Origin of the sequence: Roseovarius sp. (assembly GCF_040219995.1) — a bacterium.
GTDB lineage: Bacteria > Pseudomonadota > Alphaproteobacteria > Rhodobacterales > Rhodobacteraceae > Roseovarius.
In genome coordinates this window covers 1-56,973 of record NZ_JAVJUC010000040.1, presented here as the reverse complement: position 1 = coordinate 56,973, position 56,973 = coordinate 1, and the positions used below count along the sequence as shown (strand labels likewise).

Sequence of the window (56,973 nt, the reverse complement as noted above, 5' to 3'; positions counted from 1 at the left end):
ACCCGAAAGGACATTCGCTCGGATTTCGAGGAGAACTTCTTAGGCATGACCACGGAGTTGGTCGAACTGGAAGAGCTGGTCGCAACCCGTGAAGAGATGATTGAAGCAATAGTTGCGCAGATGCCGGACGAGCACCGCGCCTTTCTCGTTGGTGTGGAAAGAGGCGAAATTGACTGGAATCTTTCTGGCCTCACGGACGCGGCCAACCTGCCCGCCGTTCGCTGGAAGCTCGCCAATCTCGACCGACTTGAAGCCGAAAGACGGCACAGACAGGCAGAGAAACTTGAGGGCATCTGGCGATGACCGACACCGTGTTTTGGTCATGGCAGAATGACCTGCCCGCAAGACTGAATCGGGATTTCATACGAGATGCTCTAGCCATCGCTGTCGACCGAGTCAGTGAAACTCTCGATGTCGAAGATGTCGAGCGGGTGGCCCTGGATCACGACACGAAAGCAACCGCCGGAATGGCAGACATCAGCCAGACGATCTTGGAAAAGATATCCAGAAGCGCCGTTATGGTCGCAGACGTCACGCCTATCGCTAAGTCTGCTGGCGGAAAAGCGCTACCGAATCCGAACGTCATGGTCGAGCTCGGCTACGCAATGAGCGCCATAGGGTTTGAAAGGATAATTGCCGTCTTGAATACGGCGAACGGTGACACCGTAGAGAACTTACCCTTCGATATCCGGCACCGCCGAATACTGACCTACACTTTAGCTGCGGAGGCGACAAAGGCGGAACGGAAAACGGTTCGGGAAGCCCTCATCAAGCAACTGGCCGAAGCCGTCCGGGTTAATATTGATCTGGTCCGCGACGCTAGGTCCGCCGCCGAGCCTATCCTGGGCGTCGAGAGCGACCCTCATTCGCCAGGCCTATGGAAAGCAGAATGGCCCGCGACGCACACCGACGGCTTCGGTGAAGTTGCTCGTGTAAGGCCTTTGGACTTATCGCGAGCTTGGCTCAGGATCATCCCTGCAGGTTTTCCCAACGGCCGTCCATCGATCACGGCGCTGGAGCAATTGCCAGACAGCGCGCGTCTCCGGGCTCCCACAGGGGCAGGAAGCGGCGGAAATTTCGGATCGTGCCCGTTCGGGTTCGTGACGTACTGGGTCGCGGGTCGGGAAGAGGATGGAACCTGTCGTTCACGAAACCTTGCGGCATACCTCGAAGAAAGCGGCGAAGTGTGGATGTCAGACGGTGTGGCGTTCACCGAGCACAAGGGCCAGAAACACATCTCTTATGGACATCTGTTCTCCAATTGGATCAGAGGATTGGCAAACGGGATGGCCTGCCTTGACGCATTGGGCGCGTCGAAGCGAAGACGGATCGTCATGGGGATCGATGGCATGTCGGACGCGGTCTGGCCGATGCAATCCGGCTACCTGCCCGCGAGATCCCGTAAGAGCGGTCTCTTGGTCGACGAAACGGAGCGCGACTGGCCAGATGAGCGGCGCATGCAACTTCTTCACAGGACGTGGAACTCACTGCGCGACGCATTCAGCATCGAGCCGATGACAAAGGACGAGTTTGCCCACTATTTCAAGGTGCGAAGGTGAAACTGAGGCTTGGAGAATTACCAACTCGACCGGAGCGTCATCACTGATAACTGTTGGCCTCATCACGCCTCCACAACCAAGCCCGCATCGTCTAGCTGCTCCCGATCGGGAAGATCGCGCAGGCTCTCCAACCCGAACGCGACCAGGAACTTTTCGGTGGTGACGAAGGTATAGGGCGCCCCACGCCGGGGCGACCTTGGCCCGGTCCCGATGAGGTCGCGCGCATGCAGCCGTCCGATCAGGTCGCGGCCGATCTCCTTGCCGAAGATGTCCTTTAGCCCGTCGCGGGTGATTGGCTGGTGATAGGCGATGGTGGCCAGGACCGCGATGTCGAACGCGCTCAGGTCCAGCAATTGATCCCCGACATCCGCCGCGGCGCGGATCGCGGGCGCATAAGCGAGGCGCGTCCGGAACATCCAGCCGCCGGCCACCTTCGCAATCTCGAAGGCCCGCCCCTCCAGATCAGCCGCCAGATCCTCGACCAGCAGGTCGACCGACGCCCCCTGCCCCACCACGCGCGCCAGATCCTCGCGCGGCACCGGCGTGGCCGAGGCAAACAGCACCGCCTCGATCCGGCGCATCCATTCGCGCCAGCGCAGCTCCGGCGGCAGGTCGGGCAACTCGCGGTCAAGCTCGGGTTCCGGGCGATCCTTTGCCATCGCTACACCCCGTAAAGCCGAAAGGTGTCACGCCCGGTCAGCTCGCACACTGCGCCGAGGTCAACCAGCCGGTCGCAGAGCCGCCGCGCGGCGCGATCCGGCAGCGGCAGAGCCGAGGGAGCAACAGCATCGCGTTTCAGGAACATCTCAACTGCATCCCCCGCCCCCTTGGACCGCAGCTTGGGTGCGACCGCCTTCAGATGCGCAGCCCGACGCGCGAGATCGGCGGAGAGACGCACGGCCTCGACCGCAGATGAGACGAGCGCCCGATGGCAGGCGAGCCTCAAGTCGTCCCCACGCTTGCGCAGATCAGCGCGTTTCAGGCCTGGGGCCAGCAGCGGCACGAGATGATCCCAGCCGGGTGCCTGCGCGAGCGCCGCATCCGCGACGATCAACGCCGGCACTTCGGCACGCGGTGTCTCCGTCAACACCGCCTCCAACACCATCGCGGCCCTGGTTACTGGCGACCCTTTCCCCGCATCCAACCACGCGGCAATCTGGCTCGGCTCGAGGGTCGGCAAGGCTCGGCCTAGAGCCTTGATCGACAGCGGCCGTTCCACAGCGCGCCGCCAGGCCAGGCAGATTTCGCCCGCCGGCCCGGGAAGATCGCCGGGCCGCAACAGGTGCACCGCATCGCGCAACTCCGCTTCCCGCTCCGACCGTCCAGTGAACGCGACGCAAGCCCCCGCAGCGCGTAACGCGAGCCGGTCCCGCAACAAGGCTTGGGGCACCTCCTCGCGTTCCAACACAAGATGCAGGTGGTTCAGCGCGGCCCCCGACAAAAACGCAACATCTTCAAGGGTTTCAGCGCGTGCAGAGGTGACCCAGGCGGGCATCCGGGGTAACGTGTCGAGGTCGCTGATGGGGTCCGGTCGGGCGAATGTCATGCCCAAAGCCTACATCAGCGCGGCGCTTTCTGCCAGAAAATTGCGTCATAACCGCCCCGCCTTGGTGCTTTGCACTATGTCCAATAAGTTTGCATTATCGGACATAAAAAGATATGCTCAGCGACATGTCGATGTCGCTTTTGTTTCATGGCCGGACTCGCCCAAAATCAGCCCTCTCGTCCTCGAAATTTCCATTCCATCGGTGGACTGGGCTCTTGCTCAATCTCTGGACTCGTCTTGTGACGATGTCGATCGGGTCCTCTCCCTTGCTGATTGCTGCCCTGCGCCCGTAAGGTGCCCGCGGGATCGGCGCGGCACGTCTGAACAACCGCGCGGCCGCCTCAGGCATTGTCGCCATTGGAACCATCCGTTCTCCAAAGAGATCGCCAAGGATAACCAGCGTCAAGACACGCCATCGTACGGAAAGATGCTGGAGCGGGGCCGGCGCGCCTACGGCGGCTCGGGCCTCGAAAGGACAGTTCCATCCCTCTTGATCGAACCAAAGCGCCAAGACAGGACGCGCAGCACCCGCCCAATCAAGCGGTGCCCATAGCGCGCGTATTGTCCGCTCCAAGAGAGCCAGATGACCCTTATCACCATTGATGATCCGCTCGACCTGCCGCTGAAACGTTAGAGTGCCCTCTGTAAATGCCGTGTCTGCACGATCCGCCCGCGCCCCTCCCCTGCCTGTGAGAAGACAATCGCATTTGGCGCAGAACACCCGAAGCAGACCCGTGCGCAACCTGAACGAAGTCCGCAGGTGGGCACCACATTCAAGGCAGCGGTCCCGCAGCATCTCTTTGTGAACCGGGCAAACAACCCGTTCAACCAACCTCCAATCAGCCCGAATATAGGCGTCTCGCCCCACCGCGACATCCGCATCAAAGCAGGCAAAACATACGGATACACCTCCCCCTCTCGCACTCGAAATCCAATCGCGCGGCCGGTTGTGGTGCCTAAATTTCAATGAAAGGCGTTCGAGGCGCGCAGGATCGATCCTGCAGCCCCGCGCCCAAATCTTTAGTAGTTCCGGGTCAGGCGCTGTGTCATCAATCTGGCGTAGCAACGGTAGGTTATCCCTCTGCCCTGCCATATACGCCGTCATGTCACGCACCTCCAAACCAAAGCGTGTCGCAACCCGCGCCATCCAAGACGAGAGTAATTCGTCACGGAATGGACGAGGTGCGACGGGAGGCCGGATCACCGCCGTCATGCTGTTACCCGCGACTGCATGTTTTTTCGCGACTGGCGGCGACCAGCCTGTGTCATTGACACCAGAGGCAACACCAGATCGTCCCCGAAACTTTCGGCATCAAGCCTTTCCCGGCCTGAGAGGACCGCCGCCTCCGCCGCTGTCTCAATCAAACGAAATATGCGAGCCGTCACACCTGAGGTCAGCGTATGGATCCGCGCCCTTGTGTCGGCGCTGGTCAGATCGGATGGTTCGCGCAGCGGTAGGATATGTCCGAGACTCTTCAAAAGACCAGCAAAGACCGCATCGTTCTTCCAAGGCTTGAGGTGAAACGCCTCGAACCGCTCCGCCAGTTGCGCATCCGTCAACAGCGCTTGACGAGCAAGGTCCGTCCCGGCGCAAACCAATGGAACCCGCAGATCATTGGCCAGAAACCTTATGGCGTTGAGAAAAATCCGCTGTTGGCGGAACGTACCGGCCAGCATGCCGTTCACCTCGTCCAAAATGATCATCTTCGCTCCAACGGTGCGCAACAAAGAGCGGCAAACATCTTTCTCACGGGCCAATGTCCCTCCGGCCATTGCTGGCGCGCCCATACTGGCGAGCAATTCGCGGTAAAGATCCCGCTCAATCGGCTCGGATGGTACTTGTGCAACCACCACAGGGCGATGATCGACGCCGGTTACCTGACAGAACTTTGGCGGGTGATCGCGTTCAAACTTGCGCACGATCTTGGTCTTACCCATGCCTGTGTCGCCATAGATCAGCAGACAGGGCATCCGGTCGCGCGGCGGATAGGTAAGCAAGTTTTCAAGGCGTCCAAGCGCCAATCCCGCCTGATCGAAACCGATCCAGCGGTCAGCCCTGATCCAGGCAATACGCTCTTCGTCCGAAAGGGCAGCGAACCGTCGATAGTTCGGATCGAGATGTGCGAACTCCCCTGCCCCGCTCACGACCATTCCTCCACTTCGAACGTGGGCACATTGAGGATATCACCAGATTCTGCATGTTCAGGGTCGTTTTCTTCGATCGCGGCAGGTTCGACGCTAGCCAGTGCCCGATCTCGCCGTTCCGCAAATCGTCTGGCTTCCCGCGTTTTGCCTGATGCGGCATCAACCAAGGCCCGCTGCTCTTCGATCACTGCGAAAATGAGGTTTTCATCCTCAAGCGATCGACCCCGCTCGCGCAGAACTGTCTGCGCGCGGCGATGCTCCGCCAAAGTGATCGGAGGGTGCCGCAGATCGGCAAACCGCACAGGGTATCGCTGACCATCCGGGCCCCGCACGAACACGGTGGACAGGTCCCGTGGATCGTAGGACACACGCAACTGTCGCCCCCGCCTGCCAGCCCAAATACTCAGAACATCGTCCCAGTATCTTAGGCCGAACAGGTGGATACCATCGCGGCGCACCATACGTTCGACAGCAGGCAGAAAGTCGATCCGAAACCCTTCTGGATCATAGGGGTGTCGCAAGGCCGCATCGCGTCTCTGAACGGCCTCCTGCCAAGCCGCAATCGGTGGAATACCCAAGGATCGGTGCCGTTCAGCATGATAACGGGTGATTTCAAGAGCAAGCCAATGCTCCAGCTCTTCCAGCGTCATCGACGAATTTGCTACAGAGTCATAGTCACCACGGTCTTTGATGTTGCTAAAGGTCGACCCGGGCAGCAAATGTGCCGCCCCCATCATCGTTCCGATCATCCGCTCGATATGGCCACCGTAATGTGGTGATCCGATCGGTCGGTACTGCAGCGAAATCCCATGCTCCTCAGCGCCGCGCCGCATGGCCTTTGAGCGGAACTCCTTGGCGTTATCGACATGGATGGTCTCAGGTAGCCCTGCCGTCGGCCAGTTTGCATCAATGCCCAAACCGTCCAGCCAATCCAGTTTGGGCTGCACAAGATGTTGGACCGCCAAAGAAACCGACAAGGCGGATGGCGGTTCCAGCGTCAGATAAAACCCAGCAACCATACGGCTGGCAACGTCGATGGCCAGCGTCACCCAAGGCCTTTGCAGAGGCTTGCGGTGGGCACGGTCTACAACGATGACATCCACCAAAGTGTGATCGATCTGGACAACCTCAAAAGCCCGCTCAATCCGATAGGTTCCGGGGACAGGATGATAGCGGCTACGGGCAACCTTGGCCCCCTCGCGGGCAGACACTAACTCGGCAGGGTCTATCGCCGTCACACGGTCGCGTACCGCGGTCCAGCATGGAGCGCGCAAGCCTTGTTGAGCGCAACGCCTGCGCACCTCTTTATGCAATGCATTGATGCTCGGCTTCTGACGGGACTTGAAGAAGTCCTCAATTGCCTCTGAAATCACAACTTCGATCACTTCCGGCAGTCGCCGGCTGCCCGTTTGGGTCCCTGCCGTGCCTGTCAGGAGGGAACTTGTGATCGGGCGCGCCTTGTATGCTTTAATCAGATCGTAAAGACGGGATCGTTTGAGACCAAGTTCCCGGCAGGCCGAGAGGAATTCGCGGCGATCAGGTTTGGCCGTGCTCGCCAGCCTTCGTATCACTCCTTCACGCGCAACCGCCTGTTCCCATGCCGCATCATCTACGGCGTTGATGTCTGAGCGATCCACCATGGCCAAAACCCACAAAAAGGTATCTTATGTCCGATAATGAAACTATAATCCGGAAATGAAACAGAAACATGAATATAATAATATCAATGGGTTAGATTCCAGTGATGGAACAAGAACGACAGTTTAATTTCATCGCTGGATTCACTGGAAAATGGCCGCAGAGGACGAGAAATCGACATCATCAAACTCTGATGCAAGTCATAATGCTCAGGGCGACGCGAGAAATCAAGAAAAAAGCGATGGGATCGCCCTGCCCTCCCATGTCGCGGGCTCCGGCAGCCTTGATCGCCTGGTCGACACCGCCCGCGACTATGCCCGCGCTGCAGCGTCCGACAACACGCTGAAGGCCTATGCCAAGGATTGGGCGCATTTTGCGCGCTGGTGCCGGATGAAGGGAGTGGAGCCCCTGCCCCCCTCATCCGAGATGATCGGCCTTTACCTCGCCGATCTCGCCTCCGGGTCAGGCCCCTCCCCTTCGCAGTGGGCGTCCCGCCCCCTGTCGGTCAGCACGATCGATCGCCGCCTCTCCGGCCTCGCCTGGAACTATGCGCAACGCGGATTCACCCTCGATCGTAAGAACCGCCACATCGCGACGGTGTTGGCTGGGATCAAACGCAAGCACGCGCGCCCGCCGGTGCAGAAGGAAGCGATTCTGGCCGAGGATATTCTGGCGATGATCGCCGCCCTGCCCTACGACCTGCGCGGCTTGCGGGATCGGGCGATCCTGCTGATTGGCTACGCGGGCGGTCTGCGTCGGTCGGAAATTGTCAGCCTCGACGTTCACAAGGACGACACGCCGGACTCGGGCGGCTGGATCGAGATCTTCGACAAGGGCGTCGTACTGACCCTGAACGCAAAGACCGGCTGGCGCGAGGTTGAGATCAGCCGCGGCTCCAAGGACCAGACCTGCCCTGTCCATGCACTCGAGCAATGGCTGCACTTCGCCAGGATCGACTTCGGCCCTGTCTTTGTCGGCACCTCGCGGGATGGCAAACGCGCCTCTGACAAGCGGCTCAACGACAAACACGTTGCGCGGCTGATCAAGCGCACGGTCCTGGACGCGGGCATCCGGTCGGACCTGCCTGAGAAAGACCGCCTCGCTATGTTCTCTGGCCACAGCCTACGCGCCGGTCTCGCCAGCTCCGCCGAAGTCGACGAGCGCTATGTCCAGAAGCAGCTGGGGCACGCTTCGGCCGAGATGACTCGCCGCTATCAGCGTCGCCGAGACAGGTTCCGGGTGAACCTGACGAAGGCAGCCGGGTTGTGATGTGGATCAGGAGTCTTCGGACTTCAAAGCCGAAAGTGAGGCAACATGGCGAGGGAGATCGCTGCGGGAATGGAGGATATCCACGATGATGACCTCGTCCGATCGATCCAGAAACACAAGGAAATGTTCCCCTGCCCTTATGAACCGCAGGTCTTCGACATCATCAACGAGAACTGCGCAACTCCGGCTATGGGCCTGGCCGTTCAGAATTCTTTCACAGCAGTTGAGCAATTCGGCCTCGTAAAGCTCCGCTTGGCGCAGCCCGAAATTCTCGATCGTCCATCTGCCGATTTCAGTGAGGCTAGCTTCCGCACGACGAGTCAGCCGGAAGGATCGGCTCATGAACGCGCGCGCGCAGTCGCAAAGGCCCTACGGATCGCATCTTTGCCGCTTCCCTCCGCAAGATCGCCCGCCTTGGCCTGCGCCAGACCTTCAATTAGACCTTTCCGGATCCCGGCTAGTTGTGCTTCTTCCTGCTCCAGCAATCTCAGGCCAGCGCGCATTGCTTCACTCACGTTCTGGTAGCGCCCGGATGCCACCAAGGCTTGAACCAGTTGATCCTGAGGTTCGGTCAGGACAACGTTGCGTGTCACCATGTGTCAGATCTCCTTTGTTGGCAATATATGCCAATGCCACTTATTTATCAATACGTCACGCCGCCTGCCCGCTGAGCCTGCCATAGAAACTACGCTCCAAATGCAGCTCTCCTGCCCCAGCCTTCTCGACCATGCCCCGAAGATATCCGCCCGGCGAGGCAACCTCACCGACACTGTGCTTCTCGAAGACGAGCGCAAATGCGGCCGTGGCCACTTGGGTCCCCATTCGATCCTGCGCTACGTTCCAGGCATGCTCTGAGATACCGATCATCGGCCTGAGTTGCCCGGCAACGCGGTGCAGGTCGCCCCAATCCTTCAGGAATCCACCCATATTGCGCGCCCAGGACGCGAATTCCGGACAGGCCTGCATGATTGTCGGCAGATCGAGCGCCGTCCGCTTCTTGCGCACCTCGGCAACCCAGTCTTCCAGCTCCCTATCAACCCACTCTTCGGGTGGAGCATTGGGTACCACGCCCGCCGCTTCCTCTTTTTCAGAGGAATTACTAGTTACAGGATTAAGTTGATTTGTAATTAGTATATGAGGTTCAGAAATGACCTCCCTGGGGTCCATTTCTTGAGTCTTTTTTGTGATTTGGGTGTCTTTGTTACCGATGTTTTCCACAGGTTTTGTCGCACCAGTCGCCTTGAGATAGGCCGCTTCGACCCGTTCCTGAAGTTCCTTGAACCACAACAGTAGCCGTTCCAACTGCTCAGAGGCTTCATGACGACGCGGAAGCCGGTCCAGAAGTTCCTCAAAGAGTCCAGTGAATTGGCTCCAGGGCCCGCGCAGCGCGCTGCTGATAGCCGCCTCAATCCGAGCGCGGATCATCCGGCGTGCCACCGTAATCTGACGCTTCAGGCGCTGGCAGAGCTCGCGCTCGGCCTGCAGCTCGGCATGAAGCTCCTCGAACTCCTCGACACGGGCTGAAAGCGGCGACAGATCGAAGCCATACGCCTCAACGATGCGCCCATCGGCGTCCCTACGGCCCCACCGCTTGCCATTCGGGCTGTCCTGAAAGGAAATCACGCCGATCTCGGCCAGGCGCCGCGCATGGCGCTTGAGCGCGGAGAGCGAAAAGCCCGTCCGCTCCATCAGATAGGCGTTCGACGCCCAGACGATCGGGCGCTGCCCCTCCTCCCAGTCCTGGGCCTGGGTGAAGGCCCCGAGCGTGTCGAGGAGCATCATGTCGCCAGCCTTCAGGCCGATATGTGCACCAACGCGCTTGAGCGCGACAAATGCTCGTGTTTTGGGTACTGCTACCCGTTCACCGGCTTGGGCAAGTTGCTCAGCAACCCCAAGACCCGGTGTCGGCTTGCGCCAACCTGTATGTTTCATGCCTGTATCTCACCTCCGGTTATGTGGAGGCAAAAGAAAGCCGTTCGCTCAAAAGCGTTCATCGTTGACAGTGATTCGTGGGAGAGGTATCTTCTAAGCGACCAAACTTTTCAGATTAGCTCTCAGGCCACGCTGCTTGGGGGCTTTTCTTTTGCCTAGATCATTGTTCCGACTGCTCCTCTTTTGTTGCGAGGAATTCGCTGTAGAGCTGATCCAGTCGACCGGAGAGAAAGTCTCCGAACTCGGTTGAATCCTGTGCTGTCAGCGAAATACTGAATGCCCTTCCGGACCGGCCGATTACCCCTTTGATGCGGCCTTTGCCGGCGGTCCAGGTGCGCTTCTTGGGTGCCATGCGCGTCTTTCTGCGCTTGGGTGTCCTGCCCGCCTCTGCCAGTCTGCTGTGCAGGAGCTCGAACCTTGCATCGCTATCCAGCTCGTGAAACCCTTCGAGTTCCAAGGCACCTTCAAGGACCTTTTGGTTCGCAGACTCCGAAGCCAGCTTCTTGAAATCCTCCCAGCGGTCACGGCCAATCTGCTTAGCGGGACCGATCCGCTCAATCACATGCCTCGGGATGTTCTGCGCGACAGACAACATGCGCGACAACAGCGTTCCATCAATGGTCAGCGCCGACTGGATCACATCCTTCGCCTGCCCCATATCAAGGAGGCTTTTTGCGAAAAGCGCCTTCTCGATGAATGAAAGATCCGCGCGCGCCGTGTTCTCTTGCCCTTGGGCGAGAATGTGCGCCACATCGTCCATTGGTTTGACTACAGCGCGAACCTTCCGGCCAAGGGCTGACGCCACGCGCACACGCCGATGGCCGAAGACGATCATATAGCGACCGTCCAGATCCGGGTGCGGGCGAAGCAGTACTGGAGTGTCCTGGCGACCAGTTGCAATCGACTCCTTCAGCTCGTTGAAGGCCTCGTCGTCGTCGCTGAGACGATCCGAAATGAAGGACACATCGATCAATTGGGGATCGATTTCGACGATGGTTTCCCCTTCGAGCAAGCGCTTCGAATTTTCGGCAAGATTGTCAATCGAGACCTTCATGGACTTTGATGCGCCACGCATCGCATAGCCTGATCGGCCAGAGTCCTTCGGCTGCTCGGAAGAACTGGCCATCACATTTTTCAGGAGGTCTTTACGAGCCATCAAACTGTCTCCTTCTGGGCGATCATAGACGTGAACACTCTGGACAAATGGCTGTCTGCACGGCTGTCAAAACTATCAATCTGCACGGCTGTCAAAGACGTCGTCATTCGCGCCCCCATGCTTTGTGGATCAGCTCCGAAACCTCATCGTTCACGTCGTTCAGTGAAGTGATTGCCCGGTCATAAGTTGTGCGAACAAACTGGGAGCGCTCGACCTCGTAGAGTGTCTGTTTAGTAATCCCAGCGTCGGAGATCGCCGTGGATTTCAAAACAGGCGCGGTAAGCATCTGGTTCGGGAACATCGCCTGCAGAAACCCGACCATCTGCTTCTGAGGGCCATCAGTGGGTTCAAACCTGGTAACCAGATAGCGAAACCATTTCAGTCGCATGTTCGCGCCAGCGTCTCGTATTGTCTTCATGATTCCGCCAAGCATGAGCAGAAATTGACTCATCGACATAACGTCCAGCATCTGTGGGTGGACGGTGACGATGACTGACGACGAGGCTGTCAGTGCGGTCAGCGTGAGATAGCCAAGCTGCGGTGGGCAATCGATCACCACGACATCATAGCGATCATCGACTTCGTCGAGCGCCTTAGAGATCCGAGTGAAGAAAAGGCGCCCCTCGTGGGGGTCGCTGCTCGTCAAGGCAACGGGGGTATCGTACTCATACTCTTGAAGTTCCAAACTTGCAGGCACGATATCAAGGTTAGGAAAGTTCGTTGGTCGGATTACTTCGATAATTGGCTTGCGTTGATCATCGTAGCGGAGCGTCTCGTAGAGCGATGGAACATTATCGAGCTCCGGCTGAATACCATGCAGAGCTGTCAGTGATGCCTGCGGGTCAAGATCGATCGCCAGTACACGATGCCCTTTCAGCGCCAAGTGCTGAGCCAGATGAGCCGCAGTCGTCGTCTTTCCGGACCCGCCTTTGAAGTTGACGACAGAAACTACATGCAGTTCCTCACCTTCACGCCGATGGGGCACATACCGCCGCTTTCCAGGCCGACCATGCTTGTCCAAATACGCCCGCAGTTCGAGCATTTGCTCAGCTGAATAACTACGCCTCCCCGACGACGAGGTTTCGGGATCAGGCCCCTTACCTTCTAGGTGGAGCTTCTTGATTGTCGACTGGGTCACGCCGAGATAATAAGCGACCTCCGCCAGCGAAAACTGACGTAGACCTTTCTGGGCATCTGGAGGATACTGTTCCTGCCGCAACATATTGAGACGGTCAGAAATCAGCTCTCCCTGTTGAAGGATGATCTCGTCGAAGGGTTGATCCTTCGTATCAGCCGTAAATGACCTATCTCGCATCCGCCTGCCCTCTAAATATCGCTTTTTCAGCAATTTATCCCTTTAAAGTGTCATCTACACGGAAAAATGAGTCTTAACAACGATTTTCACGCGGTGGCTTATGCACTCCCGCAGCACGATCGAGTCTAGATGCGGCGACAAGCTATAGTGAGCGGCGAAAAAGGCGGCCCAACATATGGAACCAACGGTGCGGCCTTCTGCGCAGCACTCAACTCGAACGGCGCGGTAAAAATACTTTAACCTACTGTTTTAAAATACATTTATGTAACTGCACGGCTGTCAAACGGCACATGGCTTGAAGCGTCGAAACGCCTAGCGGATCCGCAAACACGACAGCCACGCAGCGAGCTGCATCAGAAAAGTTCTACATCTGAACCGTGGTCACTTGGTTCCGTCAAACACATCGCCCATGCCACTCCAACACATAATAAATCGTGTCAGTGCCATAGGAGACAACGAGAATCGGCTGGGTTGCCCCAGCCGATTCTTTGCGTCACGCGGCGTCTTTGGGGCCCCAGGGGATGATCGCCTGCAGGGACAGATCGTCCTGGCTTGCCGCCTTGCCGAGGTTGGCGTTGAAGCCGTGGTCGCGGATGGTCAGCGTGAAGTAGTCGGCGCCGGTCTCCTTGTTCTGCTTCTTCCAGATGCCGCCGCACTCAACCAGCTTGCCACGCGGGGAGCGGCCGAGGACGCGGTGTGTGGGGGCCATCGGGTTCGTGCTCGCGACGGGTTCGACTGTGATGTCGAGGTCGAAGGTCAAGGTCGAGATGGAGCCGACGCCCTTGGCGGTTTCGATGTCGGCGCTGGTGAATTTGATGCAGTTCGTGGTCATTGCTCTTCTCCTTGTTTGCGTTGCAGCACGACGTGCGGTCATGCAGCTGGCCAAGGCCCGACCACTCCGAAGGCGAAGCGCAGCGGAGAGGGGCAGGCGCCGGTCTTTTTGCTGCGCGAGGAATGGCCCACCCCTGTTCTTTGGTGGGTCAGGGGAAAAAGATCGGCGACAACCTTTGTGGACGGGACGACAGCTGCGACCAGCGTGTCATGCAAAGCAACACATCGGGAGAAGTGCCCTGGCCACGAAGGAAACTGGGTGAACGGCCGAGGGAGATGCCACGAGTGTCTTGACTCCTTCCAAATTCACCGAAGATGAGACATAGTCCAGACGTCAAAGTCGCATCCCCAGGATCACTAACGTGCCGATAGTCTTCGCTGAAGCGCCCACGATGCGGAGGAGTGCTCGGCGCGATCAGAGCGTGGAACGAAAGACCGGGTCGCCACGAGACACAGCAACCACCCAATAGCCCTAGATGACAGCCCGGCTGGTTGGTTAGGTCAGAAAATGCGACAGGACATTTGACCAAGGGCCGCCGCTACCAACGGACGGGACATCCTCTCTAGCTCCGGCAAGCGTCGGCGACTTGTCCTTCCAGTGCTCATGCTATACGTCATTGACACATACACCGCCGAAACCTATATGGGACAAGAGATGACGCGATTGCAGACAGTGGTCGAACTGCCCGAATTCCAAAGGCGCGCCAAGGCAATCATGTCGGACCAGGAGCGTGAGGCGGCGATCAACTTCATTGCCGCCAATCCGGAAGCGGGCGTCTCTCTTGGCGGCGGATTACGCAAAGTCCGCATCCCGAGAGAGGGGAGCGGCAAGAGTGGCGGCTTCAGGACGGTGTATGTCTTTGGCGGGACCCATATGCCGATCTTTCTGATTACGGTCTTTGCCAAGAATGAGAAAGCCAACCTGTCAAAGACCGAACAAGCTGCTGCGGTAGAGATGAGCAAGGCGCTTGTCGCGAAATATGGAGACGCAACATGAGTGCATTTGAAACCGTATCCAAGGGCCTCGAAGAGGCTCTGGCCTTCGCGAATGGCGATTTGGCCGACGCCAAAGTGCATGAAGTTTCCGTGGCGGAGGTCGATGTCGCCGAAGTCCGGCAACGGACGGGCCTGTCCCAGGCCGAGTTTGCGAAGAGCATTGGCGTCGCGAAAGGTACGCTCCTGAACTGGGAACACGGGCGCCGGCACCCGACAGGCCCAGCACAGGTTCTGCTGGCATTGATCGCCAAGAAGCCTTCCGTCGTACAGGACCTCTTGCGCGGGGCGTGAACCGGGGCCTAAGCCCCGATCCTCTTGATGCGGATTCCGAGCTTGCGGGCCTTGTCGACGATGTTCTCGGTGATGCCCGAACCGGGCGTGGCAATCAGACCCTGTGGCATGGTTTCGAGCATCTTGTCGTTGCGCTTGAAGGGGGCGGCCTTGCCGTGGCTCTTCCAGTCGGGCTTGAAGACCACCTGGGTGATCCCACGGGTATCTGCCCAGCGGGCCGCGATCATCTCGGCGCCTTTGGGCGTGCCACCATGCAGCAGCACCATGTCGGGGTATTTCGCATGGGTGGCATCGAGGACGGACCAGATCAGATCGTAAGCCTGATAGTCCCCGCCTGAGAAAGCGATCCGCGTGCCTTCGGGGCAGTGCACCTCGGTCTCCTTGCGACGCTTGGCCGAGAGATAGGCCCGGCTGTCCACCACGGCGGAGGTGAGGCCGCGATGTGAGACCTTGGATCCGGTGCGGGGGAGCCAGGGCGAACCGGTGGCGGCCGAGAAGTGGTCTACGGCCAGATCGCGCATCTGCTCGAAGGCGTCGCGATGGTCCCAGAGCTTGAGCCCGATCATCTGGAGGCGCTCGAGTTCGACCGAGGCGACCTCGGAGCCGTCCTGTAGCCCCAAGCTTTCCCTGACCTCGAATTCGTTGTCGTCGAGAAGCTTCTGGATATGGGTGAGCCGACGATGGAAGATCGAGGTGAGGGACCAGAGCATCTCTTCGAGATTGTCTTCCAACTGGCTGCCAGTGAGGAGGCCGATGGTGGTGTCAAAGAGGGTCGCCATGGCGAGTTCGACTTCGTCGGGCTGGGGCAGGGGGCGGTGATCGGTCTCGCCGGGTCCCGGTGTTGCGCCGTGAAGTGCCAGGTGGTCGAGGATGCCGGAGGTCACGCCGGTCTCCTCTTGGATGTCTGTCTGATGGGGCATTGTCTGGTTCCTCTGTTTGATCTGACCCGATTTGGATGGGGCGATATCAGGACCGGCGGCGACCGGGCCGCATCCGTCAGGATCGGAGCGCAGCGGAGAATGCGCCCAAGGCCGGAAAATTGCTCCCGCGAGGAATGGCCCGAAGGGGCAGGGGAATTTTCTGGTTCGGGGGGCATTGCTGCCCGGGCGAGGGGCACTCTGCCCCGACCCGCCGGTCCATCGCTCCCCTTATCCAAACGGGATCAGATCGAACCCGCGGAACCTTTGCCCTGTCCGGCATCACCGGGGAGACTGGCGCTCATCCGTCCTCGATCTCCAGACCGTTTGCCTTCATGGCCCCTAACAGAGACCGGCGCAGCGCATCTCTGCCAAATGTCCGCAGATCATCGTTGAAATCGCCCAGTTCAGGGACGAGATAACCGCAGGAAATTCCTCGATATTCCAGTTGGTTACGCAATCTTATGGATGCATTGCGTCCGGCATCGTCATTGTCCCGCGCGATCCAGATGCGCTGAATCCCCGGCGATGGAATGAAGAGGCCGAGATGGGTGGCGGTGAGACAGGAGGCGAGGTCGAACTCCGGGAGAGCCGTTCCGATTGAGAGGGTGTTTTCGAGCCCTTCGCCGACGATGAGATCCGAGCGACCCGCGCCGGCCCAGAAGCGGATGGCATGGCCGTGCAGCTGCCCAAGGATCCGTTTGGGTCTCTCGATCGTGGCCAACCCGTCGGTAGACGGGTCGAGATAGACCCGCGCGCATCCGGTGATCTGGCCCCGTTTGTCGGTGATCTTTGCGAGCAGGGCAGGGGCCCTTCGCGGCTGATCGGGATCGTCCTCGCCCTGCCGCAGGAAGACTCGAGGGTGATAGCGCAGGGCAGGTCCAAGCCGTGTGATGCCGCGCCCCTGCAGATAGGTGGCGGCCGGGGTGCCAAGCACCGGCTTGCCAGCGGCAAAGAGCTTCCGCGCCCGCGCGATGCGTTTGGCGGAGGCTGCATCAGGGCGCTCAGCCCTTTGGGTGTCTCGAGGTGCGGCAGGGCAGGGGGCCTCGCCGAGAAAGGACCGGGCCTCCCTCAGCGTCTCCTTGAGCGTGACCGACCCAAGCCGTTCCTGCAGCAGGTCGATGAGATCGCCATATTCACCCGTCGCGAAATCTTGCCAGGATCCGGCCTTGCGCTCACCTTGAGCTTGCAGACGGATGGCGAGGCTTTGGCCCTTTGCACCGGACGTGTCGCCGACCTGCCAATAATTGCCCTGCTTACGACCCTCGGGGAAATACTGGCGGCAGAAACTCTCGGCACGGTCTGCCAGAGCGGCCGAGAGGTCTGCGATGCTGCGCCGCGCGCTCATGCGGCGACATCCGCTGCGCTGGCACCCACCGGGTGCTCAGCCAGAACCCGCGCCAGCACGTCAGTGCCATCCACTGGGATGAACACCCGAGTCTTCCACTGGATCACCTCGGCAAAACAACCCATCGCTTTCAGACGGGGCAGGGCCGCGCCCGACGCGCCGATCAGCTCAAGTCTCGGCTGTCCCATGACCAACGACCGGCGCAACTGGTAGCCGCCGAGGAGGTTCAGGGTCGTCCTGGCTTCCATCACCGCGCTGAGCACTTCCTGCGGCGACATCTCGATCTGACAATCGAGACCAAGGCGTGAATAGACATTCAGGAGCTGCTCCTGACTGACGAGACGGCCGATAGCGCGCTCCCCGTCCTCGGCCTGCAGGCGGTAAATGCGCATGTTGTCGGCAGGAAGCCGGTCCCAGATCGGCAGGAGGAGGCCGCAGATCAGCGTGATCTTCGATGTGGTGAACTGCGGCACCGCGTCGACCTCAGCCTGCCAGAGCTGTTCGAACATCGCATCGTCTATCTCTTCCCAGTGCGATTTCGAGAACTCGGTGAGGGCGAGGATCTCGGTCGCCATGGGCCGTAGCAGTTTCACCCGCAGGATCGGTACGCCATCCTCATCCATGAAGGCCGGCGCCTTCACCATCAGGGCCGCGCGTTTGGAGGTCTTGTTCCAATAGAGCGTCGCGCCTTTGTTATCAGCGCAGATGGCTTTCACGCGGGACAGGGTGAGCGGATCGTTTCGATCCGTACGCTCAACGGTCAGGGCGGTGGCCGTCGCCCCCGTCGCCTCATGTTCGAAGATCACCTTGCGGTCGACGATCTCGAATTTTTCGGCGCGCAGGGTCTCTAGCCCGACGTCCAGCGTGCCAGCCTGCCGTGCGTCCTCGATGATGGCCGAAAGTAACCCGCCGAAAGCCTCGAAGATCGCGTCCTGCATGTCGATCCGCAGTGCCAGACAGCGGTTCAGGAACTGCTGGATAGGCGGCAGATTCTCTTTCATCGTGCCATCCGCCTCATCGAGTGTCAGCCCGGTCATCTCCTGGAACCTGGCATATGAGCAGGCGTCGATCTTGCCCGCCCGCAGCTTGTAGAAGAACTGTCGCAGCGCCGCGCGTGCGTAGGGGCTCTCAAGATTGTCCTCGGCGCGGAACATGTTCTGGCCGCCGGTTTCGCGCTGCCCCTTGGTGATCGCCCCGAGCGTGTCGAGGCGGCGCGCGATGGTGGAGAGGAACCGTTTCTCACCCTTCACGTCTGTTGCGACGGGTCGAAACAGCGGCGGCAGCGCCTGATTGGTGCGGTTGGTGCGCCCGAGCCCCTGGATCGCATTGTCGGCCTTCCAGCCGGGCTCAAGGAGGTAATGCACCCGCAGGCGCTGGTTCTTGGCCCCGAGATCGGCATGATAGCTGCGCCCGGTGCCACCGGCATCGGAGAAGATCAGGATGCGCTTGGCATCATCCATGAAGGCCTGGGTTTCTCCGAGGTTGGAGGAAGCGGGACGCTTCTCGACCCTGAGCCGCCCCTCCCGCGTCTTCACGATGCGCCGTTTGCGCCCCGTGACCTCGGCCACAGCCTCCCCTCCGAAATGCCAAAGGATCTGGTCGAGGGCACCCTGTACTGGGGCGAGGGCACCGAGATGCTCGACAAGCTCGTCCCGCCGCCGCTCCGCCTCGCGGCAAATGATGTGATTGCCATCGCCATCGACGGCCGGGCGCGAGCGCAGATCCCCGCTCTCGTCGGTGTAAGGCTCGAAGAGCCGCGTCGGGAAGGAATGCATCAGGTAGTCCATGATGTTCTCGCGCGGCGTAAAATCGACCTGCAGATCATCCCACTCCGAAGGCGGGATCTCTTCGAGACGCCGTTCCATCACCGCCTCGCTGGTCGACACCACCTGGATCACCGCCGAATGACCGGCCGCCAGGTCTGCCTCGATCGAACGGATCAGAGAGGGGCATTTCATGGCGGTGATGAGGTGGTTGAAGAAGCGCTGCTTGTTGCTCTCAAACGCCGAGCGCGCGGCGGATTTCGCCTGGGGGTTCAAGGTGCCGGTATCAGACGAAATGCCAGAGGCTTGTAGGGCAGCCTCAAGGTTGGTGTGGATGATCTGGTAGGCATCAGCGTAGCTGTCGTAGATCGCGACCTGGGCGGGCGTCAGCTCATGGACCAGCATCTCGTATTCGACCCCGGCATAGGAGAGGGACCGCGCGAGATAGAGCCCAAGCGCCTTCAGGTCGCGCGAGATCATCTCCATGGCGGCGATGCCCCCGGCCTCCATCGCGGCGACAAATTCTGCCCGCGTCACGAAGGGGAAATCTCCCGTGCCCCAGAGACCGAGGCGCGAAGCATAGGCAAGATTGCCAACGACCGTCGCCCCGGTGGCCGAGACATAGAGTACGCGGGCGTCGGGCACGGCGTTTTGCAGCGCGAGGCCCGCAAGGCCTTGTTGAGAGGCCTTTTTGTCGCCGCGGTCGGACTTTTCGCCGGCGGCATTGGCCATGGCGTGGCTTTCATCAAAAGCGATGACCCCGTCGAACCCCTCGCCGAGCCAGGAGGTCACTTGCTCGAGGCGGGCAGCCTTGCCCTCACGTTCAGCCGAGCGCAGCGTGGCGTAGGTAACGAAGAGGATGCCCTCGGGCAGGCGTATGTCGCTGCCTTGGCGGAATTTTGAGAGCGGCACGATATCGCTTTCACGCCCGCCGAGCGCCATCCAGTCGCGTCGCGCATCCTCGATGAGCTTGTCGCTTTTTGAGACCCAGACCGCCCTGCGACGCCCCTGCAGCCAGTTGTCGAGAATGATACCCGCGACCTGTCGCCCTTTACCGCATCCAGTGCCATCACCGAGGAACCAGCCCTTGCGCAGGCGGAAGGCGCCTTCGTCACCCTCAGCCGCTGCAATCAGTTGGCCTTCGATCTCGCCACGCTTGAACAAGCCTTTGAGATGCGTCTCGTGTGCATTGCCCGCGTAGATCACGCTTTCGAGCTGCGGCGCAGAGAGGAGACCGTCTCGAACGAGGGTCTTCGGCAGAACGGGGCGGTAGCTCGGCACGGGCGGCGGCACCGAGGCCATGGCGGCGGATTGCACAAGTGCTGTCGGATGCTCCGCCGCGCCGTCGATCCGGATCGCCTGCAGGTCATAGACCTCGTAGACCGTGTCCTGCAACGTGCCATAGGGTTCGCTCCAGGCTTTTGGCAAGTAGTCGAGCGGGGCCGTCTCGATGTCGTCGAACGGATGCTTCGCGCGTTCCTCGGCGAGCGCACGGGTTTCTTTGCGTGCTGCGTTGCGCAGGGCGTGGAGGTTGGTGCGGGTCGGCTGAGACGGGACCGAAAGGGCCGATGTGGTGGGGCAGGGCGGGGGGCTGCGGCGTTCCGGGCAATGGGCGAGTACTACGGAGAGAAGATCACTCGTGGTCGCGCAGATCGGATGATAGGCGGCGTCAATATCAGCCGGTGCGGTCTCTTCAGCACCAGCCGCGCGCTTATCGATTACCGTCAACCGCGTGTCGATCGTGGTGCCATGCCGTGCGAAGACCTTGCCGTCGATGGGGGCCGAAAACACGACATCGGCGCTCTGGCCGATCCGCTGAAATGTCGACTGGAAGGATTTCAAAGAGGGACGGAAGCTTTCGCCGGTGATGACGACAAGCCGCCCACCAGGCGCGAGGCGTGCCAGGGCGGAAAGCACATGCTGACTGGTCGCTTGCCTAAACCGGCCCTCGACATGGTTGGCAGCGGAAAACGGCGGGTTCATCACCACGACCGAGGGCGTGATCGAGCGATCAAGACGATCGTCGATCGAGGCAGCATCGTGGTCAGATACGGCGGCATCGGGGAACAACTGCCCCAGTAGGGCGCGGCGCGTGTCGGCAAGTTCATTCAGCGCCAACCGTGCACCAGCGATCTTTGCAAAGATGGCCAGCATGCCCGTGCCCGTCGACGGCTCGAGCATCAGGTCGTCGTCCCGAAACCCGGCGGCCTGCGCGACGATGGCCGCGAGGGGCAAAGGCGTGGAAAACTGTTGCAGACGGATACTGTCTTCGGAGCGGCGCGTGTGAGACGGGGCCAGAGCCGTGAAACGTTCGATCATGGTGAGGAAGGCCTGCGGCGACAGTGCCTGACGCTGCATCAGCGCGCCGTAGCGCGAGAGTATAAGGATTTGGGCGACCTCGGCCGCCTCATAGGCGTCTTTCCAGACCCAGGCACCACTTGTGTCACTGGCACCGCAAGCATCTTCCATCGCGGCGCGAAGTGCGGCGGCGTCGATGGACCTGCCTGCCTCGAAAACGGGGACGAGGATTTTCGCAGCCTGCATCAGGTTTTGGGCGAAGCGTGGGGCATCCGGCAGGGCAGGGGCTTCGGGCTCGGTTGCAAGTTGGACGGAATGGGGGTGAGCGTTCATCGGCAATCTCCGGGGTTGAGGGTTGGCCCCGAGCCCCGCGTGCACTCTCTCACCCGGGAGGGGTCACCCCTCCCGCCCTGTCTCTCACTCTTTCATGGCCTCGAAAACTGAAGTCTTGGCAGCGAAAACTTATCCACAAAATCTGGGGATGACGCTGTGGGCGTTGTCGCGCAAACCCATGCCAGGCTGCTGGGACACGGCCGTGCCTGCATTTTGGGCACCTCCAGCGAAACGGACCCGACACACAGCAAGCTCGGGGACCGAATGGTCAACGAGGAGAAATCGCAAGAGCTCAGAATGGGGATCTGCAAATAAAAAGGCGACATCCGGGAGGAGGTGGATGCCGCCGATTATTCCGGATCGGCTCAGGGAGGAGGAGAGAACCGATCACAAGAGCGAACATAGGAGCAATGCTGCAGTCGCACAATGGGCGGGCTATGACTTTTCTGCAATGCAGCAATGCATGTCCGCGATCGGGTGCTGCCCATAGTTCCGGTGTGTGGCGGCGAGTTATTCTATGGATATGCGGTCAATGCACCGGTCGCGGGTGGCGCATGGGGATCGGACCGAGGAACGGCATTCCGCGCCTCCGGCAAACAATGCGTCTCATAGGCGCCAACAAACCCCCAGCAAGCGTCGATCTCCTCGCCACCCTGTTCGACGATGTAACCATAGACACGCCCACCAAGGTAAGAATCGTAGTCGGCGGTCTCACCACGTAAGATGTCTACAGCCTGTTCGCGCAGGGCCTTGGTCACGCGTTTTACACCGAATTCCTTTCGGACCGCTTCGAGCGTCACGTAGACGTAACCGACCTGCCCAGAATCCCACGGGCAGTGGAACCCGACGGTGTTCATCGCGAGACCGGAATGGTCATAGAGAAACACAGGCAGAATGATTGCCTTCCGCTCGGCGCGGTCCCGCAGACGATCCATCGAGAGATCGCTCTGATCCGAGACGCCCGCAAGATCGCGCAGGAACGCCTCAGGGCTGTCGTACTGATGGCTGTCACCCAGCCGATAGCGGCGGTGCCAGCAGATCAGCGTACCGAGGTTGCACCACTCTCGTGGGTCCTCAGCGTCGGGGTCGTGGTAGATCTTGATCGTGTGGCCCTGGTGGACCTCCTCGTAGACGGGATCTTGCATGTCCATGTCCTTTCTCGAAACGCAATCGACCCGCCAAGCCGGTTGTGGCGCAGGCGGGTCGATCTGGATGGGATCAGATGGTTGGTGAGTTTGCCGCCCGGCGGATCAGGCGGCGGCGCGATTCTGGCGATGCTGGACGTGCTCGACAGAGACCTTGAGAAGCCAATCCTCAAAGCCAAGAATGGTCTGGTGACCCGCAACCGCCTGGACCCAGGCCGCACGCGGATCGCTGCCGATCTGCGTCGGGTCGTTGTCGATCCGGCCATTGGCCATCCACGGTTCGGGTTGTATGCGTCCGAGCCAGTCAGCCAGTGACGGGATACGCCCCTGGCAGTCTTCGCGCACATGCTGCTCGCCGATCCAGCGGATCGGAACGACCCGGCCCGCGCTGTTGATCAGGCTGCGACCGAACACCCGCTCGGCATCATAAATCCCGACCGTATGATGTTTTTGGGCTCTGTGAACAAAGAGACCTAGGTGCTCTTTAGATGAGTCAAACCAGTCATGCACATGTTGGTAATCATCTGGAACACCGCCAAATCTACGGGCCGAGCTTTCGGCGTGGTGGAGAGGATGTGCCATGTCAGAGCCCCTCATGTTCTGTGGTGTCGGTCTCGATGAAGCGGTTCGAGTGGCTGACATCGATCTTGTCCGTCTCGAGCGCCCAGGTCAATTCGCCATAGCCGCCCTCGTTGTTTTCGAAGCCAGGGCTCAGCGCATAGGCAAAGTCCCAGCCGAAATCTTCGACCCGTCGCCGCAGCTCTTCTGTCAGGGTAATCGTGTCAGGCGTCACGACGACCTCCTCGACATTGCCGGAATCGCCATAGCCTTCATATTGCACGTCGAGGCCGGTCACGCCGAGGCCGCGCAGTTCGGTGAGAAGCGCCGCGCGGGTCTCGACCCGCTGTTCGGCTGCCCGTCTCTGGGCTTCGAGCATCTGCGCGTAGAAATCATTTGCTTGTGTCATATCTTCGGTCCTTTGGAATTGAGGGAGGGTGAGGGCGACCGTCTTGCAGGCCGCGCCCCGGAGGTTTCCTTTGGGGGGCTTCAGGCCGCAGCGTCGCCGCGTTTCTCAGCCGTCCGGTCAACCAGGTTGAAATACAAATTCTCGGTCGCGCGCTTGAACCCCGGCGGTTTGCGCGGAGCGAGGCAGCGCACCGAGGCGCTGCAGCTCTCGCCGTGCTCCATCGCGAACTGCGTCACTTGGTCGATCAGATCATCCATGCCCGCGGCCTCGATGCGCTTTTCGGGGTAGTTCGCCAGCATCTGGAACTGGGTGACGACGAAGGCGCCATCGCGATGTGCGGGATAGAGGGTGATCTGGTAGTCGAGTGTCTTGGCCATCTCTGGTCTCCTGCGGCAGGCCGGACACGATCATCGCGCCCCTTGGAACCCGCCAGCCCGAAAGGACCGCCCTTTGTGCAAGGGCGATCCGTGGCGATGTCGGTGAAAAAGGGGCGTCAGTATTCCGACGGCAGAAGCAGGGTCAGGACCCGGCGCGTCTGATCAGGATCGGAGGGCTCAGGCGAGCCATAGGTGTAGTCGACGTCGTACAGGTCGATCTTGAACCAGACCTTCGTGCCGTCGAGGTCGATGACGCCCATCTCGTGCCATCCTTGCGGGTCGCTGTCAGCGTTGAACGCGTCAAATGAAGCCACGCTGCGGGTGAGAGCAAGCTGGGCATCGGGCCCAAGCGCTGCAACGCCACGGGTCATCACGAACTGGCCCTGCGGGGCATCGGTGACGAGGATATTGCCAAGGATAGAGCGACGAAAGGCGTCATTCTGCGAAGCGACGAGTGCGGCTTCCTTAACGGGATCGAGGTCAAGTGTGGTGGTCATGGGATATCTCCGGGACGGGCCCGCCGATCCGATATCGGCTGTTGGTAACCCGTCAGCCGGAAAGGGCCGCCCTCGATGTGAGGACGGCCCAAGGCTCATGTCGTGATCAGGTCAGCGTGCGGCTCGTCAAGCCGCATCCTCGCTGAGGAAGGCGGGCAAGGACGACGGTTCATCGCTCTCGGCGTCGCTCAGAGAATCTTCGGCGGACACATCCCCCTCCTCGGTCTCCGGCGCTTCGCCTGCCATGTCGGCAACAGCCTCCGCCGCACCGGCAAACACCATCCCGTCGGGCAGCCAGCGCGTCGTCCTGACAACCGTTGCGGCGTCGAACCCTTCCGTCTCGCCGGCCGTTTCCGCGAAGGCCCGCTCCATCGCGGCCGCGATATCGCCCTTACGCTCGCGATTGCGATCTTCGGCGTAATCGTCGCCAATGAGCTTGCGCGCGGTAGCGACCGCATGCCCCTTGTTGACCCGACCCCAGTAATTCTGAGCAGTCGGGCGCCAGCAGGCCGCCACATCGACGTCAAGACGCGCGCCGATCTCCTCGATGATCGGGGAGGGGCGATTGTCGGAGGAAAGCTGCGGCTTGACTGCCAGACCCGTCGCCCAGGCGAAAAGCGCCTGCTTGGCGGCAATGGGCAGCGCCGACATCGCCCGGAAGTTTTCGGGCTTCTCCAGCGTAATCCAGTCGGTGGCGAGGCCCTGCTCCAGCGCCTCGAGCATCTTCTGGGCAACAGTATCCGAATGCAGCACCTCGCGGTTCTGCGCCTGGAAGGGCCGGATCGAGATATCGAGCGCCTCGTTGTTGTAGGACCGCCCCAGAGCCTGCTCGCAGAGCGCGTAGAGCATCGCATCGAACGCCACCTCGAAATCCGCCGCCAGATGCGCCCGAAGGATATGCTGACGCGTCGCGCGCAGATCGTCGGCGAGGCTCGCCGAAATCCCGTTCGCCTTGCGCAAGGTCGCGGCCGGGTCGGAGGTGGGCACCGGTGTCGAGGAGGTTGGCGGCGTCACGTTCGGGCGGACAGGAGACGGGGCATCACCCGCGTCAGCACTATTTTCGCTCGGGACGACCGCAGCGGGGATATCTTCTGGCCGCACGAGGCCTTTCTCGACACGCAGCGCGCCGTCATGACCGATGGTCAGAACCACGCCCGCGATGGCACGATCTTCGTCCGCGTAAGGCTGCCGTTCGCGTTGCAGGGCCTCGATCTCGCGCAGGCGCGGCTCGATGGCATAATATTCTTCCGTCTCCGCGTCCGTCCAGTCCTCGCCGTCATTCTTCGCCGCCAGTTCTTCCTCGCGCGCAATGAGACGTTCTTCTTCGGTGAGCAGGTCCGGATCGGGGTCGATGTCCTGCGGATAGACCCGCCCGAAGCTGCGAAACGCGCCGTAATCCACCGAGAGATGCACCTCGACCCATTTCCACGTTCCCTCGAAGGTTTTCGCCGCAGCCTGCAGCTTTTCGATGGCGAGACGCTCTAGGAGTTCGGGGTTCTCCATATGGGCGCTGGCGCGGTCGTCGAAGAGATCGCGCAGCAGAACACCACCCGCCGCCTCATAGGCCTCAATGCCGACAAAGCGCCCGATGGCCGAGTTCGCCGAATGGGCGGTCTCGGTAAGATGGCGTTTGATGCTTTGCGGATGGATGTGATAGCCGCCCTTCACTGCGTTCCAGACCGCCAGCTGGCGATCATGGTCGTCGGTCAGTGTGAAAGCCATCACGCATTCAAGGGTCAGATCACCCGCGCGGAACTGCTCGATGATCTCGGGCGCGACACGGGCGAGTTTGAGGCGGCGGCGCACCAGGTCGACGGAGACGCCGAATTTGAGCGCGATCTCGTCTTCGCTGCGGCCCTCGGCGATCATCGCCTCAAAAGCCTCGAACTGGTCGGCGGGGTGCATCGCCGCGCGCTGGAGGTTTTCAGTTGCAGAAGTAAGGATGGCGTTGCGCTTATCATCGACGAGGCAGGGCACGGGGTGATCGGCGGGGATGACGCTGTCCTCAGCGAGCTGCTTCAGCGCCTTGAGGCGACGACCGCCGGCATCGACTGCAAAACGTGTCTCTGACAGCGCATGAACCACCAGATTCTGTTTAATTCCGGTCTCGCGGATACTGACGAGGAGCTCAGCATCGTCGCTGGCGCTGGCCGCAACTTTTCGAACGTTGAGCGGGCTCGGCTCCAACTGGTCGAGCGGGATCATCCGGATGTCGGTCCCGCCGCCAGGCACGGACAACTCAGTGGCTTCGGTTTTCTTCGCAGTGGCGGGTTTCGGGCGGGTTGTGGTCTTGGCCATGGTCAGGGTCCTTGTCACGCCGGACCCGGAAGAGCCTCTCTCTATCCTTTCAAGCCCGGCACCCGGGCTTCCCTTTCTCTGGCTTTTTCTTGTGTTCCCTTACATGAGATCGTTTTGCACAGGCTTTGCTGTCTCCAAAGCCTACAGGCCTAGCTCACTGTTTGATTTTCCGAACCCACTTCCGCGAGCAAAATCTGCCGAATTGAGCTTTCAATTTTGACTTTACCAAATGTTGAAGCATCTCGGAAAACTGACTTCGTTTCGCATTCGAAGCAAATCAAGTCATGCTGACGGCCGACAACTTTTAGACCAACTGAACTTTCCCCGACATGGACCACATAGACCTCGCATGCTAGGTTCGCGCCTGCTTTCACCGGCGCATGGAATTGTAGGTCCATAGAGACAAAAGGCATGGCCGTGTTTCTTTCCGTGAGTAGAAAAAGCCAGCCCCGGCCTGAAAGCAAATCGTCCCAGAAAGTCTCGATCGCTTCCAGCGCGAAATTCGTAATCCGGCCAGTAAAGGCGATTCCCAGCTGGTCACAGTCGCCAAAGAAAATCCTGCGTTCGAAGGCAAATCGTGGTTTAAATTCTGTTTCTGGTACATTCATTGCAGCGTTACGGGCTCAACATTTCTTTGTCTCTGGTGCGTGACAGCGATAGGAAGGAATAGTTTTCCGGTCATTATGCCATGCGCCGGAATTCGGCGGGGGTCGCGCCTGTCATTTTTCGAAAAGTTCGACTAAAATGACTCTGATCTGCAAAACCGCAGTCAAGCGCGACCACTTTCAGGGGGGCATTACCCTTTCTCAGCATCTCCTGGGCCTTCGATATTCGCTTGCGCAAAACATATGCATACGGTGCCAACCCAAACTCCGCCTTGAACTGACGCGAAAAGTGAAACTGGCTGAAACCGATAGATGCGGCCATGTCTTCCAGACTGAGGTTTTCACCTAAGCAGCTTTCAACGAGATCGATGATTCTCTGCCTTTGAGCAGGGCTGAAGTTCGAGTTTGCGTCGCTGGTCAAAGAGACCTTGGCGTACTGACGCAGAAGGTGAACGGCGATCTGGCTGCGCAGGGCGTCGATGATCAATCTCTGGCCGATTCCACCGTTCTTTAGCTCATTCTCTAGCAATTGGATGCAGTTCAGGATACAGGGGTCCTTCGCAGATAGCCAATCATTGATCTCAATGGACTTCGGGTCACGATCAAAGACCGAAAGGGCCGTGTTTTCGAGTTCGCTGTGATTGAGATAGACGTGTCTAACCGTGATAGGCTCGGACCAACTCCAAGTGGATTCCTCTGCACGCGTGAGCAAGGAAATCCTACCTTTCTCTACGCGCGCGCTTTGCCATGGGCCGCCACTCGTGCGGCGCATAGTGGTTGGCGCGCCATCATATGCAACAATCATATAGTCGCGCATGGGGGGAATTGCCGCGTCTTGTCGCTCATAACGATAGCCCTTCAGGGTAATGCCGTTCCAGTTGCACCCGGAACTGTCCAACGTAGTCGTGCCGGGAATCCATTCGGGTATCCGGTCCGGTGATATGAGCAATCTTTCCATCTTGGCCTCCCTGAACTTTTTCACGATCGTCCGCTTGAGCTGAAATTTCGGCTTAGGTCGTCTCGCGCATCCGCGGTTCTTCTCGAACGATATCCGCTTGAGTCAATCTATCGATTTCAGCTTCTGTCAGTCCAGCCTCGCTAAGCAACTGCCTACTATGCTGCCCGAAGCGAGGCGGTGCCGCGCGAACCGCTCCGGGGGTACGCGACAAGCGTGCTGGCACGCCGGTGCCGCGGTAGGTGCCAACTGATACCACCATTCCGCGATGTCGGGTGTGTGGATGCTCCAACGCTTCATTCACATTCCGAACGACTCCGGCGGGAATCCCAGCTTTCAAAAGCACCGGCTCAAGTTTGAAGGCGTCATGTTGCACCAGGCACTCTGACAAGACCTCTGTCATCTCTGACCGATGCGCAAGACGCGCGGCATTGTCGGCAAATCGTGGATCGCAGGGCACCTCAGGTAGGCCAAGCACGTCACAGAGTTTTGCGAACTGACCATTGTTACCGATAGCCAGATAGAGTTTGCCATTACTTGTTTCGAACATGTCGTATGGTACGATATTTGGATGCCCATTGCCGGTCGCCATTGGTATCTGTCCGGACATGAGGGAATTAGCCGCTTGGGGATGCATCATGCTGATCGCGCAATCATATAGCGGCACTTCGATGGCTTGGCCCAATCCGGACCGGCCCCGTTCCAAAAGTGCGGCGAGAATAGCGTTACAGGCGATCAGACCGGTGCCGATGTCCACGATGGGCGTACCCATGCGTGTCGGGCCTTCGGAGGGATTGCCGTTGATGCTCATGAGGCCCGTCATAGCTTGTACCACGGCGTCATAGCCGGGAAAACCGCCAAGTGGGCCATCGGAACCAAATCCAGTCACGTGGCAGAGTACCAGTCTAGGAAAACGTGCCCTGAGAACATCATCATAACCAAGCCCCCATTTTTCAAGAGTACCAGACTTAAAATTGTGAACTAAAACATCTGCATCCTGAAGAAACCGCAATATCAGGTCGCGCCCTTCCGGTTGCTGCAGATCGATAGCGATGGACCGCTTGTTGCGGTTGGCGCCAGAGAAATAGGCGCTGAGTTCATCATTGAAAGGCGGGCCCCAACTGCGGGTCTCGTCGCCCAGAGGCGGCTCCACCTTGATGACCTCAGCGCCATGATCCGCAAGCATTTGGGTGCAGTAAGGCCCGCCCAGCACGCGGCTGAGGTCGACCACCTTGATCCCGTCCAATGAGCCAGCCATCAAAGCGCCTCCTGATAGAGGCGCGACACATCTTCGGCTGTCATGTCGCGCGGGTTGGTCTCCAGCAATCGCGTGATACCGGTCACGACCTCATTAGCCATTCCGGGAATGGCTGCCTCGGTCACTCCGACACCAGAAAGTCGAGACTCAAGTCCGCTTTCGACTAGCATCCGTTCCATCTCGTCGATCAGGCCATGGGCCGCAGCCGCATCAGAGTTAAAAGGCCGCGAGGGCAGTAGTAACCGCGATAGACGAGCATATTCAGCTTCTGCAACGGGCATGTTGAACCTCATCACTGGTCCTGCGACCAGAGCGTTTGCGTGCCCGTGAGGAACCTTGAAACCTGTTCCCAGTGGGTATGACAAGGCATGAATCGCCCCCACGCTGGCATTAATGAAGGCCATCCCAGCCAGTGTCGCCCCCAACAGCATGGCCTCTCGCGCTGACAGGTCCGAAGGCGTTTCCATGACGATTGGTAAGTTCTGACCGAGAAGCACCAGCGCTTTGTCCGCCATTCCATCGGAAATGGGATTCTTTCTGGTGCGACTGGTTACTGCCTCAATGGCGTGAACCATTGCGTCTAACGCCGTGGCCGCTGTGATGTGACGAGGCATTCCCAATGTTAGCTTTGCATCTAGCAAGGCAACGTCAGGCAGAAGCTGCGGTGCATATACCGCTTTTTTTTCGTGGCTTTCCGAAGTCAGCACGGACACCCATGTTACCTCTGATCCGGTCCCTGCCGTGGTTGGCACCTGAATCAGTGGCAAGCGTTTATCGGTGACCTGATTGATCCCGATCATGTCCGTAATCGGTTGATCGTTGGCTACCGCCGCTGCGATGACCTTGGCAGTGTCCAGTGAACTGCCGCCGCCAAGTCCGATGATTCCGTCAGCACCAAAGGCCCGCGCGACCTCTACCGCGGCCTCGACGACAGCGATCGGGGGGTCCGCTTTGACTTTATGAAAAATCTCAACCTCGATGCCAGCAGCCCTAAGTGAGGCGGCTGCCTCGTCCGCAAAACCACAGGCCAATATGCCCGGGTCCGTCACGACCAGCGCACGGGTGCAAGACAAATCTTGCATCAGGCTGCCGATCCGGCCAAGCCCACCGCTCTCGCAGACGATCCTCGGGGTGGAAAGGAAATTGAAGTCCATAGTTTGTCTTCGCTCCTGTTAAGCTGCTGCAGTGCGGATCATATTCCGCGCGATCAGTATTTGCTGAATCTGGGTTGTCCCCTCGTAGATGCGGAAGAGACGCACATCGCGATAGAAGCGCTCGACCGCATATTCGGCCATGTATCCTGCACCGCCGTGGATTTGCACTGCGCGATCGGCCACTCGACCTACCATCTCACTGGCAAACATCTTGCAGCAGGCAGCATCAGTCGACACGTTCTGACCAGCGTCCTTGCGGCGTGCTGTTTCTTCGATCATGCAACGCGCTGCGAAGGCCTCGGCGCGACTGTCAGCCAGCATGGCTTGGATCAGTTGCTTTTCAGCGATGGGTTCACCGAATTGTTTGCGTTCAATCGCATAGGATAGGCTGTCACGGATCAGCCGTTCGGCGGCGCCCACACAGACGGCAGAAATATGCAGTCGGCCCCGATCAAGGACTTTCATTGCCGTTTTGAAGCCCTTGTTCAGACGGTCCGGCCCGCCGATGATGTTCGAGGCAGGCACGCGGACATTGTCAAGGATGACGTCGCATGTGTGCGAACCCTTCTGCCCCATCTTCCTGTCAGGCTGGCCAAGCGTTATGCCCGGCGTCCCTGCCTCGACGAGAAAAGCGCTTACGCCGGCAGAACCTTTCACCTCTGGACTGGTCCGGGCAAAAACCGTGAATAGATCGGCACGCGGCGCATTGGTAATGTAGCGCTTCGTGCCGTTCAGTAGGAAATCGTTTCCATCACGCCGCGCAGTGGTGCGCAGACCGCCAGCATCCGAACCAGCATCTGGCTCGGTTAGGGCGAAGGATGCGATCATATCTCCGGAGGCGAGAGCTGGTAGATACTTCGCCTTCTGCTCGTCGGTTCCATCGATGATGATTCCCTGCGAGCCGATCCCGTTGTTTGTGCCAACTAGCGACCGGAACGCAGGCGAAGCCTGGCCAAGAACGAAAGCGGCTTGCACTTCCTCTATCATCGACAAGCCAAGCCCGCCGAAATCCTCCGGGATCGACATGCCGAAAAGGCCCATCGTGCGGATTTCATCGACCAGCATAGGCGGAATCACATCTTCATCGGCGACGCGATCCTCGTAAGGGATTAGTCGCTCTTTCACGAAGCGGTCGAGCGCGTCGAGAAACTGGGAAAGGGTATCTGTATCAAGGGCCATTATGCTCTCTATTGTTCAGGGTGCGACCGCCGCAACGCGGCGGACAAGATCGACAAGGCGGTGCGCGACGTCGCTTTCGATCCAATCGCGCGTAAGGGTTTGCGAAGGACCGCCGCAGTTGAAGGCAATGATGGGTGAGCCGTCCGTCGGCACGAAGGGCACTGCTACTGCGTTCACATCACGCTTCCACTCCGTGAAGGACGTGCAATAACCGTACTGTTGGTAGTCTTCGATAGCTGCTTCGATTCCGGGCTGCACATTCGGCCAGTTGTCACCCTCATGTTCCTCCACAAGGGCCAGAATTCTGGCCTGCTCATCCGGGCCGTGTGCCGCTATGCAGGCGCGACCAACCGCGGTAGTGGCCAGTTTAATATGGGCACCAACCTCAATCGCCAGCGTGACGGCGTTGGTGCCCTTGCACCGCTCTAGATAGACCATCGATAGTCGGTCACGACTGGCCATGGCCGCCGGCATACCTGTGTAATCGGCTAATTCCTGCATAAAGGGCTTTGCGAGTTGCCGCAGCGGAATCCCTGCAAGGCAGGAGAAACCCAGCGAAAGCACTGGAGGGGCCAGTCGATAGCGTGCTGTATCCGGATCGTAGCTGAGGTATTCCAGCTTGTTCAGTGTATAGGCCAGCCTTGAGACCGTCGATCTGCTCAGGCCAGTGCGCTCGGCCAACTCACCATTCCCCAGAGCTTCCCCTTCCCGCCGAAAGGCCCGCAACAGCTCCAAGCCGCGCGCCAACGCCGTGACAAAATCGCGGTCCTGTCTCTCGGCGTCCTTGGTGCGGTCTTTCCTTGGTCTCACGACATCCCTCCTCGGGAAGAATTATGCGTCTTGAAACACATCTAAACGATCGATAACGTCCGCGTCAATACTGTGGTAAACTTTTCCGCTATGCGGAAAACTAAAGTCGTCCATCTGGTCCCCTTCGTGCCGGATCCTGCGGATGACACAACTGAGCGAGGGCATAACGCCATGAAAGAAATGAATTATCCGACCATCCAGCACCTCATCGGACGGGACTGGATCGCTTCTCCCACGCCGGAGGATCGTGCAGTCATAAACCCTGCAAACGGGCAAACTATCGGACAGATTCCGCAGGCTAGCGCCGCAGATCTGGACCATGCGGTTCACTCGGCCGAATCAGCTTTTCGCCGATGGAAAAACAGCTCTCCCATGGAACGAAGTGCAATTTTGCGACGGTTTGCCGACCTGCTGCGCCAAAATGACAGACTGATCGCTGGCTGGATCACTCTCGATGAAGGCAAGCCGCTGGCTGAGGCCTTGGCTGAGGTCCGCGCCTCAGCTGACCACGTCGACTGGCACGCCGAGGAATGTCGGCGCATTTATGGGCGCATCATTCCATCGCGCAGCCCGGGGGTACAGCAGCTTGTCGTGCGCGAACCGATAGGCGTCTGCCTTGCCATCACGCCTTGGAATTTTCCGCTGAGCCAAGCGGTACGCAAGGTCGCGGCGGCGCTTGCGTCAGGTTGCACGATGATCTTGAAAGCCCCGGCAGAGGCTCCGGCGGGCTGCATGGCAATTGCGCGCTATCTGCTGGATGCAGGCTTGCCCGAAGGCTGTCTGAACCTTGTCTGGGGTAATGCGGCCTTCATTTCGGAAACTCTTATTGCGCGCCCCGAGGTGCGCAAGATCACCTTCACCGGTTCGGTCGAGGTGGGCAAGCATCTGGCAGAATTGGCTGGCCGCCACATGAAGCGGGCGACGATGGAACTCGGCGGTCACGCGCCCGTATTGGTGTTCGACGACGCCGATGCCACGGCCGCGGCGCGCGCCTTGGCGGGCAACAAGCTGCGCAATGCAGGCCAGGTGTGCATCGCCCCAACCCGGTTTTACGTACAACAAGGCATCTACGACCGATTTCTGTCCGAGCTAGTTTCAGCATTTGAGAGCGTAAAGGTGGGCGATGGTTTAACCGAGGGCACACAGATGGGGCCATTGTGTCATCGCGGACGCGTGAATGCGATGGAAAAGCTCGTCGAGGATGCCCGCGAAAACGGTGCACGGGTGTTGACGGGAGGCAAAAGGGTTGGGAATCATGGTAACTTCTATGCCCCGACAGTCGTCGATACGCCCAACGACGACATCGACTTGATGCGCGAAGAACCCTTCGGCCCGATTGCTGTCGTCTCGTCTTTTCGTGAAATAGAGGACGGACTGTCGCGGGCCAACGGGCTACCCTTCGGGCTGGCGTCCTATGTCTTTACCAATTCGTTGGAGCGTGCAGATAAAGCAGCTGCGGGTTTGCAGGCAGGTATGGTAAGCATCAACCAGTTCGGCCTGGCTCTGCCCGAGACTCCGTTTGGCGGCGTAAGAGACAGCGGCTATGGGACTGAAGGCGGGACAGAAACCTTCGAAGGCTATCTCAATACCAAATTTATCTCGCGCAATCGAGCGCCAGTGCTGTGAGGATGCCCATGCCTGTTGAATTAAGCTTCTCAAATGGCGCAGCAATTCTGACCATAGACAATTCGCCGCTTAACCTAATCAACGCGGAGGTTCGGGCTGGAATACAACAATGTATCTTCCAAGTCCTCGAAACTGGCGCTACCAGGCTGATTATCACCGGCGCAGGAACGACGTTCGTCGCGGGCGCGGATGCGAAGGAATTCGGACAGTTGCCTGTTGATCCACAACTAAATGACGTGCTGTTGCAACTTGCGCACCTTCCGATTCCGACTATCGCAGCCATCAACGGGGCTGCGCTTGGTGGGGGACTAGAGATTGCTCTGGCTTGCTGCTATCGCATCGCCTCAACTTCTACCAAACTGGGCCTGCCAGAGGTAAACTTGGGGATCGTGCCTGGCGCAGGGGGAACCCAAAGACTGCCGCGACTTATCGGTATTGAAGCTGCGCTTGACATGATCGTCACCGGGAAGGCTGTTTCCGCCGAGCAGGCACTGAAAATAGGACTGATCCAGCTGCTAGCCGATGACCCGCTTGGCGCGGCCATAGCTCTCGATGACGCTGTTCTAGAGGCGGCACAGGCACCCGACAATCTTCCTTCACCAATGCCAAACCACTTCGCAGCGGAAGTCGCCCGCGCGCAGGTAGCGCGGCGTATGCCTGGCCAGAATGCCCCGCATGTTGCGGTGGACCTGGTCGCGGCCAGCGCGATGACGCCGCTGCACGACGCACTGGCCAGCGAGCGCGCTGCGTTTTTGGACCTTCGTGCCTCGGATCAGGCGCGGGCCCTTAGGCACGTTTTCTTCACCGAGCGTACCGCAACCAACAAGGGGCGCACCTACCCCCGACCTTCCCGAGATGCTGAAACCGCCATCGTGGTCGGTGGTGGTAATATGGGAGCAGCTATTGCGTACACGCTAGCGACCGCAGGGATCTCGGTGACTGTCGTCGAACGCAGTGCCTCGTCCGCAGAGTGGGCCAGAGAAAACCTGCAAAAGCTGATTGATCAGGGTATCAGTCGCGGCATTCTGTCCCCCGATGCGGGAAAGGCGGTTGAGGACCGGCTGGTTACGGTCTCAGGCTATGACGCTCTGCCACCAACCGATCTAGCAATCGAGGCGGCCTTCGAGGATTTTGCGGTCAAGAGCGCGATCTTGACCGAACTCGAAGGTGCTCTGCCGCCCGAGACGATTATTGCCACAAACACATCCTATCTCGATGTAAATCGGCTTTCTGATGGGTTGAAGCACCCAGCACGCTTTGTAGGGATTCATTTCTTCAGTCCTGCGCATATTATGAAGCTTCTGGAAGTCGTCAGGAGCGACCGAACGTCAGACGATACATTAGGTGCAGCATTTGTGCTGGCGCGCAGGCTTGGTAAAATCCCGGTACTGTCTGGTGTTTGCGATGGCTTCATCGGAAACCGAATTTTGTCTAGCTACCGTCACGCCGCTAATCGCCTTCTGGTGAAGGGGGCTATTGTCGACGAGATCGACGCGGCTATGCGCGGATTCGGTATGGCGATGGGTCCATATGCTGCACAGGACATGTCGGGGCTGGACATCGCCTACGCGAATATCCGTCGCAAGGCCGCTGCAGAAGGGAACTGCTGTGGTCACATGCCCTTGGTCGAGCGGCTGGTCGAAAAGCACAAACGCCTAGGACGCAAATCGGGCGCCGGATGGTACGACTATGGGCCGGACGGCAAACCCTCACCTTCGGAGCTGGTCGCTAGCGAAATACTCCGTGTCTCAGAAGAAATGAACTTCACTCGCCGGGAGTTCTCAGCTGACGAAATCGTAGAAAGGCTCTTGCTCGCAATGGTGGCGGAAGCCTGCGATATCCTTGACGAAGGCGTCGCAGAAAAACCGCAAGACATCGACCTAGTAATGATTCACGGCTACGGATTTCCCCGCTGGCGGGGAGGCCTGATGCACCACGCCAAAAATATCGGCAAGGATCGGTTGGCCGCGCTGTTTAGCGCGCTTGTCAAAGAGGACCCTTGCGACTGGAGGGTGCCTCGTTATTTAGAAAGGGTTTTCGCGACCTGACGGTCAAAGTCCCGCGCCATAAGGCGCTGCCCCAGCAACTTAACACAGTGCATCTTCGTCTCGACGCGGCTTAGGCGGTGATGGTCTTCCAAGACTTTGCGTTCTTACCTGGTGGGATAACGGCGTGGACGCCACGGTCCGCAATCGCGTCCTGGCATTTTCGTGTGTCATACGCACCGTCAGCCGTGACACTGCTGGTCTGCCGGGATCTGTTCAAGAAGGTTGGGTAACACTGGAGCGTCACCGATGTGGCTCCCGGTGATCTGAACAGCGCGCACTTCCAACGTTTGCTCGTCGATCCCGAGGTGGATCTTGCGCCAGACCCGTCGCTTGGGGCCGCCATGCTTGCGGGCATGCCACTCACCTTCAAGCTTGATCCCCGTGCTGTCCACCAACAAGTGCAACGGCCCTTTGGAGCCGCGATACGGGATGTTCACGGCCAGGGTCTTCTGGCGCCGGGACAGGGTGCTGAAGTCGAGCACCGTCCAGTCGAGACCGATCAGCCGCAACAGGCTCTCGACGAACCCGGTCGCCTGTCGCAAGGCCATGCCGAACAGGACCTTCATCGAAAGACAGGTCTGGGTCGCGGCGTCGCTGTAACTCTTCTGCCTGTCGGCACGGCCTCCCAGCTCATCTCGGGGTCAAACCAGATCGTCAGCGAGCCACGGCGCTTGAGCGCTTCGTTATAAGCGGGCCAGTTCATGGTCTTGTATGTCGGGGTTGTCGGTCTGCTCATGCACCTCAGCTACCACGCTGGATTCATAAGATGAGTCCGACACGGGATTTGTGCATGCATGCCCCCATTGGTGCAAGTGATTTTTTGAACGGCGCGAGCGTGTGATCGGGTGCGGTCATGTATCAGGCCTCTGTGTGCGGCGCTGATGTAACCGCGGGCCGGTATGGCGATGCGCGGACCAGAGGCATATCAACAAACCGAGCTCGGTGGCTCCTGCACAAATGCTGCTTTCTCTGACCCGGATCTGATCGATCCTTTGCCCTTACTTTTCAGTGACCTCCTCACACTCCCAACTTACCGGGACGTCGTGGCATGCCGTCTTCGCTATGCCATCGCCGCCACCGGATTCCGGTAATCCTCTTGTTTCATTATGATGGCCCAGAGGCCACGCGCCATCTTGTTGGCCAGCGCAATCGCGGCGACCCATGCGCGGCTTGCGGGTTAGTAGGCGTTTCAGCCAGCCATTATTCGGTGTGTCAAACCGCTCGACAGCCTGGAGGACAGCCATAGCGCCAGAGACCAAGAGTGTCCGGAGTCGCGCTGTCGCATCTTCGAGGTCTTCCCGAGCCGGGCTTTGCCGCCCGTCGAGTGCTGCTTCGGCACAAGCCCAAGCCAGGCGGCAAAATCGCACCCGCGCCGGAAGGTGGCCAGGTCACGGGCAAATGTCTCGATCGCAAGCGCCGTGACAGGAACCACGCCCGGCATGGTTTGTGTTCGGCGCACCAAGTCGGCTTTCTTGGCGGCACATCGCATCTTCGCGTCAAGCTCTGCAACACGCGTATTCAGCCCCTCAATCTGCCCCAGATACATCCGGCCGAGGTCACGAACCTCAGCATGCAGCGCGGTGTCATCACCTGCGATTGCGTCCGCGAGTCGCTTGAGATGGGCAGGCCCGCGGGCCGCGACCAATCCGTGTTCGGCGAGGTGGCCGCGTAAAGCGTTGATCATCTGGGGGCGCTGGCCGACAAACATCTGCCGCGTGCGAAACAGCATGGCACGGGCCTGCTGATCTTCCGTCTTCACTGCGAAAAAGCGCATGGTTGGACGCAATGCAGCCTCCAAGATGGCCTCTGCATCGGTCGCATCATTCTTCTGGCGTTTGACGAACGGCTTCACATAGACCGGCGGTATCAACCGCACGTCGCACCCCAGCTTCTCAAATTCGCGGCCCCAGCCATACGCCGTGGCCACGCCTCCATGGCGATCATGCATTTGGGTTGCTGTGCCACGAACGCGAGAAACTGGCCTCGTGAAAGCTTTTTGCGAAACGCGACTGACCCATCATTGTACGCACCATGCAACTGGATAACGCGCTTTGCCAAGTCGACACCGATAATTTTAATTTCGGACATAGATGCTCCTTCCTTCTGTGATGGCTTTTAACGCTCATCATAGTGGCACATTGCGATGCCGTCGGGAGGGGGTATCCACGCCATCAACAGAGCCTAGTAACGGGCATATCTGCCTCACGACAGGCTGAGCACGATCATACTATTTCCAAAGCAGGATTGTTCAATACATGGCGCATTTTTCGCCCTTACTCTGAGATAATTGGCGTATGCCGTTGACCGTTTGACGTCTTCGAGATTGGCGACGTCAGTTGGTGGCTTTGCCAAATGTTATGCTTGGGAGGATAAACATGGAAATCAGTAGAGAAGCCGATACGCTGCGGGCGCTTTATCAGAATTGGACCGATCAGATGGTCGAGAACCCAGACCTGACGATCGCGAACCTGCGCAGCATGTTCGATGAATGGGGGCAGCCCGCACTAGAGCCGGAAAACGTTAGCTACAAAAGCGATCATGTCGGAGGAGTTGAGGCTATCTGGGCCCTACCAGCCGGGGCAGATACCTCGCGTGTAATTGTTTACACTCATGGTGGCGGCTTTGCCGTCGGCTCAGCCGATAGTCATCGAAAAATGGCAGGGCACCTCGCTAAGGTGCTTGGGGTTACGTCGGTGATCCTGCACTATCGGCGCGCACCCGAGCACCCATTTCCGGCGCAGATCGAAGATGCAGTAGCCGCATACAAAGCGCTGCTGGATAAGGGTTTCAAGGCAAGAAATATTCTGACGGCTGGCGACAGTGCTGGCGGCAATCTTGCCATCGCCAGCGTGCTGAAGTTACGCGAACTTGGGTTGCCACTGCCCGGAGCGGTCATCGCCTATTCGCCCTGGCTCGACATGGCGATGCGCGGGGAAACACTGGAAACCAACGCGGAAACCGATGCGCTAGTCGGCAAACCGATCCTCGAAGCGATGGCGGGGATGTTCCTCGGTGAAGGCACGGATCCGCTTAATCCGTTGGCCAACCCGCTGGAGAACGATTTCACCGGTTACCCGCCGCTCTATATCAATGCCGGAGGGGCCGAGACGCTTAAGAGCGATGCCGAACGGTTGCACGAAAAGGCCAAGGCACAGGGCGTAAACGTGACCCTGTCTATCGTCGAAGGCATGCAGCATGTCTTTCCCGCGCTTTCGGGACGCGCGCCCGAGGCAAACGAGGAACTTGGTCGCATCGCCGCATGGTATCGGGCCCTCTGAGACCTGTACTCGCACTGCATTGCGGTGCGGTGCGAGACAAACCCCTACGAAACATTCATCTAGCATCTCACCCGCAATCTGCGGGGCGGAGCGGTCTTACTCTGGGAGGAGTGATATGAACATTCAGACTGAGAATACTAAAACGGTCGGAGCGGATTTTGACGCAGTCGTCATTGGCGCGGGCTTCGGCGGGCTTTACGCTGTCCACAAACTTCGCAACGAGCAGGGACTGAACGTCCGGGGCTATGACAGCGCCAGTGACGTTGGCGGCACCTGGTGGTGGAACCGATATCCCGGTGCGCTGTCAGACACGGAAAGCTATGTCTATCGCTATTCTTTTGACAAAGAGTTGCTTCGAAAAGGCCGCTGGAAAACCCGGTATCTGACCCAGCCCGAGATCCTCGAATACATGAACGAGGTAGCGGATCATCTCGATCTTCGACGCAGCTACAAGTTCGACACCAAAGTGGATGGCGCGCACTATAATGAAAAAACCGGTCTCTGGAACGTGATCACTGATAGTGGTGAGACAGTTACCGCAAAATACCTTGTCACTGGCCTCGGTCTCTTGTCCGCAACGAATGTTCCAAAATTCAAGGGCATCGATGATTTCAAAGGCCGTATCTTACACACAGGTGCCTGGCCCGAGGGAGTGGACTTGAGCAACAAACGCGTGGGCATTATCGGCACCGGCTCGACGGGTGTTCAGGTTATCACTGCAACGGCACCAATTGCAAAACACCTGACTGTTTTTCAGCGCTCTGCACAATATGTCGTGCCGATTGGGAACACCCCGCAAGACGATGCTACCATCGCCGAGCAAAAGGCGAACTACGATAATATCTGGAATCAAGTGAAGAATTCTGTTGTGGCCTTCGGCTTCGAAGAAAGCGCCGAACCCGCCGAAACCGCCTCGCCCGAGGAACGGGAGCGGGTCTTCGAAGCCGCCTGGCAGCGCGGCGGTGGTTTCTATTTCATGTTTGGCACCTTTTGCGATATTGCGACCAGCCAAGTGGCCAATGATGCGGCCGCTGACTTCATCAAGGGCAAGATCAAGCAAATCGTGAAGGACCCCAAGGTCGCAGAGAAACTGACGCCGAAGGACCTTTACGCCAAGCGCCCGCTTTGCGGAAACAACTATTACGAGGTCTACAACCGAGACAACGTGACCCTCGCCGACGTGAAGGCCGATCCGATCGCAGAGTTCACTCCGAACGGCATTCGTCTCGAAAGCGGCGAGGAGCATGAGCTTGACATCGTAATCTTTGCCACTGGTTTCGATGCGGTCGACGGCAATTACGTCAAAATGGACCTCCGCGGACGCGGAGGCGTGACCATGCGCGACACTTGGAAGGAAGGCCCACTCGGTTACCTCGGCATGATGGAGGTAGACTTCCCTAACTTCTTCATGATCCTTGGCCCTAATGGCCCCTTCACTAACCTGCCCCCCAGCATTGAGACGCAAGTTGAATGGATCGCTGACACGATTTGCGCAATGGAAGAAGAGGGGGTTCAAAGTGTGGAGCCAACCGTGGAGGCGCGCGACGCTTGGGTTGGCACCTGCCGTGAAATCGCCGACATGACACTCTTCCCCAAAGCTGAAAGCTGGATCTTCGGCGCAAATATCCCCGGAAAGAAGAATGCGGTGATGTTCTACATGGCCGGGATTGGCAATTATCGCAATGCCATTAGTGCGGTTAAGGAGGAAGGTTATACATCCCTGATCCGCGACCGCACTGCCGAGAAGGTGTAAAGAATTCCGTCGGGCATTAAGAAAACCCGGCGGAAACAATTAAATTTGTTCATGAACACTCAGGAGAGAACTATGGGACGGGTATCCGGAAAAGTCGCACTGGTAACAGGTGGCGCCATGGGCATGGGAAAAGCCCATTGTGAAACGCTGGCACGTGAAGGCGCGCATGTATTTGTAACCGACCGTGATACGGAAGCGGGTGAAAGCGTAGTAAAAGGTATCATTGGAGCCGGAGGGAAGGCGGAATTCATTCAGCATGACGTGACGCTTGAAGAAGATTGGAAGAATGTCATCTCCACGGTGCAATCAAGTGCTGGTCGACTTGATGTGCTAGTGAACAACGCTGGCATTCTCATTCTGAAGCCGCTCCACGAAACCTCGCCTGACGAATTTGACATGACGATCAACGTCAATGTACGCGGTGTTTATCTCGGTATCCGAGCCGCGGTTCCATTGATGAAAGAGACCGAAAAAGCATCAATTATCAATATTTCTTCAATCTATGGGATTGTTGGTGCCGCTTCGGCGGGAGCCTACATTGGATCCAAAGGCGCCGTACGGATGTTGACCAAATCCTGCGCAGTCGACCTGGCCGAAAGTGGCATACGTGTCAATTCGATCCATCCCGGTGTCATCGATACTCCCATGACAAAAGATCTGCTACACGCCGACGAAGAGACCCGGCAGGCAATTCTGGGGGCCACGCTGCTCAAGCGGCCAAGCAAACCTGAAGAGGTTTCGAATGCGGTCCTGTTCCTCGCATCGGATGAGTCATCGTTCGTTCACGGAGCAGAGATTGTAGTAGATGGCGGTTATACTGCGAATTGACAGAGACACATCCCAAGTAACGGCCTGGAACCCGGGCCGTTACTGCCATTGCAAATTTCCAAGACGATAAACGCCAATGAAAATAATTGCACCTATAAAACACCTAATTGATTACAACGTGAAGGTTCGCGTTAAGGCGGACGGTAGCGGAGTTGGTCTCGCGAATGTGAAGATGTCGATGAACCCGTTCGACGAGATTGCGGTTGAAGAGGCGATCCGTCTGAAGGAAGCGGGCAAGGCGGACGAGCTTGTCGTCGTGTCGATCGGCGTGAAACAGGCGCAGGAAACGCTGCGCACGGCGCTGGCGATGGGCGCGGACCGGGCGATCCTCGTCGTGGCCGCCGACGACGTGCACCAAGATATCGAGCCGCTGGCGGTGGCCAAGATCCTAAAGGCCGTGATCGACGCCGAGGCGCCGGGCCTGGTGATCGCGGGCAAACAGGCGATCGACAACGACATGAACGCGACCGGCCAGATGCTGGCGGCGCTGCTGGGCTGGGGTCAGGCGACCTATGCCTCTGAGGTTGCGATCGAGGGCGAGCATGCCGTCGTGACCCGCGAAGTGGACGGCGGTCTGCAGACCATCAAGGTGAAGCTGCCGGCGATCGTCACCGCCGACCTGCGCCTGAACGAGCCGCGCTACGCCTCGCTGCCCAACATCATGAAAGCCAAGAAGAAACCGCTGGACGAAAAGACCGCCGCCGATTTCGGCGTCGATGTCACGCCGCGCCTGACCGTCGTCAAGACGGCAGAGCCCGCCGCGCGTTCGGCCGGGGAAATGGTTGGCTCGGTCGACGAGCTGGTGTCGAAGCTGAAAGAAAAGGGGATCGTGTAATGGCTGTTCTTCTCCTTGCAGAAATCGCCGGTGGTGCACTGGCGCTGGACGCCACCGCCAAGGCGGTGACCGCTGCCAAATCGCTGGGCGATGTGACCGTTCTGGTTGCGGGCCCCGCTGCCGCAGGCGAGGCCGCGTCGAAGATCGACGGCGTGGCAAAGGTTCTGGTGGCGGATGACGCCGCCTATGCCAACGGCCTGGCCGAGCCGGTCGCCGATCTGGTGGTCAGCCTGGCAGGCAATTATGAACATATCGTTGCTCCGTCCACGGCGAGCGCGAAAAACATCCTGCCGCGCGTCGCGGCGCTGCTGGACGTGATGGTTTTGTCGGACGTCACCGCCATCGTGGACGGGTCCACGTTCGAACGCCCGATCTACGCGGGCAACGCGATTCAGACGGTAAAGTCCAACGATTCCAAGAAGGTACTGACCGTCCGCACCACCGCCTTCGACGCGGCTGGCCAGGGTGGTTCGGCCGCCGTCGAGGCCATCGCAGCGGCCGGCAACGCGGGCCTGAGCGCCTGGGTCGAGGACAAGGTCGCGGCGTCGGATCGTCCGGAACTGACCTCGGCCAAGATCGTGGTCTCGGGCGGTCGCGGCGTCGGTTCCGAGGAGAACTTCGCGATCATCGAGGGCCTGGCCGACAAGCTGGGCGCGGCGGTCGGCGCCTCGCGCGCGGCGGTGGATAGCGGGTTCGCACCGAACGACTGGCAGGTCGGCCAGACCGGCAAGGTCGTGGCGCCCGAGCTGTACATCGCGGTCGGGATTTCCGGGGCAATTCAACACCTTGCAGGCATGAAGGACAGCAAGGTCATCGTCGCCATCAACAAGGATGAAGAGGCCCAGATCTTCCAGGTCGCCGACTACGGCCTGGTCGCAGACCTGCTCGACGCCGTCCCGGATATGACAAAGGCACTCTAAGAATGACAAACGTCTACATCTGCGATTACATCCGCACACCAATTGGTCGCTATGGCGGCGCGCTTTCTTCTGTGCGAGCCGACGATCTTGGTGCAATCCCACTCAGGGCCCTGGCCAGCCGAAACCCGAAGCTAGATCTAGCGGCCATTGACGAAGTGATTTTCGGCTGCGCCAACCAGGCGGGCGAGGACAACCGCAACGTCGCACGCATGTCGCTGCTACTCGCGGGATTTCCGGATTGTGTCCCTGGCACGACGATGAACCGGTTGTGCGGATCGGGTATGGACGCCGTAATCACAGCCGCCCGCGCGATCAAAGCTGGAGAAGCCGATCTCATTGTTGCTGGCGGTGTGGAAAGCATGTCTCGTGCTCCGTTTGTGATGCCAAAAGCTACAACTGCATTCTCGCGCGAAAATTCTGCTGAAGACACCACCATCGGCTGGCGCTTCGTCAATAAACAGATGAAGAGTCAATACGGCGTCGACAGCATGCCTGAAACGGCCGAAAACGTAGCGGAAGACTTCAGCATCAACCGCGCCGACCAAGATGCCTTCGCCATGCGTTCGCAGCGAAAGGCGAGAGATGCCATGGCGAACGGTCGTTTGGCCCGTGAAATTGTCCCGGTAGAGATTCCTCAGCGAAAGGGGGAGCCAAAGATCGTCGTACAGGATGAACACCCTCGCGCGGGTACGACTTTGGAAGCGCTCGCCCAACTGAAAACTTTCGTAAAAGCGGACGGCACTGTAACCGCTGGGAATTCTTCGGGCGTGAACGATGGTGCCGCAGCATTGATCCTTGCCACCAGCGACGTCGCAAAAAAATTTGGCCTCACACCGATCGCAAGGGTCTTGGGCGGCGCAACCGCGGGCGTCGCACCGCGCATCATGGGTTTCGGGCCGGCACCGGCGTCGGAAAAGCTGATGGCGCGACTTGGACTGAAACAAGAAGACTTCTCGGTAATCGAACTTAACGAAGCCTTTGCTTCGCAGGGTCTGGCCACACTACGGCACCTGGGGATCGCGGATGATGACGCCCGCGTGAACCCGAACGGCGGCGCTATTGCTCTCGGCCATCCGCTTGGCATGTCAGGTGCCCGCATCACTGGTTCAGCGATGCTGGACCTCAAACCTGGAGAAAAGTCGTTATCGACCATGTGTATTGGCGTGGGACAGGGGATTGCAATCGCGCTCGAAGCTGTCTGAGGTGCCGCGACAACCACAAAACTAACATAAGTTCTCTTATGGGATTTTTGGCCAACCCAAAATTTCCGGTAGAATTAGTCCTCTACAGCCTCCCTGTTGTCGCCTTTCAAATTTTCCCCGGGAGCGACCGACTAGCGGCACCGGTAATGCCGGTGCCGCCCTTTTCCGAAAGAACGATTGAACGGCCCAGAATGTTTGCGAGACGGATCATCCCGTGACCTGCGTATCGGCAGGCATCCCATTTCGGCGACCTCGCGCCGCTACAAGATTTCTTCTCTGCACTTCCGAATGTAACATATATCGCGTGGCGATATTTCGCGCAGCGTGTCCGTTTCGCGGGCATGAACTTGCGGGACCGTGTAGCACTGAACATCCAGGACTTGAGACGCGCCCGCGGCCTCAGCCAAGAGGAGCTTGCTCATCGGGCCGACGTGAGCCGCGGCCATATGGGCAAGGTCGAGAACGCCAAGTTCGCCGCCTCCCTCGACCTTCTCGAACGTATCGCCAAAGCGCTGAACGTAGATCCAAAAGAGCTCTTCACAAAACGCTAGCCATTATTTGCCAGCTCCTGATGCGTCCTGGAGTGGAACGTCTCAAGAGGTAGTCAAATGGAGTGCAGAGAGTTCAATGGGTAAGAAGAAGACAGGCTGGCCCTTCCAAGACGGGTTTCTGAACGATGGTGCGCAGGAGATTCACCTGTTCACCGATTACCGTTGGAATGATGGCTCGGTGAGCCGTCGTTGGCATGTTGATCCAGAACGCTATGACACAGATCTTGCCGACCTTCGCCCGTTCTCCCTGAAGGCATCGGACAGTTCGGATCAGTAGGAAAACCACTCCGAATGACCCATGTTGCCCTCGTAGTCGCCGTATTCGACCATGATGCTGCGGGAGTAGAAGTGCCAGAGGCCACCACCGCTTGGGTAGGCAATCTCCTGACCGCTTTCCGAGATGAATGTCGCGGGCCAGGGCGTGTGGGATCCGTAAACCCGCTGGATGTAGCGGCAGGTCCGGTTTTCGCGATCGCAAGAACGTATCGACCAGTCCCATTGACGCGGCTCGTCACGCGGCTCGTAGGAGCGCCCGGTGAACCAGATCACATGAGTCCGGTTCAGCCATTCGTATTCAGGTAGGTTGGTGTCGAGTTCGCCCTCTCCACCCGGTCCGCCCAGCTCGACCGGCACGTGAGCGAAGGTACAGACCCCGAAGGGCGGCAGGCTGGGCCAGGGCGTGATGCGGCGGATCATGGTGCGATAGGCCCGTGCGCAGACAGCGCTCGGCGGGAAACCTCCCGCCATGCAGAGCATGATAGCGCAGTCGATATCATAGGCCTGCGCCTTCTCAGGGGCTCCGAACACCGCCATCGCCCCCATCGCCGCTGCCATCGCCTGTCGATTCATGTCGCTCTCCCGCAAAAGTTGCGGCAACTATCGTGCAATATGTTTTTTTCCGCAATATGTTGTATTGACTCCATATGACTTTATGGCCTTAGTGTCGTGAAGTAGAAGGGCTCTCGTGGGGAGAGTCCGAACATGCCGATAGCGCGCAACCAGATCCTGATCACCATCGATGGTGTCAAAGACCTTTTTGAAAAGGGCATCGCGTTCCGCTGCCGGTATGAACTCGTGGGGTTCACGGACGATGGCAAGCCGCGCTACCAGTGCATCTACCTGCGCGAGGGCGAGCCGGAAGCCATTCTGGTCTCGACCCGGATCACCCCGCACGGGCCAGAGCCGCGGTATTTCAACATATGGCCGGGCCTCTTCAAACATCATCTCGAGTTCGGTGACGGGCGCGATCTGCGCTTTGGCCCTGACTACAGCATTACCCTCGAGGAGCGCGGCTGACGTCATCGCCTTCGGTCGCGACGGCACAGCCCGGACGTCTGGCTGGACCTTCTACGGAGACCGACCTGCTTGGGCAGGGCTGGATGGTGACGCTGAGGCCGGGGTCGTATTGGCGTCTCGGGATGCCACCCCTCCTTCGGGTCGAGACGACATCCTCGACCTGATCCGCAGGACTGCTGCCCGCCACCAGAGCAACCATGCGCTCCGGAAGGTGGGTCTTGATGCAGGCCACTGGCTCGTCCTGTTCCGCGCCCTTATCGAGGCCGAGAGCAGCTACAACCCGACCGCCGTGAGCCCCAAAGGCGCCTATGGGCTCGGCCAGCTGATGCCAGACACGGCCCGCAGCCTCGGGGTCGATCCGCGCGATCCCTCTCAGAACCTCGATGGCGCCGCACGCTATCTGCTCGCGCAGATCGCCACGTTCAAGGACATCGATCTGGCGCTCGCAGCCTATAACGCCGGCCCGCACCGCGTGGTCGAGCATTCCGGCATTCCACCCTTCACCGAGACCCGCGACTACATCGCGCGCATCCACCGGATCCGGTCCCGACTCGCGGCTACACCTGTTTCCTCGCCGGACATCCGCGTCGCAGCCCGGGTGCCTGCGCGCGCTCCGGTCCTCATCGATCTTCAGTAAAACAAGGGAACTTCGCATGCTCAGACATCGCCTCAGCCGCCTCTTGCCCGTCGCCACAACCCTGGCAGCTTTCGCAACGCCCGCTTTCGCGCAGGACTTGTCACCGATCCAGACCATGCTGGAAACCGTCGAGGCCGCGCTGACCGGTCCGATCGGGATCGCGGTCGCCACGCTCGCGGTCATCGGCACCGGCTTCATGTGCATGATGGGGCGGCTGAACTGGGGCTGGTTCGCCTCGGTCATCATCGGGATCGTGCTGATCTTCTCGGCCGGCACCATCGTCGACGGCTTCTCCTGAGGTTGGAGAATAGAGTTGGCAGAACGATCCCCCCTTTTTCTGGGCCTCGCCCGACCGCCCAAGTATCTGGGCCTCCCTGTCGGATACCTCGTGGTACTGGCGACCGGGGTCGTTCTGCCGTTCATCTGGACCAAGTCGATGGTGTTCTTCCTGATCGGCCTTGTCGCCTATCCGATCCTCTGGTTCGTCGCTGACCGCGAGCCGCATTTCTTCGAAGTGCTGCGCGTCTCCTATGGATCAGTGCGCCCGACGAAGAACCGGGCCCTGCACGGAGGCGACAGCTTTGGCGCTTGATGCGGGCACTCTTTCCACTCACGGAACCGCTCTGCTTCAGGCTGGCGGCGGGGCGTTCGCGCGGGAGAGCTATCTCGCGGAGCATCTGCCGTATTTTGCGCTCGCGGAAGACGATGTCATGGTCCTGCGCGAAGGCGACCTCTTGGCGACCCTGCGCCTTGATGGTCTGAATCCGATGACCTCTGAGGACGCCCGGCTCGACGCGCTCAAACGCGCGGTCGCGGCCATCGTCGCCCAGACTGGCAGTGCCTTCGGCTTCTACATTCACCGGATCTCCGTGCCGCAGGATCTCGGGATGCGCCCCATCGAGGGAGACAGTTTCGCAGCCGCGATCGACGCGCGCTGGCAGGCCCATGTCAAAGACCTCTGCCCCGCCAAGCGCCAGCTCTATCTCAGCGTGATCCGGCGCCCCGACATTTCGGCTCGTATTCCGCTCCTCCGCGCGCTGGCCCGCAAGGCCTGGGTCAAGGACCGCGCGACGCGCCTGCAGGAGCTGAACGAGGTCATGGGCTTCTTCGAGGTGGCGCTTGCCTCGGCCAATCCCGTGAGGCTCACAAAGTCGGGCGGGGAGTGGCTGGGCTACCTCAACACACTGAACGCAGGCAGCTTCTCCCCGATCTCCTTCGGGCAAAGCACCCTGCCCCTCTCGCACACGCTCAGCAACTGCCGCGCGACCTTCGACGGCGACGTGGTCACCCTGACCGACGCCGTGACCGGCCAGGTCAAATACGGCGCTCTCTTCTCGATGAAGACTTATCCGGCGCTTACAGACGTCACGCTGCTCGACGCGCTCGACCTGCCGCTCGACATCGTACTGACGAACTCCTTCAGCCCGATCCCGAACAACATCATGGCTGAGCGCATCCAAAGGATCATCCGCCAGATGCATGCCTCCGACGATGCCGCCGTTTCCCTGCGCGAGCAACTCGGGCAAGCCGCCGACGATCAGGAAGCAGGCCGCATCGCCTTTGGCGACCATCACCTCTCGATCGCCGTCTATGCACCAGACCGCGACACGCTCGAACGGGCCGCCGCCCAGATCAAGCGCGTGGGCCAGGAGATCATGTCGGTGATCGTGCGCGAGAATATGGCATTGAAAGCCACCTACTTCGCGCAGTCCCCCGGCAACTTCGGCTACCGGGCGCGGAAGACGCCGATCTCCTCGATCAACTTCGCGGATTTCGCGGCACTTCACGGCAGCGTCGAAGGGCGCGGGCCGGATCAGTCGCCTTGGGGTCAGACCATTTCGGTCCTGCCGACGGTCGGCACCTCGGGTTATCGCTTCAATTTCCACGAGGCGGGCAGCCCGGGCAAGGAACCGACCGTCGGCCACACCCTCGTTCTGGGACGCACCGGCACCGGCAAGACGCTCACCACCGCCTTCCTCGCGGCGCAGGCGCAACGGGTCGGCGCGCGGCTCTTCTTCTTCGACAAGGATCGCGGCCTCGAGATGGCCGTGCGCGCCCTCGGAGGCCGCTACAACGAAATCCGGGCCGGTGTTCCCACGGGGCTGAACCCGCTTGCGACCGAGACCGATGAGCGTGGCCGCGCCTGGCTCTCGGACTGGCTTGCGACCCTTCTCACGCGCAATGGCACGCTCTCGGGCGAGCAATCCCGCCATATCCAGAGTGCCGTCGGGCAGAACGCCGATGCGGGCGCGGCGCTGCAACGCTTCGTTAGTTTCGAGACGCTGTTTCAATCGCTTGATGATGATGGCGAGTTGCAAAGCCGCGTCGCCGAATGGGCGCCGGGTGGGCGCTACGGTTGGGTCTTTGACGAGCCGGAACAGGGTGCCGGGCTTGAACTGGCCTCCGACATCATCGGCTTCGACATGACCGAAATCCTCGACATGACCACCGAGCGCATGGCGGTGCTCTCCTATATCTTCCGCCAGATTGAACGCGTGGTCGAGGACCGCCGCCCCACCATCATCGTCCTCGACGAAGCCTGGAAGCTCTTGGACGATCCCTACTTTGGGGCGCGACTCGAAAACTGGCTGGTGACGCTGCGCAAGATGAACTGCGTCGTCATCATGATGACGCAATATCCAAGCCAGCTGCGCGACAGCCGCGTCGGCAAGACCATCGTCGAGACAGTACCGACCCAGATCCTCTTCCCGAACGACCGCGCCACAATCTCGGATTACGATTTCCTCCGCGTGAACGCCAAAGAGGCGGCCCTTCTCGTCCAGCCCACCATCGGCCAGCGCATCGCGCTTGTGCGCTCGGCGGGCGACAGCGTCTTCGTCGACGCCGATCTCTCCGCGCTTGGAGACCTCCTTCCCATCCTTGGCGGCGGTGCCACCGGCGAGGCCCGCGTGCCTGCCGATTGGCGCGCCAATCCCGATTTCTGGAGACATGTGATATGAGTTCAAAACCCCTCCTGGCGCTTTGCGCTGCCGCAAGCCTGCTGTCGGCTTGCGAAAAGTACACCGAGAAAACCTCGCCCTGCTTCGGTCGCAATGGCGAGCCGCAGGTGACCCGGTCCGCGCTTTCCTTCTCGACCATGGGCGCAGCGGTTCAGGAGACGGACAAGCCCGACTGCACCTTCGAGCCCCTGCCCCGTCCGGAATGAACCGCGCCGCGATCATATCCGCCGGGCTTTGCCTCGGCCTCGGTACCCTGCCCGCGCATGCCCAAGGGGTTCCGACGCAGGACAATTCCGCGATCGGCCGCGCCATCGCACGGGTGACGGCATTGGCCGAGGATCTGGGCGTGCAGCAGGACAAGGACCGCACCGAGTCCACGCTGGCCGACGTCCAGGCCGACCAACTGCGCGTCCTCGAGGAGATGACCGCCGCGATCACCGGCCCCGGCTTCGATATCCGCGCGCTCGAGGGCAATGCGGATTTCGGGGTGGCGGCGGTCTACCCGAACACCGATGCGAGTCCGATGGTGAGCCGCCTTTTTGGCGAGGGCCGCGAGACCGTCGAGATGATGATCGTCGAGGTCGCGGGCGAGTTCGCAGGCGCGCCGGGTGTGGCCCGCGCCGGCCTCTCCGCCACCCAGTGGCGCTGCCTCTTCCAGGCCCTGATCAAGCAGGAGAGCCGCTTCAACGTCGCCGCCGAAAGCCCGGTCGGCGCCTATGGGCTGACCCAGCTCATGCCTGGAACCGCGTCTGACCTCGGCGTCGATCGCTATGATGTGAAGGACAACCTGCGCGGCGGCGCGCGTTACATCACCACGCAGTTGGGCCGCTTCGGCAACATCCCCCATGCGCTTGCGGCCTATAACGCCGGACCGGGCCGGGTCATCGAATATGGCGGCGTGCCGCCCTTTGCCGAAACCCAGGGCTACGTGCGCAACATCTCGAAGTTCTACAACGAATACCTGGCTGTCGTTGGCGGCGCCGACGCGCTCGGGACGCTCTCGCCCTCGGATTTTGCACTGGCCGAATATGCCAGCATCTCCGAGGCAGGCGTCTATTACGCCGCCGATAGTTCGGCAACGACCGAGCAAGTGATCAACCGCCTCCGCGCGATCATCCTGCAGATCGATGCGCAGCCCAATGCCAAGGCGGCCTGGGAACTCAACACCTACGCCAAGGCCGAGATCGCCCGCATTCTCAATCTTCGTGTCCGGCTGATGGCCGCCAACCAGCAGCGCGAGGCAGCCTACGCGCAGCACCTCGTCGCCGACCGATTGGCCGAGCGCGACTTCATGCAAATGGGAGTTCCCGAATGAGACAGCTTCTCCTGACCGCCGCCGCGGTCACCGCGCTCGGGCTCAGCGGGCCCGCCACGGCTCAGGGCGTGCCGACCTTCGATGGCTCGCAGCTTGGCCAACTCGTCGCCCAGCTCGAACACATGGCTGAGGATCTAAATGTCCAGATGCAGCAACTCGCCACCATGCGGCTGGAACTGGAAACCCAGCTGTCGCAGCTCACAAACCTTGAGGCGCAACTGACCTCGCTGATCGAGGGCAGCGGGTTGGGCGAGCTCTTCGCAACAGTCGAGGAATTCCGCGCGCTGCGCGGCAAGCTCGTGGCTCCTCTCAACACCGCGCAGTCCTTGGCCAGCGGCGATTTCCTCAGCGGCTTCAATCCCGGTGCGGAACTCTCGGCCTCCGTCGAGCGCGTGCTGTCGGGCAGCGGCTTCACCTCGGAGCGCCTGAGCACGCTCTCGGGATCGGATCAGCCCGCCGACAACCGCATAGCCGCCTCCGCCGGAGCCAGCGCCATGCTGTCCGTCGCCGCGCAGGAAAGCCACGAGGAGGCAGGCCAAAGCCTCGAGCGGCTCGAGACCATGGTCGGGCTCATCGATGATCAGGACGGTCTAAAGGCCGCTGTCGATCTCAACACCCGCGTCACCGCCGAGCTCGGCATCATCCTGACCCAAATCTGGCGGCTGGAAGCGGCGCAAGGCGTCAGTGCCGGCCAGCTTGGCGTCGTCGATGCCGCGACCCTCGCGGATGAGCGCAAATTCCGCTCGATGGCGGTGGACCCATGAGGCAAACCATGACTCACAGCTTGGCATCAATTCGGTCTCTTTGCTTCGCCGCACTTGTCGTGAGTACCCTGCCCAGTGTTGCGTTGGCCCAGACCCCGAGCACAGATCCCTCCGGCGACACGACCTTCAACTCGATGGCCATCGCGCGGGACCAGGCCGACGCATGCCGGGTCCCGAAACCGCCCATCGATCTGGCCGAGACCGCATACCTTCGCAATGGTTACCGCGCGATTCTGCGTATCCTGATCGCTGAAGAGGCGCTCGCCTCGGAGAGCTGTACCTGCCTGCTGGGCGACTTCACCTGGGACCAAGCGCTTGACGCCATGCCCCGGTTCCAGACCTCGGACAACCCGCGTCTGCCGTTCAAGGTGCTCGATCTCTACGCGCAGGCCGACGCGCTCGAGGCTCAGGTCGTGGAGGTCTGTGCGGAATAGATGGGAGTAATTCGCGACATACTGGGACAGGTCGACGCCGCGGTAGACACTGTGGCGCAGGACGGCTTTGTCTCTTCGGCAGGCGCTGTCGGCGACGTGATCTCGGCCGGGGCCGCGCTCCTCGTCGTGCTCCTCGGGATCAACGCGGTCATGCAACTCCGCCCCCTGCCCTTCGGCACCGGCTTTGCCTTCGGGATGAAGGTGGCGCTCGTGGGCATATTCGCGCAGAGTTGGGATAATTTCAGCGTCATCTATGACATCGTCACGCGCGTGCCCGACTCCGTCGGGGCCTCGATCCTCGCGCTCACCGGCTCGGGCGATGAGGCCGGGGTCTATGAGAGCCTCGACAACATGGTCGCCCGCATCACCGCCTATGGCGACACGATCGGCGACCGGGCGGGCTGGGTCTTCGGGGCGGTCCTGGGCGCGATCTTCTTCGTCCTTTCAGCCGTCTTTGCCGCCGTCACCGCCGGGATCATCGCCTTCGCCCGCATTGTGTTCGCGCTGATGATCGTGATCGCCCCCTTCATGATCGTGACTTCGCTGTTCAAACCAACCCAGTCGCTTTTTGAGGCCTGGACCCGCGCCACCATCGGCTATGCGCTCATGCCGGTCGCCGCCGCCGGGGCCGCAGGCATCATTGTCGCCATCGCCGAGGCCATCGGGGACGCCTCCGCCGATCCGGGTGATGTCGAGACCGTCAGCCTCATCCTGCCCTTCCTCGTCATCCTGATCCTCAGCGCCGGGATCATGGCCTCGGTCCCCTACATCGCCTCCAACCTCACCGGCGTCGTGGGCATTGCCTCCAACGCCGTGGGTCTGACCGGCCTCGCGCGTCAGGGCTTCGTGAACACGCGCCAGTATGGCACCGGCGCGACCTCCCGCCTCGTCACCGGCAAGTCTCCGCACGAGCTGAACCAGATGGCCAATGCGGGCGTGGTCAAAACCGGCGAGATGATCCGCCAAAGCCCCGGCGCGCTTCTCTCCGCCGCCAAGGCCTTCCGCAAACCCTGATGTGAAAGACGATTGACTTGAAGAAGCTTGTGACCAGTTCCCCCGCGCCCGATCGCGATGCTTTTGAGGCGGATTTCATCTACGGGCCAAGACGGCGCGAGCGCTTCGCGTGGTTGGTCGCGGCGGCCGGTGTGCTGGTCGGCGTGGCCGGCATGGTCGCCGGCGCGAGCCTCTTTCCGCTCAAGACGACCGAAACCTTCGTGGTCGTGGTCGACAAGGAAACCGGCGAAATGGACCGGGTCGCCGCCGTCCAGGCGCTGACACTCTCGGAAAGCGATGCCATCATCCAGGCCAATCTCGTGGCCTATGTCGATGATCGGGAAACTTATGACCTGACCGATGGCGAGCAACGCATCAACTCGGTGCTCGACCGTTCGGATGGCGACGCCGCGCGCACGCTGCGCGATCTCTGGTCCTCCACCAACGAAGACTACCCGATTACCGTCTATGGCCGTGACGCCAAGATCGAGGTGGTGATCAAGTCGGTGAACCAGATCGAGCGCGGCGTGGCCCAGGTCCGTTTCACCCGCACGCTGCGCCGTCCCCGCGATACCCGCACCGTCACTCGGTCTTACGTCGCCACTGTCGGTTACGACTTCCAACCCGAAACCCGCCAGCGCCTTCAGGACGTCTGGGCCAACCCCTTGGGCTTCGTGGTGACCTCCTACCGCGTCGACGCCGAGACCCTGGAGAACTGACCTAAATGAGATCTCTACCTGCGCTCCTCCTGGCGCTTGCCATGCCCGTTGCCGCATCCGCCGAAGCCACGCCACAAGGCGGCCCGCTCGATATCCGCATCCGCACTGCCGTCTACAATGAAAACCAGGTCTACCGGATCGAAACTGACTTGCGGCATTCGACCACGATTCATTTCGGGGCCGGGGAGAGGTTCGAGGCGGTCATTGTCGGCGACACCGAGAGCTTCCAGGTCGATCCGATCCCCGAGCTCGGCAATGTTCTCACGATCAAACCGCATGTGGCCAATGCCTCGACCAACATGACGGTGATCACCAACCGCCGCACCTATTCCTTCCACCTGCGCGAGGGTTCGATCCCGAACCGCACTGGTATGTTCTTCGAGGTGCGCTTCCGCTACCCCGACGAGGAACGCCGCGCGGCGGGTGCCACCCAGCCCAAGGGCTATGAGGCTCCGCGGAACTACAACTACCGCGTCTCGGGCGAAGGTGATTTCCGCCCCAGCCATATCTACGACGACGGGCGCTACACGTATTTCGTCTTCCCGGAGAACAGTCGCCAGCCCGCCCTCTTCAAGGCCGATGACCAGGGTCGCGAGCGGACGGTCAACTGGACCCAGCAAGGCAACACGGTCCGGGTGCTCGGGGTGAACACTTACTGGACGCTGCGCATCGGCGACGAGGCGATCTGCGCCTGGCGCGACGAAAGCGCGATCTACGTGAGCAACTGACCATGGCCGATCAAACCCCTCCCGATCTGCAGGACCGCCTCGACCAGTTCAACCAGCGTGGAAAATCCGGACGCCGGGGCAACAGCCTCGGGGTCGGTGCGCTCGCCGCGGCCCTCGCCCTTGGCGGCGCCGGGGTCGCGTATTTCCTGGCCACTGGTCTGCAGGAAGGTGACAGCGCACTTGAGACCTCCGATGTCGAGACCTTCCAGGACCGCCGCCCCGGGACCGGCGGGCGGCTGGAATTTCCGCCTGACGAGACCGAGCAACGGGTCAACGACGCGCTGATCGCCGTCGAGGAAGCGCTCGAGGTGCCTGCGGCGCCAGCACCTGAGCCGAGCGCCGAAGTGTTGGCCGAGATCGCCAAGCTGCGCGAGGCGCTGGCCGCCAGCCAGGCCGCCCGCAACTCGGAAATCCAGTCCGCCGTCTCAGATCTTCGGGAAGCATTCGACGAGCAAAAGGCCGCGCTCGAAGCAACGCTCGCCGCAAAGGAAACCGAGCTGGCCAATCTGCAGCGCCAGACCGAGACCCGCATCGAAGGTTTGCAGGCCATGCTGGATGCCGAACGCGCGCAGCGCGAGGGGCTCGAGGCCGAGCTCGACCGCGAGGGTCTGATTGCCGATCAGCGCCTTCTCGAAGAACGCCGACGCCAGGAAGAGGAGCAGCGCCAGCGCGAGGCCGAACAGGTCGCCAAAGAGCTTCTGACCGCGCAACGCCCCTCCCCCGCCGTGGTCGCCGCTGCCGGTCCCCGTGGTGGCCAACGGGGCGCGGCGGTCGCCGCTCCTGCTGCCGCTGGAACCGGGGGCCCGGTACTCTCGGGCAATGAGGCGTTCCTGCAAAGCGCGCGCCCACTCGAAGTGCAAGAAGCTGCCCGCCTCACCCATCCCGAACGCACGCTGACGCAAGGGTCCGTCATCCAGGCGGCGCTCCAGACCGCTATAAACAGCGACCTGCCGGGCTCCGTGGTCGCGGTCGTCTCCGAGCCGGTCCCGGCGTTTTCCGGGGACCGGATCCTGATCCCCCGGGGCTCCCGCCTTTTTGGCCAATACCGCTCCGACATCGAGATGCACCAGAAGCGCATCCTGATCCTCTGGACCCGCGTCCTGACGCCGGACGGCACCTCGATGGAAATCGCCGCCGTGGGCGGGGACCAGCTTGGCCGCTCGGGCCTCACCGGTCTCGTCGACACCAAGTTCGCCGAGCGCTTCGGCGGGGCGGCGCTGATTTCCGTGATTGGGGCGGCACCGGCCGTCGCGGCCGAAAGCAGCAACAAGGAGACGACAAGCATCGTCCTGGGCGATGTCGGCAGCGACCTTCAGGATGCGGTTGGATCCGTCATTGCCGATCAGGTGTCGATTGCGCCGACGATCTATGTCGATCAGGGGGCCTCGGTTACCGTGCTCGTGGACCGGGATGTGGTGATTTACTGATGGAGCAGGCGTCACCAGCTTCATACCTCGAGCGCTACCTCGACCCGTTCCGCGACCTGCTGAGGCGCGACGACGTG

The 56,973-nt window shown here is 60.1% G+C and carries 55 protein-coding genes and 2 pseudogenes (1 of these 57 only partly in view); 28 read left to right on the top strand and 29 right to left on the bottom strand.

What is annotated here, in order from left to right; translation table 11 throughout:
- Both RID11_RS16405 and RID11_RS16400 read left to right on the top strand, forming a co-directional pair.
- On the top strand, positions 1-303 hold the 3' end of the coding sequence (locus RID11_RS16405; RefSeq protein ID WP_288397340.1) for a nucleotidyl transferase AbiEii/AbiGii toxin family protein. Its footprint begins 612 nt before the window's first position; only the last 303 of its 915 coding nucleotides appear in the window; its start codon lies beyond the left edge, outside the window; it ends in the stop codon at positions 301-303.
- The gene (locus RID11_RS16400; RefSeq protein ID WP_288397338.1) at positions 300-1,559 is read left to right on the top strand and encodes a hypothetical protein; all 1,260 of its coding nucleotides are present in this window, start codon (positions 300-302) and stop codon (positions 1,557-1,559) included. Before RID11_RS16405 ends, RID11_RS16400 begins: the two co-directional genes overlap by 4 nt.
- 62 nt (positions 1,560-1,621) lie before the next feature.
- Here RID11_RS16400 and scpB read toward each other — a convergent pair whose 3' ends face one another.
- From scpB to RID11_RS16375, 5 genes are all read right to left on the bottom strand, one after another.
- The gene (gene scpB, locus RID11_RS16395) at positions 1,622-2,218 is read right to left on the bottom strand and encodes an SMC-Scp complex subunit ScpB (protein WP_288397336.1); all 597 of its coding nucleotides are present in this window, start codon (positions 2,216-2,218) and stop codon (positions 1,622-1,624) included.
- 2 nt (positions 2,219-2,220) lie between these two features.
- The gene (locus RID11_RS16390) at positions 2,221-3,105 is read right to left on the bottom strand and encodes a DUF1403 family protein (protein WP_288397334.1); all 885 of its coding nucleotides are present in this window, start codon (positions 3,103-3,105) and stop codon (positions 2,221-2,223) included.
- A 145-nt stretch (positions 3,106-3,250) separates the two neighbouring features.
- Positions 3,251-4,252 (bottom strand): TniQ family protein, encoded by a 1,002-nt coding sequence (locus tag RID11_RS16385; protein ID WP_350141051.1) that lies wholly within the window; start codon positions 4,250-4,252, stop codon positions 3,251-3,253.
- A 62-nt stretch (positions 4,253-4,314) separates the two neighbouring features.
- Entirely contained in the window at positions 4,315-5,256 is a 942-nt protein-coding gene (locus RID11_RS16380) for a TniB family NTP-binding protein (RefSeq protein ID WP_303704581.1), read from the bottom strand.
- Positions 5,247-6,890 (bottom strand): TnsB C-terminal domain-containing protein, encoded by a 1,644-nt coding sequence (locus tag RID11_RS16375; RefSeq protein ID WP_350141042.1) that lies wholly within the window; start codon positions 6,888-6,890, stop codon positions 5,247-5,249. Before RID11_RS16375 ends, RID11_RS16380 begins: the two co-directional genes overlap by 10 nt.
- A 151-nt stretch (positions 6,891-7,041) precedes the next feature.
- On the opposite strand from RID11_RS16375, the gene RID11_RS16370 reads away from it, so the two are divergent.
- Positions 7,042-8,157 (top strand): tyrosine-type recombinase/integrase, encoded by a 1,116-nt coding sequence (locus tag RID11_RS16370; RefSeq protein WP_350141040.1) that lies wholly within the window; start codon positions 7,042-7,044, stop codon positions 8,155-8,157.
- A 6-nt stretch (positions 8,158-8,163) separates the two neighbouring features.
- On the opposite strand, the gene RID11_RS16365 is transcribed toward RID11_RS16370, so the two are convergent.
- The 6 genes from RID11_RS16365 to RID11_RS16340 form a co-directional block, all read right to left on the bottom strand.
- On the bottom strand, positions 8,164-8,499 hold the full coding sequence (locus tag RID11_RS16365; RefSeq protein WP_064225037.1) for a type II toxin-antitoxin system RelE/ParE family toxin: 336 nt from the start codon (positions 8,497-8,499) through the stop codon (positions 8,164-8,166).
- Complete coding sequence (locus RID11_RS16360) at positions 8,496-8,753, bottom strand: type II toxin-antitoxin system ParD family antitoxin (protein WP_064225038.1); 258 nt, start codon at positions 8,751-8,753, stop codon at positions 8,496-8,498. Before RID11_RS16360 ends, RID11_RS16365 begins: the two co-directional genes overlap by 4 nt.
- A gap of 55 nt (positions 8,754-8,808) precedes the next feature.
- Positions 8,809-10,089: a plasmid replication protein RepC gene (gene repC / locus RID11_RS16355; protein WP_064225039.1), complete on the bottom strand. Its 1,281-nt coding sequence runs from the start codon at positions 10,087-10,089 to the stop codon at positions 8,809-8,811.
- Between the two features lie 160 nt (positions 10,090-10,249).
- Entirely contained in the window at positions 10,250-11,245 is a 996-nt protein-coding gene (repB, locus tag RID11_RS16350) for a plasmid partitioning protein RepB (protein ID WP_064225040.1), read from the bottom strand.
- 103 nt (positions 11,246-11,348) lie between these two features.
- Positions 11,349-12,560: a plasmid partitioning protein RepA gene (gene repA, locus RID11_RS16345; RefSeq protein WP_064225041.1), complete on the bottom strand. Its 1,212-nt coding sequence runs from the start codon at positions 12,558-12,560 to the stop codon at positions 11,349-11,351.
- A gap of 493 nt (positions 12,561-13,053) precedes the next feature.
- The gene (locus tag RID11_RS16340; protein ID WP_064225042.1) at positions 13,054-13,392 is read right to left on the bottom strand and encodes a DUF736 domain-containing protein; all 339 of its coding nucleotides are present in this window, start codon (positions 13,390-13,392) and stop codon (positions 13,054-13,056) included.
- 603 nt (positions 13,393-13,995) lie between these two features.
- On the opposite strand from RID11_RS16340, the gene RID11_RS16335 reads away from it, so the two are divergent.
- The gene (locus RID11_RS16335; RefSeq protein ID WP_199488385.1) at positions 13,996-14,388 is read left to right on the top strand and encodes a type II toxin-antitoxin system RelE/ParE family toxin; all 393 of its coding nucleotides are present in this window, start codon (positions 13,996-13,998) and stop codon (positions 14,386-14,388) included.
- Positions 14,385-14,678, top strand: a complete 294-nt coding sequence (locus RID11_RS16330; RefSeq protein ID WP_064225043.1) for a helix-turn-helix domain-containing protein — start codon at positions 14,385-14,387, stop codon at positions 14,676-14,678. The genes RID11_RS16335 and RID11_RS16330 overlap by 4 nt, the downstream gene beginning before the upstream one ends.
- Positions 14,679-14,686: 8 nt before the next feature.
- Here RID11_RS16330 and RID11_RS16325 read toward each other — a convergent pair whose 3' ends face one another.
- From RID11_RS16325 to RID11_RS16255, 15 genes are all read right to left on the bottom strand, one after another.
- Positions 14,687-15,598, bottom strand: a complete 912-nt coding sequence (locus RID11_RS16325) for a DUF2493 domain-containing protein (RefSeq protein ID WP_064225044.1) — start codon at positions 15,596-15,598, stop codon at positions 14,687-14,689.
- Positions 15,599-15,896: 298 nt separating this feature from the next.
- A complete protein-coding gene (locus RID11_RS16320) occupies positions 15,897-16,943 on the bottom strand; it encodes a DUF7146 domain-containing protein (RefSeq protein ID WP_064225045.1) in 1,047 nt (348 codons plus the stop codon).
- Positions 16,940-21,337, bottom strand: coding sequence for a strawberry notch-like NTP hydrolase domain-containing protein (locus RID11_RS16315; protein ID WP_114512584.1), 4,398 nt, complete (start codon positions 21,335-21,337; stop codon positions 16,940-16,942). Before RID11_RS16315 ends, RID11_RS16320 begins: the two co-directional genes overlap by 4 nt.
- A 515-nt stretch (positions 21,338-21,852) precedes the next feature.
- Positions 21,853-22,482 (bottom strand): hypothetical protein, encoded by a 630-nt coding sequence (locus tag RID11_RS16310; RefSeq protein ID WP_037931030.1) that lies wholly within the window; start codon positions 22,480-22,482, stop codon positions 21,853-21,855.
- A gap of 105 nt (positions 22,483-22,587) precedes the next feature.
- Positions 22,588-23,064 (bottom strand): DUF6915 family protein, encoded by a 477-nt coding sequence (locus RID11_RS16305; protein WP_037930962.1) that lies wholly within the window; start codon positions 23,062-23,064, stop codon positions 22,588-22,590.
- Position 23,065: 1 nt separating this feature from the next.
- Complete coding sequence (locus RID11_RS16300; protein ID WP_009804230.1) at positions 23,066-23,449, bottom strand: DUF6878 family protein; 384 nt, start codon at positions 23,447-23,449, stop codon at positions 23,066-23,068.
- A gap of 80 nt (positions 23,450-23,529) precedes the next feature.
- Entirely contained in the window at positions 23,530-23,826 is a 297-nt protein-coding gene (locus RID11_RS16295; RefSeq protein ID WP_009804229.1) for a hypothetical protein, read from the bottom strand.
- Positions 23,827-23,942: 116 nt separating this feature from the next.
- Entirely contained in the window at positions 23,943-24,323 is a 381-nt protein-coding gene (locus tag RID11_RS16290; RefSeq protein WP_009804228.1) for a DUF3768 domain-containing protein, read from the bottom strand.
- A 126-nt stretch (positions 24,324-24,449) separates the two neighbouring features.
- Positions 24,450-26,621, bottom strand: a complete 2,172-nt coding sequence (locus tag RID11_RS16285) for a ParB/RepB/Spo0J family partition protein (RefSeq protein WP_009804227.1) — start codon at positions 26,619-26,621, stop codon at positions 24,450-24,452.
- 149 nt (positions 26,622-26,770) lie between these two features.
- Positions 26,771-27,229 (bottom strand): acyl-CoA thioesterase, encoded by a 459-nt coding sequence (locus tag RID11_RS16280; protein ID WP_007120589.1) that lies wholly within the window; start codon positions 27,227-27,229, stop codon positions 26,771-26,773.
- Between the two features lie 73 nt (positions 27,230-27,302).
- Entirely contained in the window at positions 27,303-28,184 is an 882-nt protein-coding gene (locus RID11_RS16275) for a helix-turn-helix domain-containing protein (protein ID WP_227511477.1), read from the bottom strand.
- A gap of 52 nt (positions 28,185-28,236) precedes the next feature.
- Positions 28,237-29,439, bottom strand: coding sequence for a CaiB/BaiF CoA transferase family protein (locus RID11_RS16270; RefSeq protein ID WP_037930974.1), 1,203 nt, complete (start codon positions 29,437-29,439; stop codon positions 28,237-28,239).
- On the bottom strand, positions 29,439-30,593 hold the full coding sequence (locus tag RID11_RS16265) for an iron-containing alcohol dehydrogenase (protein WP_037930977.1): 1,155 nt from the start codon (positions 30,591-30,593) through the stop codon (positions 29,439-29,441). Before RID11_RS16265 ends, RID11_RS16270 begins: the two co-directional genes overlap by 1 nt.
- Positions 30,594-30,611: 18 nt before the next feature.
- Complete coding sequence (locus RID11_RS16260) at positions 30,612-31,772, bottom strand: acyl-CoA dehydrogenase family protein (protein ID WP_037930980.1); 1,161 nt, start codon at positions 31,770-31,772, stop codon at positions 30,612-30,614.
- Between the two features lie 15 nt (positions 31,773-31,787).
- Positions 31,788-32,582 carry an IclR family transcriptional regulator gene (locus RID11_RS16255; RefSeq protein WP_037930983.1) on the bottom strand — a complete coding sequence of 265 codons (795 nt, stop codon included), beginning with the start codon at positions 32,580-32,582 and terminating at the stop codon, positions 31,788-31,790.
- 180 nt (positions 32,583-32,762) lie between these two features.
- Between RID11_RS16255 and RID11_RS16250 the strand changes: the two genes are divergently transcribed.
- Together RID11_RS16250 and RID11_RS16245 are read left to right on the top strand one after the other, a co-directional pair.
- Positions 32,763-34,208, top strand: coding sequence for an NAD-dependent succinate-semialdehyde dehydrogenase (locus tag RID11_RS16250; protein WP_073194559.1), 1,446 nt, complete (start codon positions 32,763-32,765; stop codon positions 34,206-34,208).
- A gap of 8 nt (positions 34,209-34,216) precedes the next feature.
- Positions 34,217-36,256 (top strand): FAD-dependent oxidoreductase, encoded by a 2,040-nt coding sequence (locus RID11_RS16245; RefSeq protein ID WP_037930989.1) that lies wholly within the window; start codon positions 34,217-34,219, stop codon positions 36,254-36,256.
- Here RID11_RS16245 and RID11_RS16240 read toward each other — a convergent pair.
- Both RID11_RS16240 and RID11_RS16235 read right to left on the bottom strand, forming a co-directional pair.
- Positions 36,244-36,992, bottom strand: a pseudogene (locus tag RID11_RS16240) (IS5 family transposase); the annotation flags it as partial. The gene RID11_RS16245 and the pseudogene RID11_RS16240 overlap by 13 nt on opposite strands.
- Positions 36,993-37,316: 324 nt before the next feature.
- Positions 37,317-38,344, bottom strand: a pseudogene (locus tag RID11_RS16235) (IS110 family RNA-guided transposase).
- 287 nt (positions 38,345-38,631) lie between these two features.
- On the opposite strand from RID11_RS16235, the gene RID11_RS16230 reads away from it, so the two are divergent.
- The 8 genes from RID11_RS16230 to RID11_RS16195 all read left to right on the top strand — a co-directional run bounded on the left by RID11_RS16230 (position 38,632) and on the right by RID11_RS16195 (position 45,900).
- A complete protein-coding gene (locus RID11_RS16230; RefSeq protein ID WP_017468330.1) occupies positions 38,632-39,534 on the top strand; it encodes an alpha/beta hydrolase in 903 nt (300 codons plus the stop codon).
- A gap of 115 nt (positions 39,535-39,649) precedes the next feature.
- Positions 39,650-41,287, top strand: coding sequence for a flavin-containing monooxygenase (locus RID11_RS16225; protein ID WP_009804217.1), 1,638 nt, complete (start codon positions 39,650-39,652; stop codon positions 41,285-41,287).
- Between the two features lie 72 nt (positions 41,288-41,359).
- Positions 41,360-42,115, top strand: a complete 756-nt coding sequence (locus RID11_RS16220) for an SDR family NAD(P)-dependent oxidoreductase (protein WP_009804216.1) — start codon at positions 41,360-41,362, stop codon at positions 42,113-42,115.
- Between the two features lie 76 nt (positions 42,116-42,191).
- Positions 42,192-42,950: an electron transfer flavoprotein subunit beta/FixA family protein gene (locus tag RID11_RS16215; RefSeq protein ID WP_009804215.1), complete on the top strand. Its 759-nt coding sequence runs from the start codon at positions 42,192-42,194 to the stop codon at positions 42,948-42,950.
- The gene (locus tag RID11_RS16210; protein ID WP_009804214.1) at positions 42,950-43,870 is read left to right on the top strand and encodes an electron transfer flavoprotein subunit alpha/FixB family protein; all 921 of its coding nucleotides are present in this window, start codon (positions 42,950-42,952) and stop codon (positions 43,868-43,870) included. Before RID11_RS16215 ends, RID11_RS16210 begins: the two co-directional genes overlap by 1 nt.
- Before the next feature lie 2 nt (positions 43,871-43,872).
- Positions 43,873-45,072 (top strand): 3-oxoadipyl-CoA thiolase, encoded by a 1,200-nt coding sequence (gene pcaF / locus RID11_RS16205; protein ID WP_009804213.1) that lies wholly within the window; start codon positions 43,873-43,875, stop codon positions 45,070-45,072.
- Positions 45,073-45,413: 341 nt separating this feature from the next.
- The gene (locus tag RID11_RS16200; RefSeq protein ID WP_133840905.1) at positions 45,414-45,623 is read left to right on the top strand and encodes a helix-turn-helix domain-containing protein; all 210 of its coding nucleotides are present in this window, start codon (positions 45,414-45,416) and stop codon (positions 45,621-45,623) included.
- A gap of 76 nt (positions 45,624-45,699) precedes the next feature.
- Entirely contained in the window at positions 45,700-45,900 is a 201-nt protein-coding gene (locus RID11_RS16195; protein WP_133840904.1) for a hypothetical protein, read from the top strand.
- On the opposite strand, the gene RID11_RS16190 is transcribed toward RID11_RS16195, so the two are convergent.
- A complete protein-coding gene (locus tag RID11_RS16190; protein WP_133840903.1) occupies positions 45,894-46,472 on the bottom strand; it encodes a hypothetical protein in 579 nt (192 codons plus the stop codon). The two genes, RID11_RS16195 and RID11_RS16190, sit on opposite strands and share 7 nt — an antisense overlap.
- A 132-nt stretch (positions 46,473-46,604) precedes the next feature.
- On the opposite strand from RID11_RS16190, the gene RID11_RS16185 reads away from it, so the two are divergent.
- The 13 genes from RID11_RS16185 to RID11_RS16125 all read left to right on the top strand — a co-directional run bounded on the left by RID11_RS16185 (position 46,605) and on the right by RID11_RS16125 (position 56,896).
- On the top strand, positions 46,605-46,919 hold the full coding sequence (locus RID11_RS16185) for a hypothetical protein (protein WP_133840902.1): 315 nt from the start codon (positions 46,605-46,607) through the stop codon (positions 46,917-46,919).
- 211 nt (positions 46,920-47,130) lie between these two features.
- Complete coding sequence (locus RID11_RS16180) at positions 47,131-47,556, top strand: lytic transglycosylase domain-containing protein (protein ID WP_425537427.1); 426 nt, start codon at positions 47,131-47,133, stop codon at positions 47,554-47,556.
- Between the two features lie 16 nt (positions 47,557-47,572).
- The gene (locus RID11_RS16175) at positions 47,573-47,854 is read left to right on the top strand and encodes a TrbC/VirB2 family protein (RefSeq protein WP_065335126.1); all 282 of its coding nucleotides are present in this window, start codon (positions 47,573-47,575) and stop codon (positions 47,852-47,854) included.
- A 15-nt stretch (positions 47,855-47,869) separates the two neighbouring features.
- Positions 47,870-48,148 (top strand): VirB3 family type IV secretion system protein, encoded by a 279-nt coding sequence (locus tag RID11_RS16170; protein WP_038070148.1) that lies wholly within the window; start codon positions 47,870-47,872, stop codon positions 48,146-48,148.
- Positions 48,087-50,516 carry a VirB4 family type IV secretion/conjugal transfer ATPase gene (locus tag RID11_RS16165; RefSeq protein WP_235872045.1) on the top strand — a complete coding sequence of 810 codons (2,430 nt, stop codon included), beginning with the start codon at positions 48,087-48,089 and terminating at the stop codon, positions 50,514-50,516. Before RID11_RS16170 ends, RID11_RS16165 begins: the two co-directional genes overlap by 62 nt.
- On the top strand, positions 50,513-50,722 hold the full coding sequence (locus RID11_RS16160) for a hypothetical protein (protein ID WP_133840900.1): 210 nt from the start codon (positions 50,513-50,515) through the stop codon (positions 50,720-50,722). The genes RID11_RS16165 and RID11_RS16160 overlap by 4 nt, the downstream gene beginning before the upstream one ends.
- Entirely contained in the window at positions 50,719-51,831 is a 1,113-nt protein-coding gene (locus RID11_RS16155) for a lytic transglycosylase domain-containing protein (protein WP_133840899.1), read from the top strand. Before RID11_RS16160 ends, RID11_RS16155 begins: the two co-directional genes overlap by 4 nt.
- On the top strand, positions 51,828-52,595 hold the full coding sequence (locus RID11_RS16150; RefSeq protein WP_152460853.1) for a type IV secretion system protein: 768 nt from the start codon (positions 51,828-51,830) through the stop codon (positions 52,593-52,595). Before RID11_RS16155 ends, RID11_RS16150 begins: the two co-directional genes overlap by 4 nt.
- An 83-nt stretch (positions 52,596-52,678) precedes the next feature.
- Positions 52,679-53,029, top strand: a complete 351-nt coding sequence (locus RID11_RS16145) for a hypothetical protein (RefSeq protein ID WP_350141024.1) — start codon at positions 52,679-52,681, stop codon at positions 53,027-53,029.
- Entirely contained in the window at positions 53,030-54,043 is a 1,014-nt protein-coding gene (locus tag RID11_RS16140; protein ID WP_133840896.1) for a TrbL/VirB6 family protein, read from the top strand.
- A gap of 17 nt (positions 54,044-54,060) precedes the next feature.
- Positions 54,061-54,741 carry a VirB8 family type IV secretion system protein gene (locus tag RID11_RS16135; protein ID WP_133840895.1) on the top strand — a complete coding sequence of 227 codons (681 nt, stop codon included), beginning with the start codon at positions 54,061-54,063 and terminating at the stop codon, positions 54,739-54,741.
- 5 nt (positions 54,742-54,746) lie between these two features.
- Positions 54,747-55,469: a TrbG/VirB9 family P-type conjugative transfer protein gene (locus tag RID11_RS16130; protein ID WP_133840894.1), complete on the top strand. Its 723-nt coding sequence runs from the start codon at positions 54,747-54,749 to the stop codon at positions 55,467-55,469.
- A gap of 2 nt (positions 55,470-55,471) precedes the next feature.
- On the top strand, positions 55,472-56,896 hold the full coding sequence (locus RID11_RS16125) for a TrbI/VirB10 family protein (protein WP_350141021.1): 1,425 nt from the start codon (positions 55,472-55,474) through the stop codon (positions 56,894-56,896).
- Positions 56,897-56,973: the final 77 nt, after the last annotated feature.

Coding starts and splice junctions, on each gene's coding strand:
- RID11_RS16150 (WP_152460853.1), top strand. CDS start 51,828: ATGAGACAGCTTCTCCTGACCGCCGCCGCGGTCACCGCGCTCGGGCTC.
- RID11_RS16160 (WP_133840900.1), top strand. CDS start 50,513: ATGAGTTCAAAACCCCTCCTGGCGCTTTGCGCTGCCGCAAGCCTGCTG.
- RID11_RS16285 (WP_009804227.1), bottom strand. CDS start 26,621: ATGGCCAAGACCACAACCCGCCCGAAACCCGCCACTGCGAAGAAAACC.
- scpB (WP_288397336.1), bottom strand. CDS start 2,218: ATGGCAAAGGATCGCCCGGAACCCGAGCTTGACCGCGAGTTGCCCGAC.
- RID11_RS16130 (WP_133840894.1), top strand. CDS start 54,747: ATGAGATCTCTACCTGCGCTCCTCCTGGCGCTTGCCATGCCCGTTGCC.
- RID11_RS16215 (WP_009804215.1), top strand. CDS start 42,192: ATGAAAATAATTGCACCTATAAAACACCTAATTGATTACAACGTGAAG.
- RID11_RS16220 (WP_009804216.1), top strand. CDS start 41,360: ATGGGACGGGTATCCGGAAAAGTCGCACTGGTAACAGGTGGCGCCATG.
- RID11_RS16155 (WP_133840899.1), top strand. CDS start 50,719: ATGAACCGCGCCGCGATCATATCCGCCGGGCTTTGCCTCGGCCTCGGT.
- RID11_RS16230 (WP_017468330.1), top strand. CDS start 38,632: ATGGAAATCAGTAGAGAAGCCGATACGCTGCGGGCGCTTTATCAGAAT.
- RID11_RS16175 (WP_065335126.1), top strand. CDS start 47,573: ATGCTCAGACATCGCCTCAGCCGCCTCTTGCCCGTCGCCACAACCCTG.
- RID11_RS16390 (WP_288397334.1), bottom strand. CDS start 3,105: ATGACATTCGCCCGACCGGACCCCATCAGCGACCTCGACACGTTACCC.
- RID11_RS16380 (WP_303704581.1), bottom strand. CDS start 5,256: ATGGTCGTGAGCGGGGCAGGGGAGTTCGCACATCTCGATCCGAACTAT.
- RID11_RS16250 (WP_073194559.1), top strand. CDS start 32,763: ATGAATTATCCGACCATCCAGCACCTCATCGGACGGGACTGGATCGCT.
- RID11_RS16260 (WP_037930980.1), bottom strand. CDS start 31,772: ATGGCCCTTGATACAGATACCCTTTCCCAGTTTCTCGACGCGCTCGAC.
- RID11_RS16325 (WP_064225044.1), bottom strand. CDS start 15,598: ATGCCCCATCAGACAGACATCCAAGAGGAGACCGGCGTGACCTCCGGC.
- RID11_RS16195 (WP_133840904.1), top strand. CDS start 45,700: ATGGGTAAGAAGAAGACAGGCTGGCCCTTCCAAGACGGGTTTCTGAAC.
- RID11_RS16305 (WP_037930962.1), bottom strand. CDS start 23,064: ATGGCACATCCTCTCCACCACGCCGAAAGCTCGGCCCGTAGATTTGGC.
- RID11_RS16400 (WP_288397338.1), top strand. CDS start 300: ATGACCGACACCGTGTTTTGGTCATGGCAGAATGACCTGCCCGCAAGA.
- repC (WP_064225039.1), bottom strand. CDS start 10,089: ATGAAACATACAGGTTGGCGCAAGCCGACACCGGGTCTTGGGGTTGCT.
- RID11_RS16360 (WP_064225038.1), bottom strand. CDS start 8,753: ATGGTGACACGCAACGTTGTCCTGACCGAACCTCAGGATCAACTGGTT.
- RID11_RS16190 (WP_133840903.1), bottom strand. CDS start 46,472: ATGAATCGACAGGCGATGGCAGCGGCGATGGGGGCGATGGCGGTGTTC.
- RID11_RS16310 (WP_037931030.1), bottom strand. CDS start 22,482: ATGCAAGATCCCGTCTACGAGGAGGTCCACCAGGGCCACACGATCAAG.
- repA (WP_064225041.1), bottom strand. CDS start 12,560: ATGCGAGATAGGTCATTTACGGCTGATACGAAGGATCAACCCTTCGAC.
- pcaF (WP_009804213.1), top strand. CDS start 43,873: ATGACAAACGTCTACATCTGCGATTACATCCGCACACCAATTGGTCGC.
- RID11_RS16275 (WP_227511477.1), bottom strand. CDS start 28,184: ATGGAAAGATTGCTCATATCACCGGACCGGATACCCGAATGGATTCCC.
- RID11_RS16335 (WP_199488385.1), top strand. CDS start 13,996: ATGCTATACGTCATTGACACATACACCGCCGAAACCTATATGGGACAA.
- RID11_RS16365 (WP_064225037.1), bottom strand. CDS start 8,499: ATGAGCCGATCCTTCCGGCTGACTCGTCGTGCGGAAGCTAGCCTCACT.
- RID11_RS16280 (WP_007120589.1), bottom strand. CDS start 27,229: ATGAATGTACCAGAAACAGAATTTAAACCACGATTTGCCTTCGAACGC.
- RID11_RS16330 (WP_064225043.1), top strand. CDS start 14,385: ATGAGTGCATTTGAAACCGTATCCAAGGGCCTCGAAGAGGCTCTGGCC.
- RID11_RS16295 (WP_009804229.1), bottom strand. CDS start 23,826: ATGGCCAAGACACTCGACTACCAGATCACCCTCTATCCCGCACATCGC.
- RID11_RS16165 (WP_235872045.1), top strand. CDS start 48,087: ATGGATCAGTGCGCCCGACGAAGAACCGGGCCCTGCACGGAGGCGACA.
- RID11_RS16385 (WP_350141051.1), bottom strand. CDS start 4,252: ATGGCGCGGGTTGCGACACGCTTTGGTTTGGAGGTGCGTGACATGACG.
- repB (WP_064225040.1), bottom strand. CDS start 11,245: ATGGCTCGTAAAGACCTCCTGAAAAATGTGATGGCCAGTTCTTCCGAG.
- RID11_RS16225 (WP_009804217.1), top strand. CDS start 39,650: ATGAACATTCAGACTGAGAATACTAAAACGGTCGGAGCGGATTTTGAC.
- RID11_RS16370 (WP_350141040.1), top strand. CDS start 7,042: ATGGCCGCAGAGGACGAGAAATCGACATCATCAAACTCTGATGCAAGT.
- RID11_RS16375 (WP_350141042.1), bottom strand. CDS start 6,890: ATGGTGGATCGCTCAGACATCAACGCCGTAGATGATGCGGCATGGGAA.
- RID11_RS16315 (WP_114512584.1), bottom strand. CDS start 21,337: ATGAACGCTCACCCCCATTCCGTCCAACTTGCAACCGAGCCCGAAGCC.
- RID11_RS16140 (WP_133840896.1), top strand. CDS start 53,030: ATGGGAGTAATTCGCGACATACTGGGACAGGTCGACGCCGCGGTAGAC.
- RID11_RS16290 (WP_009804228.1), bottom strand. CDS start 24,323: ATGACCACCACACTTGACCTCGATCCCGTTAAGGAAGCCGCACTCGTC.
- RID11_RS16320 (WP_064225045.1), bottom strand. CDS start 16,943: ATGAGCGCGCGGCGCAGCATCGCAGACCTCTCGGCCGCTCTGGCAGAC.
- RID11_RS16245 (WP_037930989.1), top strand. CDS start 34,217: ATGCCTGTTGAATTAAGCTTCTCAAATGGCGCAGCAATTCTGACCATA.
- RID11_RS16210 (WP_009804214.1), top strand. CDS start 42,950: ATGGCTGTTCTTCTCCTTGCAGAAATCGCCGGTGGTGCACTGGCGCTG.
- RID11_RS16200 (WP_133840905.1), top strand. CDS start 45,414: ATGAACTTGCGGGACCGTGTAGCACTGAACATCCAGGACTTGAGACGC.
- RID11_RS16125 (WP_350141021.1), top strand. CDS start 55,472: ATGGCCGATCAAACCCCTCCCGATCTGCAGGACCGCCTCGACCAGTTC.
- RID11_RS16185 (WP_133840902.1), top strand. CDS start 46,605: ATGCCGATAGCGCGCAACCAGATCCTGATCACCATCGATGGTGTCAAA.
- RID11_RS16270 (WP_037930974.1), bottom strand. CDS start 29,439: ATGGCTGGCTCATTGGACGGGATCAAGGTGGTCGACCTCAGCCGCGTG.
- RID11_RS16340 (WP_064225042.1), bottom strand. CDS start 13,392: ATGACCACGAACTGCATCAAATTCACCAGCGCCGACATCGAAACCGCC.
- RID11_RS16300 (WP_009804230.1), bottom strand. CDS start 23,449: ATGACACAAGCAAATGATTTCTACGCGCAGATGCTCGAAGCCCAGAGA.
- RID11_RS16265 (WP_037930977.1), bottom strand. CDS start 30,593: ATGGACTTCAATTTCCTTTCCACCCCGAGGATCGTCTGCGAGAGCGGT.